Below are 56529 nucleotides of genomic sequence, written 5' to 3'. Positions count from 1 at the left end.
CAGTTAGATTGCAGAATCTGCGAGCTTGCAAACATAAGCAGGGCCAAGGTGGACGTAGTTTGGTTGGGGTAATTTTTTGACTATAACAATTTGAGAAATCATGAAAACTTTTTCCGCAAAATCCCATGAGGTAAAGCGTGAATGGTTCGTGATTGACGCTACGGACAAAGTCCTCGGTCGTGTCGCCAGTGAAGTGGCACACCGTCTACGCGGCAAGCACAAGCCTGAATTCACACCACACGTTGATACTGGCGACTTTATCGTCGTGATCAATTCATCTAAGCTGCGTGTCACTGGCACAAAAGGCTTGAACAAGATTTATTACCGTCACAGCGGATACCCAGGTGGTATTAGCTCGACTAACTTCGACAAGATGCAAGACCGTTTTCCAGGCCGCGCTTTGGAGAAGGCTGTGAAGGGTATGTTGCCAAAAGGCCCACTAGGCTATGCCATGATCAAGAAATTGAAAGTTTATGGCGATGCTAATCATCCGCACACGGCTCAACAGCCTAAAGCGTTAGAGATTTAAGGAAACCAAATGGCTATTAATTACGGAAATTGGAATTACGGTACCGGTCGCCGCAAGAGTTCTGTTGCGCGCGTTTTTATTAAATCTGGCAAAGGCGAAATTACTGTTAACGGTAAGCCTATCGATGCTTATTTTGCTCGTGAAACATCGCGCATGATCGCTCGTCAGCCTTTGGCTCTCACAGCCCACTTAACGACCTTTGATATCAAAGTAAACGTTTCTGGTGGCGGTGAAACTGGCCAAGCTGGTGCAGTTCGTCACGGTGTGACTCGTGCATTGATCGATTACGACAACGCTCTGAAACCAACTCTGTCTAAAGCAGGCTTGGTTACTCGCGATGCTCGTGAAGTTGAGCGTAAAAAAGTTGGTCTGCATGGCGCTCGTCGTCGTAAGCAGTTCAGCAAGCGCTAATTCTTTCAGTCGCTTCAGTTTTATCGAAAGGGTCGCGCAAGCGGCCCTTTTTGTTTCTACAATGAAGCAAATTGTAAGAATGTTGTATTACTCTGTAAAAATAGAGTGATTGGGAATACAGGATTTTGGAGAAAGACATGATTAAGGTTGGCATCGTTGGCGGCACAGGATATACCGGGGTTGAGCTACTGCGTTTATTGGCCCAGCATCCTGAAGTCAAAATAGTTGCTATTACATCTCGCACTGAGGCTGGTATGCCAGTAGCCGAAATGTTCCCATCTTTGCGTGGTCGTGTTGATCTGAAATTTACAACACCGGATGAAGCCAAATTAAACGAATGTGATGCAGTGTTCTTTGCAACCCCGCATGGTGTTGCAATGGCACAAGCAAAAGAATTACTTGCAAGCAATGTGAAGATTTTGGATCTTGCGGCGGACTTCCGTTTGAAAGATGTTAAAGAATTTGCCAAGTGGTATGGCATGGAGCATAACTGCCCAGGGATTTTAGCTGAAGCTGTTTATGGTTTGGCGGAGATAAACCGCGAGGCTATTAAAAAAGCACGTGTTGTCGGCTTAGCTGGTTGTTATCCAACTTCAGTGCAACTTGGGCTTGCACCATTACTCTCTCCAAAATCTACTGGCGGCAAGCAGTTGATTGATGGTAATCACATTATTTCTGACTCCAAGTCAGGAACATCTGGTGCTGGACGTAAAGCCGAGATTGGCACATTGCTATCTGAGGCAAGTGATAACTTTAAAGCCTATGGTGTTAAAGGCCATCGCCATCTTCCTGAAATCGTGCAAGGTTTGAAGGCGATTGCAGGTCACGATCAGATTGGTCTGACATTTGTGCCGCATCTCACCCCAATGGTAAGAGGCATACACTCGACTTTATATGTCCGCCTGACCGATGCCGGAATGGATGTTGATTACCAAAAGCTCTATGAGAACTTCTATCAGGGTGAGCCTTTTGTCGATGTAATGCCTGCTGGCAGTCATCCAGAGACGCGTTCAGTGCGGGGTAGTAATGGCATTCGGATTGCGATCCACCGGCCAGGAGGTGGGGACACTTTGGTCATTTTGGTAGTGGAAGACAATCTAGTGAAGGGTGCTTCAGGTCAGGGCGTACAGTGTATGAACCTCATGTTTGGCTTACCAGAAACTACTGGGCTTAACCAAATAGCCGTTTCTCCATAATCGGGTATCTGGGTGATCAGTAATGACCCTTCAGCAGACTAGGCATTTAAAGCCTAGAATAGAGTTATCGTCTTTTGAATTAGGAGTAAATCATGACCCAATTAGCTACGCAACCTGCACAAGATTTAGCCGAGCCACCAACCCCTTTGGTATTCACGGATAGCGCTGCTGCAAAAGTGGCTGATTTGATTGCTGAAGAAGGTAATCCAGAGTTGAAGTTACGTGTGTTCGTTCAAGGTGGTGGATGCTCAGGTTTTCAATACGGCTTCACATTTGATGATGCTGTGAATGAAGATGACACCCTTTTTGAAAAGAATGGCGTTACTTTGTTAGTCGATTCAATGAGCTTCCAATATTTAGTGGGTGCTGAGATTGATTACAAAGAGGACATCAACGGCTCACAATTTGTGATTAAAAATCCAAATGCAACAACCACTTGTGGTTGTGGCTCTTCTTTCTCCGCTTAAAATCTACTACGCTGGATAGCAAGCACCTAGAATTCTAGGGCCCTTCGCTCCTGTAACGGCTAGCAAATTTGCTGGCCGTTTTTCTTTATGAGCCCAGGCAAGCCAAGCAAAAGCGAGGCCTTCAACGAGTTGCGGATCGATACCAACAGAATCACTCGTTGTAATTTCTAAAGGCTCTGTAAAGAAATGCTGTGCCTTCACTTTGAGTAAATTCATCAAGGCTTGGTTTTTGGCGCCGCCTCCGCAGACAATCAGCTTCTGGGTTTGTGGGCCATGACGTACTAAGGCTTCTAGCGCTGAATGAGCGCTTAGGTGCAATAGGGTTGCTTGCACATCTTCAATGGAATGATTCACATCCCCTAGTTTTTCTTGCAACCAGTTAAGATGAAAATCATCTCTTCCCGTACTTTTTGGTGGAGCTTTTGCAAAGAAGGGATCTGACAACATTCTTGCCAGCAGCTCTGTATTCACTTTACCTTGTAATGCCCATTTACCATTCTCATCAAAAGCATTTCCTTGATGTTGATGTATCCAAGCATCCATCAACATATTTCCAGGGCCACAATCAAAACCAGTAATTTCACCGCCATTTGGAATAAGAGTGAGATTGGCGATGCCGCCAATATTTAAGACTGCGATGCTTTTTGTTGCAGAAAATTGTTGTGCATGAAAAGCTGGCACTAATGGGGCACCCTGACCCCCAGCAGCAAGATCGCGACTTCTAAAATCTGCAATGACATCAATACCGGTCTTTTCAGCTAAGAGAGCTGGATTGAGAGTTTGGTGTGTGTATGCTAAATCTCCAAGATGAGGCTGATGGCGAATAGTTTGCCCATGGGCGCCAATAGCAGTGATATCCGATGCCTGCAAATTCGCTTTGTTAAGTAATGTGACCACTGCCTCGGCATAGGCTAGGGCCAAGGCGTTACCAGCTCGCCTCTCCCTATCGAGCTCATTGGGGCCTGGAGTTTGCAGATCAAAAAGGGCTTTTCGAAGATCGGGGGCAAAGGGTGCGCTAAAAGCCTCTACTGCGCTCGTTTGACCATTGGGCCCAATTTTTGCTAGAACGGCATCAATCCCATCCAGGCTGGTGCCAGACATTAGGCCAATGTAATGAGAATCGGACTTGTTCATGGGGTTCTGGGTTTAGCTCTCAAGGATGCGACAATTATGCTTTAGCAATTTAAATACTAATTTAACTGAAACAGTTAATCGAATCAGCATGACGGCTAAACCTGAACAAAAATATCCTTTGACTCCCGAAGTCTTTGCTGCAGTCGAAGTCACTAAACGTGGCTGTGATGAGCTATTAGTTGAGGCTGACTGGGTACAAAAGCTGGCTCGTAGCCAGGCCACTAAGACCCCACTCAGAATCAAACTGGGTTTGGATCCAACTGCTCCTGATATTCATTTAGGTCATACGGTTGTTCTGAATAAATTACGTCAGTTGCAAGATTTAGGTCATACCGTGATTTTCTTGATCGGTGACTTCACCAGCATGATCGGCGATCCATCGGGCCGCAATACTACTCGTCCACCATTAACTGCAGAAGAGATTGCTGTTAATGCCGAGACTTATTATCGTCAAGCAAGCATGGTGCTCGATCCAGCTAAAACAGAAGTGCGCTACAACAGCGAATGGTGTGATCCTTTAGGCGCACGCGGCATGATTCAGTTGGCTGCGAAACATACCGTTGCTCGTATGTTAGAGCGCGATGACTTTACGAAACGCTATCGCAATGGTGTACCGATTTCTATTCATGAGTTCTTATATCCTTTGATGCAGGGCTATGACTCGGTTGCTCTGAAGAGTGATTTAGAGCTTGGTGGTACTGATCAAAAATTTAATCTCTTGGTTGGTCGTGAACTCCAGCGTGAATATGGCCAAGAGCCTCAATGTATTTTGACTATGCCGCTCTTGGTTGGTTTGGATGGCGTTGAGAAGATGAGTAAGTCCAAAGGGAATTACATCGGTATTAGTGAGCCCGCTGGAGAAATGTTTGGCAAGCTCTTAAGCATCTCAGATGATTTGATGTGGGATTACTTCACATTGCTGTCATTCCGCCCAATGTCAGAAATTGATTTGATGAAGCAAGAAGTTGCTGCTGTACGAAACCCAAAAGACTGCAAAGTATTGCTTGCGCAAGAAATCGTTGCGCGCTTTCATTCTCAGGCTGCGGCAGAAAAAGCCTTAGAAGACTTTAATCACCGTGCTAAAGGCGGCGTCCCTGATGACATCCCAGAAGTAAATCTCTCTGGAGCCCCCATGGGAATTGCCAGCCTCCTCAAGGCTGCCGGCTTAGCACCATCTACATCAGAAGCGATGCGTAATGTTGAGCAAAGTGGTGTAAAGATTGATGGCGCTACCGTAACAGATAAACAAGCCAAAATTGAGGCTGGAACCTATGTTGTGCAGGTTGGTAAGCGTAAGTTTGCTAAGGTAACGCTGAGTTAATGAGTTTAGAGGTCTAGGCTAGCACTGCCACTAGGTGGGGTTAAACCAAAGTGCTCATAAGCTTGCCGAGTTGCTACACGACCGCGAGACGTTCTCTGTAGATAACCTTGCTGAATGAGGTAAGGTTCTAAGACATCCTCTATCGTGTCACGTTCCTCGCCAATTGCTGCAGCTAGGTTATCAATCCCGACTGGACCACCATCAAACTTGCGCAAGATAGCTTCAAGCAATTTTCTATCCATCACATCAAAACCACTTGGATCAACATCCAACATCTTCAGTGCGGCATCAGCCATGGCTTTGGTAATCGTGCCAGTGCCTTTTACTTCTGCATAGTCACGTACACGACGCAGTAAGCGATTGGCAATACGCGGAGTGCCACGGGCACGTTTTGCAATCTCTATAGATCCCTCTGGATCAATACTTGCCTTAAGCAAACTTGCCGAGCGATTGATGATTTTGGTGAGCTCTTCAGTGGTGTAGAACTCGAGTCTTGCCACAATTCCAAAGCGATCACGCAATGGATTGGTAAGCATGCCTGCGCGAGTCGTTGCGCCAATTAATGTAAATGGTTTGAGGTCGATCTTGACGCTACGCGCTGCAGGCCCTTCACCGATCATGATATCAAGGCTATAGTCTTCAAGCGCTGGATACAGGATCTCCTCAACTACTGGAGAGAGACGATGAATTTCATCAATGAAGAGCACATCATTAGTTTCTAAATTCGTTAACAATGCAGCGAGGTCGCCAGGCCTATCTAGAACAGGACCGCTGGTTTGGCGCAAGTTGACGCCCAACTCTCGCGCAATAATGTGTGCAAGCGTAGTTTTACCAAGACCTGGAGGACCAAATAGCAAAACATGATCAAGGGCTTCTTGACGTGCTCTAGTGGCGCTAATAAAGATTTCTAATTGGGCACGCGCTTTTGTTTGACCAACATACTCGTCGAGTTGTTTTGGGCGTAAAGCTCTTTCAAAGACAGCTTCAGAATTACCTACCGCGCCACTAACAATGCGGTCATTATTCTCCGGTAAATCTTCAGGGATAGAGCTGAGGTCGTCTGTATGAATTGCCATACTGCCAGTTTAGTGGGGTTTAGCTAATCAGGTCTTAGATAAATACTTTAAACCCATCCGAATGCCATCGGAAACCGAAGTGTCTGGCGGGATTTGCTTGAGGGCTAAGAGCGCTTCTTTTTCTGAATAGCCTAAAGCAAGCAGTGCTTGTAGCACTTCACTATTGGCATCTAATGCTTGAGGTTTGCCGGTAGTAATTCCTAAGTCTGGGGCAAGCTTACCTTTCAGTTCTAAGCAAAGACGCTCAGCAGTCTTTTTACCAATACCAGGAACTTGGGTCAGACGTCCAGCTTCTTGAAGAGCGATTGCTTGAGCCAACTCGTTCACACTCATGCCAGAGAGAACTGCTAATGCAGTTCTAGAGCCAACACCGCTGATCTTAATGAGCTGTCGAAATGCTTCGCGCTCTGTCTCAGTAGCAAAACCAAAGAGTTGCTGCGCATCCTCACGCACTTGGAAGTGAGTGAGAAGGGTGATTTTTTGACCTGCTTGGGGTAATTGATACAAGGTACTCATGGGCACATCCACTTCATAACCAATGCCTTGGCAATCGACCAAGAGGCGAGGTGGATGAATTGAAACGAGGATTCCTTGAATACGACCAATCATGTAGAGATCTTAACCTGTGAAGTGTATTTTTACTTACTGCGTTTCTTGGAGGTTAATGCTGCAGTAATAGCTTTTGGTATTTGAGCGTGATGGGCCGCGCAGATGGCGACGCCTAATGCATCAGAAGCATCAGTCCCTGGTGCACGATTTAATCTGAGGAGACGTTTCACCATCTCTTGTACTTGAGGTTTGGCTGCGCGACCTGTTCCAACAATGGCTTGCTTAACGCGAAGGGCACTGTATTCGGCAACGGGGAGCTTTTCTGCAACGAGTGCGGCAATAACAGCGCCTCTCGCTTGACCCAACATCAAAGTTGAACGTGGATTAACGTTTAAAAAGACTTCTTCAATTGCAGCAGACTCTGGGTGATAGGTTTCTAGAACTTCTTTAAGGCCAGCATAGAGGGCGCCTAAGCGCTCAGGCAAGCCCTTGGCAGGATCACCACTTTCAATCGTTCCAGAGGCTATATAGGTCAGTTTTTGGCCGTCAACATCGATGACACCAAAGCCAGTAGTACGCAAACCCGGGTCGATTCCAATCCAACGCATGCGTATTTTTTCTTCCCTTACTTAATGACGGAAGTGACGAGTGCCAGTAAAGATCATGGCAATGCCATGTTCATTTGCTGCAGCAATGATTTCATCATCACGCATACTGCCTCCTGGTTGAATCGCACAGCTCGCGCCGCCATTAACAACCACATCCAGACCATCGCGAAATGGGAAGAAGGCATCACTGGCAACTGCTGAACCTTTTAGGCTTAAGCCTGCATTTTCAGCTTTAATGCTAGCCATACGTGCAGAGTCAACCCGGCTCATTTGGCCTGCGCCAATGCCGAGGGTCATGCCATTAGCGCAATACACAATGGCATTGGATTTGACGAACTTGGCTACTCGCCATGCAAACATCATGTCATTCATTTCGCTTGGAGTTGGCTGTCTTTGGCTAACAACGCGCATCTCACTTTGAAGAACATTCTTTGCATCTGGCGATTGAACTAGTAAACCACCGCCAACGCGCTTGAAATCAAAATGATTAAATGCAGTGCCGAGTGGAATTTCCAGAAGACGTACATTTTGCTTAACTGCAAAGATTGCTTTCGCTTCATCGCTAAAGCTTGGAGCAATTAATACTTCGACAAATTGCTTGGAAATAGCCTCAGCAGCAGCGCCGTCGCAGAGAACATTAAAGGCAATAATTCCACCAAAAGCTGAACTCGGATCTGTTTTAAAAGCTTTTTGATAGGCTTCTAGTGCTGTTGCGCCAACAGCTACGCCACAGGGATTGGCATGCTTGATGATGACACAGGCTGCTGCGCCGTCAGCATTGTCAGAAAAGCTTTTGACACATTCCCAAGCAGAGTCAGCATCAGCGATATTGTTGTAAGAAAGCTCTTTGCCTTGCAACTGCTGATAGCTTGCAAGAGCGCCAGTTACTGGGTAAATATCTTTGTAGAACGCAGCAGATTGATGTGGGTTTTCTCCATAACGCATCTCTTGTACTTTTTCAAAAGCCAGATGCAACGTTTTTGGATAAGCAGAGCGGGCTTTGTGATCTAGGTCATCGCCCAATGCGGACAGATAATTGGCAATGGCACCATCGTATTGAGCAGTATGTGCAAATACTTTTTTAGCCAATGCTAAGTTCGTCTTATATGAAACTGTATTGTTGTTGGCTTTCATTTCAGCCAATACTGGCGCGTAATCTTCTGGTGAAATTAAGACGGTGACATCTTGATGATTTTTTGCTGCTGCACGTAACATCGCAGGGCCACCGATGTCGATGTTCTCAACTGCATCCTCAAAGGAGCAGCTTTCTTTTGCCACTGTCTCATTGAAGGGGTAGAGATTGATTACGAGCATATCGATTGTGTCGATGCCATGCTTCTTCAGGGCCGCCATGTGCTCAGGAAAGTCTCTACGAGCCAATAAGCCACCATGTACCATTGGGTGAAGTGTTTTTACGCGGCCATCTAGCATTTCAGGAAATTGAGTTAAAGAAGATACTTCGACTACGGGCAGATTATTTTCGGCTAATAGCTTTGCCGTACCGCCGGTAGAAATGAGTTTGATTCCTTGCTCATGAAGAGCTTTAGCGAAAGGCACAATGCCCTTTTTATCGGATACGGAGAGAAGCGCTGTACGGATCATAAGTTTTGGAAGGTTTAATAAATAACTGTTTATTTAATGAGCTGATGTTCAACTAATTTCTTGTGCAGGGTATTGCGGTTGATACCAAGGTATTGAGCAGCTAAAGATTGATTTTGTTTGGCATGTTGCATAACGAGTTCAAGCATTGGTTTTTCTACCACGGCCAACACCATTTGATAGATGCCGTTTGGTGGCGTACCCTTGAGATCATTTAAGTAAACCTGTAATTGCGTTTCAATGCATTCGGTGATCGGGTGTTTATTGGTCATAAATATGAATTGATATATGAATTTGGTGCTTAAAGTCGAAAAATTAGGCTGCTTCTAAAAAGAGTAGGCGGTCAGAATGAGATTTCATTTCATCAAAATAATCATTGACCATTTGTAATTGGGTTTTGCAATCATCTGCAGTATTCATACGCTGACGAAAAGCATGTGAGTCTCGCAAACCTTTGCAATACCAGCCGATATGTTTGCGGGCTGTGCGAAGGCCAATGTATTCACCGTAGAACTCATAGTGATCTAAAAGATGGGCATTCATGATTTTCTGAATTTCTTTAATCTCTGGAGTGGGTAGCTTGCCACCAGTCTCTAAGTAATGATTGATTTCACGAAAGATCCAGGGGCGCCCTTGTGCGGCACGACCAATCATGATGGCATCGGCACCAGTGCTTTCTAAAACAAATACTGCTTTTTCTGGGCTATTGATATCGCCATTCGCAACCACAGGAATATCCACACTGTTTTTAACGGCGGTGATTGTTTCATATTCTGCTTCACCTAGATAAAGGTCGGCACGCGTACGGCCATGAACGGTAAGCATGGAGATGCCGCAATTTTCAGCAAGGCGTGCAATCTCGATTGCATTTTTATGCTCACGATCCCAGCCAGTCCGAATTTTTAAAGTCACCGGTACTGCATCTGGGCCAACGCCGACTGCATTAACAACCGCTTCTAATATTTGTTGTACAAGTGGTTCATCACGGAGTAATGCCGAGCCTGCAGCAACGTTACAAACTTTCTTTGCGGGGCAGCCCATATTGATGTCGATAATTTGCGCACCATGGTCTACATTCATTTTTGCTGCTGCAGCCATCATTGCGGGATCTGCACCAGCAATTTGGACTGCAATCGGTTTGAATTCGCCAATATGATTGGCACGACGTTGGGTTTTTTCGCTTTTCCACAAAAGAGCATTAGAAGCCACCATCTCTGAGACGGCGTACCCAGCACCTAATTGCTTACAAAGCTGCCTAAATGGACGATCTGTTACTCCTGCCATGGGTGCGACAAAGAGTCTATTTGCGAGGGTATGAGGGCCAATCTTCATCTATTGCGGGTTTGTGCTGGGGCGACTCGGTGGGTATTTTGCGAAAAGCATGACACTTTAGCACAGTCAGACCAAAATCTGCCTATTTTTTAGGCAGATTACTTGCTTCAGATGAACTACTGAATGTTTGGAGTTTGAAGGCTTTTGAAGCCCCTTAGCGCCTGCCAAACATCATCTGGCGAGCCAAGGCTGTTTTGACTGGTGGAAGCCACTGAAGGGCTGATAAGGCCAATCCTCGAGCGACAACTACGGGGGCGAGATTTGAGGTGAATACTCTTGCCATCAAGTCTGTCAAACCAATCGTTGTGGTTCTATCGGCTTTACGACTTTGTGCATAACTTTCCAAAGTATTTTGAATCTGCACTGCTGTTTGCTGATCAAGCGCGCTGGAAAATAGCCCCGCCAATTTTTCCGCTAATAAGTAAGCATCTCGTAAACCTAAGTTCAAGCCTTGACCTGCAACAGGATGCAAAGCTTGAGCTGCATTGCCAATCCATACTTCATGGTCTTTAGTAATTTGTTTGCGATAGTTCAGGCCAAGTTCAAATAAACGACGATCTTGAATTTTGAGAAAACGGCCAATGCGTGAGCCAAATTCATTTTGTAAGGATGTTAAAAATTCAGCATCACTCAATTGCAAGCGTTGATGTGAGGATTCTGGTGAGCCACACCAAACGAGATTAAGAATATTGGGTCCGTAGTGACTCGGTAATACTGCCAGCGGTCCTTCGGCAGTAAAGCGCTCCCAGGCTTGATAAGGTATGGCATTTTCTACTTCAACTAATCCTACTAAGGCTGATTGCCCATAGTCTCGACCAGATTCCACCCAATCTTGTTTTTTAAAGAGTCCGCCTTCGGCGTGGACTACGCACTGAGCATTGATATGGTCATGCTCAACATTGCTATCAATAGGTTGCCAAATAAAATTCGGGCTCTTTACCTGAATATTTCTTAAGGCTTGGCGAAGCGTAATGTGAATGTCACGATAACGAATAATGTGACCAAGTGCATCCTGACGAAGCTCTTCGCGTGTCATGAGTGCGCGACCAAAGCGACCCGCTTGCGAGACATGTACACGATGGATATCAGCGCAATCTGATGGCCATGCATGGATCGTATCTAGTAGGAGCTTGCTACCATGTGAAAGGGCAATACCTCTACTATCAGCAGCTACAAGCTCTGCGTCATCGGCAGGATTACGGTCTAGTAGCGTCAGTTTTGCTTCGGGAAACTTTTGCAAAATCCATGCAGCGCAGGCAAGCCCAACAGGCCCGCCCCCATGAATCAAGATGTCGCAGTCTTTGGGACTCATTCTTTAGTTATTTTTCATGAGCGCTTCGATTTCATCAGCTTTAACTGGTACGCCACGAGAAATCAATTCACAACCTGATTCAGTGATGACAGCATCATCTTCAATGCGGATGCCAATATTCCAAAACGCTTGATCGATATCGTCTGCAGGTCTGACATATAAGCCAGGTTCGATGGTGATGACCATACCACTTTTTAGAATGCGCCAAGGTTTTTCTTCTTGCGAGCTAGGCATTGACTCGCGATAAGAACCTACGTCATGAACATCCATGCCCAGCCAATGGGAAGTGCGATGCATATAGAAGCGGCGGTAGGCGGCAGTTTCAATGGCGTTTTCCAAAGAACCTAATTCTGTAAGTTTGAGAAGTTTTTCATCGAGTAAGCCTTGGGTAAGCACTTTGAGTGCTGCTTCATGGGGTTGCATGAAAGTATTTCCCGGTTTTGTTACTGCAATGGCTGCTTCTTGTGCCGCAAGGGTAATGTTATAGAGAGCACGTTGTGGGCCGGTAAATTTTCCATTGACTGGAAATGTGCGCGTGATATCCGATGCATAGCCATCTAACTCGCAACCAGCATCAATGAGACAAAGTTCACCGCTTAGTAATTCAGTAGAGCCTGCACGATAGTGAAGGATGCAAGCGTTGGCGCCACCAGCAACAATACTGTTGTAGGCAATACTTTGTGAGCCACTGTTGCGGAATTCATGAAGTAATTCAGCTTCGAGTTGATACTCCCGCATACCAGGTTTACAGGCTTGTATCGCACGGATATGTGCTCTTGCAGAGATCGCAGCAGCACGCCGCATGATCTCGATTTCATGAATATCTTTAAATAAGCGCATTTCATGAATCAGTACCTCAATATCATGAAATTCTGATGGTGGGTTGATGCCGCTGCGAGCTTGCCCTCTTAATTGTTTCATCCAGTCGCGTATACGTCGATCTAACTCCGCACTTTCGGCTAATCGCACATAAACAGCATCTTGATCTGCTAATAATTCACCAAGCTTTTGATCAAGCTCTTGGTTGCTATGCGCAAACTCGATGCCCAGTATTTCTGGTGCAGCTTCTGGTCCTAAACGAATGCCATCCCAAATTTCACGTTCGAGATCTTTGGGCCTACAAAATAAATGTGACTCGAGTCGATAACTTTTTCCACTTCTAGCAACTTTCATTACTAAGGTTGCGCCGGGCTCTTCAAATCCTGTGAGATAGTAAAAATCACTGTCATGACGATAGGGAAAGTCGCTATCGCGATTACGTGCGAGCTCTGGCGCAGTTGCAATAACAGCAATGCCACCGCCAGTTTTACTAAAAATGTGTTTTGCTAAAGCATTTCTGCGAAGCTGATAAATATCGGTTTTATTCATATGCTGCATTGAGCTCTTGTAAGCGTTGTGGCGTACCTACATCGTGCCACGGACCGACATATTTTTCACCAGACACTTGATTTTGCGCCATGGCAGCTTTGAGGAGGGGCGCCAGCTTAGCCTGGATACCCATTTCTAGATCTTTAAAGAGATCTTTGTGGTAAATGCCAATCCCTGAAAAGGTCAACTTTTCGGCTCCCCCAGGATCCTGAGGGTTTACCTGTGCCTCTTTAAGATAAAAGTCACCATCAGGATGGTGGCTAGGGTTTGGCACCATGAGGAGGTGAGCTAAGATTTTGTTGGAGTCATTTCTTAACTTAGAAGCTATCCCCAAAATTTTGCTCACTGGCAAGTTCGGACTAAATACATCCCCATTGATCACCAAAAAATAATCTTCAGCTTGCAGGATGGGTAGCGCCTTGAATATGCCGCCCGCGGTTTCTAAAGCAGTGCCTTCCGGTGAGTATTGGATATTGAGACCAAATTGACGTCCATCGCCTAAAGAGGCTTCAATCTTTTCACCCAACCATGCGTGATTGATCACCACCTTTTCAATCCCCGCATTTGCTAGTGTTTCTAGATGCCACGCAAGCAATGATTTATTTTGAATGGTGAGCAAAGGCTTGGGTAAATTATCTGTTAAAGGGCGCATACGCTCGCCTCTACCAGCGGCTAATAAAAAGCAAGGAAGAAGATTGACCTCAGTCATGATTTACTGATGATTCTTTGTGGGTGCGTGTAGATTCTAAAATCCGTGCCAATGGTTTTAGCTCAATATAACGATTTGCGGTGGCAATCGCATATTCCAATACCAAAGGAATATCTTTGAGATAGCCATCTTTGCCATCACGATGAAAGAGTCTTGCAAAGATTCCAAGAACTTTGAGATGACGTTGCAAACCCATCCATTCAAAGTCGCGATAGAACTGCCCGAAGTCATCCGGCATTGGTAGGCCACCTTTACGACCCTCTTCCCAAAATTTAATCACCCAATCGATGACTCGTTCTTCTGGCCAAGCAATGTAGGCATCGCGCCATAAAGAAGCGGCATCATAAGTAATGGGTCCATACACCGCATCTTGAAAATCTAACACTCCAGGATTATTTTCTTCGGTCACCATAAGGTTGCGAGAATGATAATCGCGATGCACATAGACCTTTACTTGCGCTAAATTATTCTCAAGGATGAGCTCGAATATTTTCTCGAGTTGTCCTTGTTGTGGCCCTGTTAATTTAATGCCAAGATATTTATTCAAATACCACTCTGGAAATAAATCTAATTCACGTTGCAAGAGTGCTTGGTCATAGTTTGGTAGAACGTCTGGCTTACTTGCTAACTGCATTTTCACTAATGCTTCTGTTGCATCCTGATAAAGGTGGTTTGCTGTTTTATCGCTTAGTTCGCTCAGGTATGTTTTATTACCAAGATCGCCTAGGAGAAGAAAGCCTTCAGCAGTGTTTTGTTCCAAAATTTTAGGCACATTTAGACCCGCCTCGGAGAGCAAAAAATCAACCTTGATAAAGGCATCTAAGGGTTCGTGCTGGGGAGGGGCATCCATAATGATTAGGCTGGCAAAGTCTGAGTTTTTCGACTTAACCCGGAAATAGCGCCGAAAGCTGGCATCCGCCGAGGCCGGTGCTAAGGTATCAAGATCTAATTGCCAGCTAGGCTGGAGGGCTTTTAGCCAGTTGCGAAGGGTATTTAAGCGAACGTCAGTCATGGTCGATTCGTATAATAAGGCGGGTCTGGATCCATGAGTCATTATCGCCGTCGCGCCGGCCTTTGCGCCCCTCTTTTTTTAGCCATCACCCTGCGCGTAATGTTGGGGGCGATATTGCTTCAAGTTGCGCTTCTGACAAGAGCACAAGCTCCTGCTGCACTGCCCCCAGTTTCACAAGCGCCACAAAATTTCACGCTCTTACCAGATCGTGGAAATGTGACTGTTCTCAAGCTCGATGATCAATTGCGGTTAGGTAAGCCAATTGCCGATGGGCAAGCACTTACCTTTACCTCTAGTGATGTTATTGACGGAATAGTTGAGCGCGACATGCATCTGAAGGGACGCGCGCAAATGCGTCGTAATGGCGCCGTTTTAAAAGCTGATGAAATCACCTATAACCCAGATACTGATATTGCAGACTTGCTTGGTAATGCAGAGCTGTCTAAAGGCAATACTATCTTTAAGGGCCCTAAAGGGCAATTTAAAGTGGATGCTCGCGAGGGCTTCATGGAGTCCCCTGTGTATGAGCTTAGAGATACTCGCGGAAACGGTATTGCAAAAAAATTAACAATTGAAAATGCAGACATTTTTGTTTTTGATAAAGCTACTTACTCTACGTGTACTCCAGAAAATATGGATTGGTATTTCACGGCAAGTAGCTTGGAAATTGATAACGAACAAAAAGAAATGATTGGAACGAATGGGGTAATGCATTTCTTTGATGTGCCAATTGCATATGTACCATATTTCACTACGCCAATTGGTAACCAACGTCGATCTGGCTTGCTGCCGCCTGTTGCTGGATATAACTCTAATAACGGACTAGATATTACTCAGCCTTACTATGTCAATATTGCGCCAAATCGTGACCTGCTTTTATTACCTCGAGAGATGAATCATCGAGGTTTAATGTTGGGTGCAAACTATAGGTTTTTAGAGAAAGAGTATTCTGGTATTGCATACGGCGAGTATTTGCCTTATGACAAGCAAACAGGCACTAGCAGATGGAAATATGATTGGCAGCAAAGACAGTTATTTGGGGGCGGTGCTGGACCGGGAGGCATCCCAATGCCTGGTTCTTGGAGTGGTTATGTCAATATGGCACGAGTCTCTGACAGCTTATATCCAACAGACTTTTCACAAAGCATTGCCGGTCAAGTCACCAGTCAGCTTCGTCAAGAGGTGGGGACTAATAAACAATTAACTGGTGCATTTAGTAATTGGACTATTGGTGCTAAAGCTGCTAGTTTTCAAACCCTACAACCAGATCCCTATAATTTAGTACAGGCGCCATATAATGTTTTACCCAATATTACTGCTGCATACAACAGCCAATTGAGTCCTGTAGCCTTGGATTCAACAGGCAAGTATTTGTCTTTGCCCTCTGGGCCTAAGACAACCTTCTCTTCAGACTACACCCGCTTTGCTTATGCTTTGGGTAGTAACTTTAATGCGCCACCTCCAGGTGCTTATACCCAAGCGGACCGAACGGTAGTAAAGGGTGGATTGGCTCTCCCGCAGATAACTCCTGGTTATTACATTACACCCACCGTAAGTTTTCAGTCAAACGCTTATAACGCTACTCCTTATGCACTGGGAAGTGTTCCTGGTGCCAAGGGTTTTACGATTCCAACTTTTAGCTTGGATTCTGGTTTGGCGCTTGAGAGGGAGGCTTCTGAGTTAAAAAGCTTCTTTGGGCGTGATATGTTGCTAACAATGGAGCCAAGAGTATTTTATGCTTTCACTCCATATCAAAGTCAGGCCAATACACCGGTATTCGATACGGCTGATGCCGGTTTTGGCGTTTCGCAAATTTTTACAGCCAATACTTTTATTGGTAATGACCGTGTTGCAGATTACAACGCTGCAACATTAGGTTTAACTAGTCGAATGATTGAAGCTAATACGGGCGCTGAGCGTGCTAATGTTACGCTGGCACAAAAGCAGCAGTTCACAGGGCAAAAAGTTGGCTTGAATGGCAACATTGCTAATCCAACCACTTATTCTGATACTCTGGGTTCAGCTTCGGTGCGTCTGCTTGGTAACTTTAGTGCAGATATGTTTGGTCAGTACAACACACAATTAAATCGTTTTGTACAAACGACCTTAGGTGCAAGTTGGCGACCAACCCTCGGTAGAAGTTTGAACTTTGGATACCGCAATGTTTGGTCGCCCCCAGTCCAGCCATCTGCACAAAATGGACAGACAACCTTCATCCCAGCCGCCACTACAACTGATCAATATAACTTCTCCGGTCAATGGCCAATCACACGAGAAGTTTCTGTCTTAGGGCGCTGGGGCTATGATGCGTTGACCATTAAAACATTAAATACCTTGGTCGGCGTGGAATGGACGAGAGATTGCTGGACTTTCCGTGGCGCCTATTCACAGGCTGTGAATACCTCTCTCATTACTACCACCCAAATCCTCTTTCAGATCGAATTTAGGGGCTTTGCTAGCGCCGGAAGCAATCCAGTTGATATTATGAAGTTAAATGTTCCTGGATACATGCCAACTTCAAAGCCAATCCCACCATCCATATATGAGAATTATCAATGATGCTTTGCAGAATTAGGTTGAAACCTTTTATTTACCCGGTGATTTTTTTTGGGATATCTCTTATTGGAGGGATTGCTAGTGCTCAAGACGCATCAAAAGCAAATATATTGGCGGATAGCAAAATCCGAAATATTGATGGCGTAGCTGCCGTCGTCAATACTGGTTATGTCACTCGCAAAGAAATTGATGATCGAATTACGGCCCTTAAAAAGCAGGGCGCCAAGTTGCCTGATGATGGATCAATACGTAAAATTATTCTTGAGCGTCTCATTATTGAAAAAATTCAGCTGCAAAATGCCGAGCAAGAGGGTGTCGTTGTCACTAACAAAGAGCTCGATAAAATTGTTGGTGATATTGCTGCAAAAAGTAAACTTAGTTATGCAGAATTTAAAGAGAAAGTAGTCGCATCCGGTACCTCGTTTGAGAAATATAAACAGATGTTACGTGATGATGTTGTCGTTAGCCGATATCGTGAACGTGAAGTAGAGGGGAAGATTAAAATCTCGGATGCTGAAATTGATAACTTTATTGGCGAGAGAACCCGTGCTGTTGGTGGTGGAGTCTCCCGCTCAGGCCCTGCTGCTAAGGGCGAGCCAGAAGAGATTGATGTGGCACAGATTTTTATTCCAGTTGATGCTTCAGCGGGCATAGGCGCTCAGGCTGAGGCAAAAAAGAAGGCTGAGCAGTTATTGCGCGATGCCAAAGGAGATATAGATTTTTTGCAATTAGGCGCCTTGGCGGCCAAAGACAATCCTAAAATTAAGTTTCAGGATTTAGGTTACCGAACTCCCGATAGATTGCCTCAACTATTTTATGAGGCGATTCGAAATACTGGTGGCGGCCAAGTCGCCAATGCAGTGGTTAAAAGCCCTGCGGGATACCATGTGCTTAAAGTATTGGATCGTCGGGCTGCAGTCGTCAGCGTAAATCCGCAGCAGCAAGCAGCCCCTCAGGAGGCCTCAATTAGCTTGCCGCAAAATATTCCTATTACACAAACACTGTCGCGACATATCTTATTGCGCAATCGCGCTGGTTTATCTGATCAAGATGCAGAGCGACGTCTTGCTGGATATCGTGATCAAGTGCGCGCAAAGACTGCAGATTTTAGTGAGTTGGCAAAAAAGTTTTCAGAGGATGGTTCTGCCTCAAATGGTGGAGATCTAGGTTGGATGGGGCCGGGAGATTTGGTTCCGGAGTTTGAGCAAGCGATGAATCGTTTGCAAATTGGTGAAGTGAGTAACCCAGTAAAGACTGAGTTTGGTTGGCATTTAATTCAAGTCATCGAGCGACGTGAAGCCCAGCTGACTGTTGAAAAGCAACGTCAATTTGCCCGTGCTGCGATTCGGGAGAGAAAATTTGAGCAAGCCTATCAGGATTGGTTGCGCGAATTAAGAGATACAGCAACTGTAAAAATCTTGAATGCAGATGATGCTGCAAGTAGCGACCCACGTTAATTTAGCTATCACTACCGGCGAGCCAGCTGGTATTGGACCCGAGATTTCGGTAGCGGCTGCGCAGCAGTTTTTGACTGAACAGCCGAGTGCAGTGATTACCTTATTGGGTGATATTGGCTTGCTAAAGTTAGCCTCTCAAGGCCCCATTGATTTATCTGGGCGTTTAAAAATTCAGAGTATTCCTCTTTCAGAGCCAGTTGTTCAGGGTGTCGTAAATCCACAGAATACTCAATACGTGATCAATACTTTGAATGAGGCTATTGATGGATGCTTAAGTGGGCGTTTCGATGCCATGGTTACTGCACCCATTCAAAAGAGTGTGATTAATTTGGCAGGCACGCCATTTACAGGCCATACCGAATATTTAGCAGAGCGGTGTAAGGCGCAGCATGTGGTGATGATGCTTTGTGCCACTCTTCCTAAGAGCTTCTTCAATTTGAAGGAGCCTAGAGACTTGCGAGTGGCGCTTGCTACCATCCACCTACCATTACAAAAGGTTTCTGCCGCATTAACCCAAGAGCTCGTGCTTGAAACAATCCAGATAGTGCAGCATGATTTACGTACAAAGTTTGGTATTTCGAGTCCGGTAATACGTGTTGCAGGATTGAACCCACATGCTGGTGAGTCAGGTTATTTGGGTCGCGAGGAAATCGACGTCATCGGCCCTGCAATTGAGACTGCTAAAAGGCTTGGTATCGATGTTTCTGGCCCTTATCCGGGCGACACCATGTTTGATCCGACATCTTTAGAAAGTGTTGATGCCTTTATTGCGATGTACCACGATCAAGGTTTGGCGCCATTTAAATTCGTTACCTTTGGTAGTGGCGTCAATGTCACATTAGGCCTACCAATCATTCGCACTTCAGTGGATCATGGCACGGCTTTAGATATTGCTGGCAAAGGTATTGCAGATCCTGGATCTATGTTGGAGGCCTTGCGATTAGCCTACCAATTGGCCCTCAATCAAAAAGAAAAAAGTTGATTCATGCATCGTGCACGTAAACGATTTGGTCAGAATTTCTTACAAGATCAAGGTATTATTTATTCTATAGTAGCTTTAATTCATCCCAGCCCAGATATGCATGTGATTGAGATTGGGCCCGGCCTAGGCGCTTTAACTAGACCTTTACTGAGTAATCTTGATCAACTGGATTTATTAGAGATTGATCGAGACTTAGTAGCTTATTGGAATCAAGAAAATCTCAAGGGTTTGAGGGTCATTGAGGGTGATGCCCTCAAGTTTAATTTTATTGAATGGTCTCAGGATCATTCTGGAAAAAAGGGCCTATGCAAGGTAGTCGGTAATTTGCCCTATAACATTTCTTCACCACTACTTTTTCATTTGGTGTCAGCGGCAGCGCATATCGACGAGCAGGTTTTTATGCTGCAAGCAGAAGTCGTCGAGAGAATGGTTGCTCATGCCGGTAGTTCTGACTTTAGTAGGCTTTCTGTGATGCTGCAGGCTCGCTACCACATGGAATTAGTATTAGAAGTCCCGCCCGAGGCATTTGATCCAGCACCTAAAGTCAATTCTGCTGTGGTGCGGATGATTCCTAGAAAAGATTTCAGCTTGACTCTGTCTCAATGGAATGCACTAGAGCAAGTAGTGGCTGCAGCTTTTGCGCAGAGGAGAAAAATGTTGCGCACGAATTTGCATGCTTTTGCTGATCGCTTGAAATTAAGTGAGGGAGAGCTCAAAGCTAGGGCTCAAGATATTTCAGTTAATCGCTATATAGAGTGGGCTAAGCTCTTAGCCGCTTAAATGAAGTTGGTACAAGTGGATCATTTATAAGCGCTCGGATCAATGACGCGCATTTCAGTTTCAATCCAACCTTCAACTTCTTGTTGTAACTGCTCCCCAGACTTGCTTTCGGAAGTAATTGCCGGACCAATTGAAAAAATCACAGTACCGGGTTTTTTTAGAAAGCTATTCTTGGGCCAGCAGCTACAGGCATTGTGAGCAATAGGAATAACCAATGCTCCAGTTGCGCTAGCTAGCCGAGCCCCACCTTTGCGATAGGGCTTGGTTGAGCCTCTTGGCGTTCGAGTGCCCTCTGGAAATAGCATGATCCATTTACCTTCGCTAAGGCGTTTACGTCCTTGGCTTGCGACAGATAGAGCCGCCGTTTGTTTATTAGCACGATTGATATGAATCATCTTGAGTAAAGCTAAGGCCCAGCCAAAAAATGGGATCCAAAGCAATTCTCGCTTGAATACAAAGCAAAGCTGTTTGGGAAGCAAGGCAATATAAGCAATAGTCTCGTAAGCAGATTGGTGCTTGCTAAGGATCACTACTGGCTGATCTAGCACTGCATGCATATGTTCCATGCCGCGAATTTCATAATGAATATCACAGAGATGCCAAAGCAACCAAATCACAACCTTGTTCCAAAGTCCAATAAAGCGATAGCGATTTTCAGGACTCAAGAAAGGAAATGCCAACATGCAAAGCACTGACCAAATTGGGGTGAAGATCAGTAAAAACAGGGCAAATAGGGTTGAGCGAACAAAGACCATGAATATCCTAGACTTGGTTTTCTAGAAGTGTAGTTGCAAAAGCCATCAAATCAGTATGAATTTGAGTGCCTTCAGGCAAGCCACCAGTTGCAAGCGTCTTTTGCCCCTTGCCTGTAAGGACTAAATGGGGTGATGCACCCAATGCAATTCCTGCCTGAAGATCTCGCAAGGAATCGCCCACAATAGGAACGCCCAATAAAGGTTGATTGCTACTCGCTCTTTTATACCGCAGGGCAATCTCTTTCATAAGGCCAGGCGCTGGCTTGCGGCAATCGCATCCATGGGCATCGGTGTGTGGGCAAAAGAAAATGCTGTCGATGCTTCCGCCCAAAGGTTGCAGCAGTTTTTCCATTTTGCTATGCATCGCATGCAAATCGGTAATCGCAAAATAACCTCTTGCTAATCCAGATTGGTTGGTCGCAACTGCAATTTGATAGCCTGCTTGATTGAGTAGGGCAATAGCCTCGAGGCTGCCGGGAAGTGGTACCCACTCATTTACAGATTTAACGTAATCGTCACGATCTTCATTAATCACACCGTCGCGATCAAGAATAATGAGTTTCGAAGAGCTAGTGCTCATGCTAGTTTGCCGAGATCGGCAACGAGATTCATTTTCTGGTGAAGTTGTTGCAGGAGCGCTAAGCGGTTATCGCGCAGCTCGGGATTTGGATCCATCACCATCACATCCGCAAAGAACTGATCAATCGGCTCACTTAAAGCAACAAGTGTTTTTAAGAGTTCTACAAATTGGCGCTTTTCATAGGCCGCATTCAGGGCTGGTGTTATGGCCCCTAATGCTTGATGCAGAGTAATCTCAGCTGGAATTTGCAAGAGCTTATTTGAGCAGTTTGCAGGAATATCTGTGGTGGTTTTTTTGAGAATATTGCTGATGCGTTTATTGGCAGCCGCTAATTGCGCCGCCTGCGGTAGAGCATTAAATTCACGAAGTGCACTTAAGCGCTCAATCAGATCATTAATCTGAGCTGGTGATTGACTTAGAACAGCATCAATTTCTGCGCTAGTAAATGGTTTCCCAGCAACTGATTGGTCGCGCAAGTATGCGCGTAAGCGATCGATGATGAATTCATAAATATCAGCTGCATTAGCTTTTTCTTGTACATCTTTCTGAGAAAATTGTGAGCGTGCGAGCTCAATCACATCCAGCAGGCTTAAGGCAAGGTTCTTCTCTAGGAGTAAGCGGCAAATACCTAGTGCATGACGACGCAATGCATATGGGTCTTTATCACCAGTGGGCGCTAAACCTACACCCCAAATACCAATTAAGGTTTCTAATTTATCCGCAATCGCAAGAATCGTGCCAGTCTGTGTCAGGGGAAGTGCATCGCCTGCAAAGCGTGGCATATAGTGCTCACTACAAGCAGCTGCCACCTCTGTATTTTCGCCGTCATGCGTTGCATAGTAACGACCCATGATGCCTTGGAGTTCCGGGAACTCACCAACCATATCGGTGAGTAAGTCTGTCTTAGCGATTTCAGCTGCACGACTTGCTAGCTTCTCATCAGCGCTTATTTTTTTGGCGATACCAGTAGCAATACCTTGAACGCGCTTAGTGCGATCGAGTTGATTGCCTAACTGATTGTGATAAACCACCTTGCCTAAATCAGCAACCCGAGAAGCTAATGAGCGTTTTTGATCTTGCTGGAAGAAAAAGCGTGCATCAGAAAGGCGAGGACGAACAACGCGTTCATTACCAGAGATGATAGCCTCTGGTGTACTCGTTTCAATGTTGGAGACAATCAAAAAGCGATTGCGCAATTTACCTTGCTTATCTGTCAGGGCAAAGTATTTTTGATTGGTCTGCATGGTGAGGATCAAGCATTCCTGAGGAACCTCTAAAAACTCTTGGTCAAATCGGCATTCATAAATGGCTGGCCATTCAACGAGGGCGGTGACTTCATCTAGCAGACTATCAGGCATTAAGACTAGATCTTCACCAGCAGCTTTTAAAAGAGCAGCTTCAATTTGGCTGCGACGTTTATTAAAGCTTGGGATAACCTTAGCTTTACTCTCAAGATCTTTTTCATATTGATCTGCAGCACTAATACTGAGAGTGCCAGGCGCTAGGAAGCGGTGACCCTCGGTTTGATTGTTAGCCTCAATACCTAGACCATGTATTTTGAGAACAGTGTTGCCATGCAAGGCAATCATGCTATGGGCCGGGCGAGCAAATTGAACATCTGCTAATTCGCCATTTTTTTGTTGCACTTGATAGTGCATCATTTTGGCAATCGGTAATTTACTGAGTGTTTGTTCAAGCGCAGTTTGTGCCGTTTTTTCAAGTGCTGCACCCTTGGCTATCACGTTAAGGTAAAGAGCCTCATTCTTACCTTCACCTGATTTTTCTAAAGTGGCTAGATCAATATCTGTATATCCAAGTGCCGCTAATTTTTTAAGTAGCGGAGGGGTTGCTTTACCCTCAGGGTCATAAGCAATGCTGGTGGGAAGCAGCTTCTCTCTTATTGGATAGTCTTCTGCCTGAGTAAGCACATGGCTAATCTGAACTGCTAAACGACGCGGAGTAGCAAAGCTTGTAACAGCGGAGTCGTCCGTTGTTAGATTGGCGGATTTTAGGTGAGCAAAAATACCGTCACTGAAAGCCTCACCCAAACGACGTAAGGATTTTGGTGGCAATTCTTCTGTAAAGACTTCAATCAATAAGTTAGCCGATTGAGAGTTTGAATGTGAGGTGCTCATACTTTAGACTGGTGTTGACACATAGGAAAGCCAAGTTTTTCTCGGGATTCAAAATAGGCTTGCGCAACTGCGCGGGATAGATTTCGAATGCGACCGATATAGGCAGCACGTTCCGTAACAGAGATGGCACCTCTTGCATCCAAGAGGTTGAAGGTATGCGCTGCTTTCAGCACCATCTCATAGGCAGGTAATGCTAAGGGTACTTCCATCAAGCGTTTTGCTTCACTTTCATAATTACTGAAGTTTGCAAACAGGAGATCGGTATTGGAGTGTTCAAAGTTGTAGCAAGACTGCTCCACTTCATTCTGGTGATAAACATCGCCATAAGAGATGCCGTCAGCCCATACAAGGTCATACACGTTTGAGCAATTTTGAATGTACATTGCCAGGCGCTCGATACCATAAGTGATTTCGCCTAAGACGGGCTTGCAATCTAAGCCGCCTACTTGCTGAAAATAGGTGAATTGCGTTACTTCCATGCCATTGAGCCAAACTTCCCAGCCCAAACCCCACGCACCTAGCGTTGGGTTTTCCCAATCATCTTCTACAAAGCGAATGTCATTTTCTTTCAGATCAAGACCAAGGGCAGATAGGGATCCCAAGTAGAGCTCAAGAATATTTTCTGGGGCTGGCTTAAGAACAACTTGATATTGATAGTAGTGTTGCAAGCGATTTGGGTTATCGCCATAACGACCATCTTTAGGTCTGCGCGATGGCTGAACATAGGCAGCTTTCCAGGGTTCTGGACCAATGGCTCTGAGGAAAGTAGCGGTATGGGATGTGCCTGCACCCACCTCAAGATCAATGGGTTGTAATAGGGCACAACCTTGTTGGTCCCAATAATCTTGAAGTTTGAGAATGATTTGCTGAAAAGTAAGCATGTTTAACCTGGCTAAGCCATTGATTTTACATGGCTAGGGCGCCGCAGAGTTAAAAAAGACTAAAAACGTCTATGGCGAATAAAGGCCCAGATCAAGAGGAGGCACGAAATGCTCAAAATTGGGAAATTTCCCCAAACGACAAAAGGTGTTTTTCCAGCATAGGCTTGAACTTGGGTGCTTAAGCTTGCTTGGGTAAATTCTGGGAGTGATTGCAGTAATTTGCCATCAGGACCTAAGACGGAGCTGATGCCGGTGTTTGTCGCTCGTAGAGCAGGCAGCCCCGTTTCGAGAGAGCGTAATTGCGATAGTCTTAATTGTTGGGCAGGTGCTTGAGATTTGCCAAACCATGCAAGGTTGGTTAAGTTGATTAAGAGATTTGTGGGCTCAGAATTATTGCGGATACGACTTGCAAGCTCGCCACCAAAGACATCTTCGTAGCAAATTGTGATTGCGGCATGCAGTGCAGCTTGGTCTTTGCGAGCAATAGTAAAATGAGCTTGATCATTTCCACCTCTGGCGAAATCACTTAAGGGAACACTAAAGGCATTTACAAACCAGCGAAAGCCAGGGGGAATGAATTCCCCAAAGGGGACTAGATGATCTTTGTCATAGCGATAAGGTTTTGATTCTGGTGAAAGACCTAAAGCACGATTCGAATATTCTCTACCATCATTGGGTATTGGATTTCTTCCAATCACTCCAAAAAGTAAATTACTACCCGTTTGATTAGAAAAGTTCTGTAAGTTTTCAATGAGATGGGCTGGCAGATTATTTTCTGGCCACGGAAATGCAGTCTCAGGAGCAACAATCAGTTGCGCGCGTGATTGGTATATAGAGTTTTCATAAAACTGAATCTGCTTTAGCACGCCCTCTGGTCGAAAAATCAAACTTTGCGCAAAGTTTCCTTGTATCAACTGAACCGTAATGGGTTCGCCAGTCGGCTGTGTAAAACTCCATAGATTAGACAGGCTGGTGATCAAAGTAAGTAAAGCTATTGATACTGTGCTCATGAAAAAAGCTTTGTTGAGTCGTAGTAATTGCCAGGAGGTATATACAGTTAAAAAAGTACATCCCAGCCCGCCTAAATAAGGCGCAATCGAAGCAAATGGTCCATTGACTTGACTCTCAGCTAGCCCCATCCAAGGAAAGCCAGTAAATATTTCACCGCGCAGATACTCGCTGATCACCCAGCTCGATGCTAAGAAAAATCCCAGCACACTGGAGTCTTTGAAAATACGAATCGATAGGCTGGCAGTAGAAAAATAGAGGGCTACATAGGCCGCAAGCAAAAACACAGCCATACAAGAAAGCAGCGAGTTCATGCCACCGACATCATGCAGGCTAATATAAAGCCACCACAAACCCACTACGAAGTAGCCGAGACCAAAAGCAAGGCCATGCACAAAAAATTTCTTCAGCGATTCAGATTCTTGCACTCTTAATTGCCACCAAATCACGCTGAGGAGGGGGATTTGAATCCAGCCGCCATAGCGTAGTTCTGCAGATCCAGCAAGTAATCCGCCCAATACGAACAGTATCAGCAGTGCCACTGCATGCTTGCGCTTAGAAGATTGCTGATCAACCAAGCCAGTCCTTAGTCTGCTTTTTTAGCTTTTTGTCGCGCTAGCAGGATATGAATTTGCCGTGGATCCGCGCGCTGAACTTCGAATTCAATGTCATTCATCTCAATCAGTTCGCCTATCTTGGGAACGCGCCCTAAGTGCTGAATCACCAGGCCTGCAACAGTTTCGATATCTTCTTCAGCAAAGTGCGTGCCAAGGGCTTCATTCAGTTGCTCAAGTTCGGTAATACCTTTAACGCGAATATCGCCATTATCTAAGGAGATAATATTGTCGGCCTCTTCGTCGATATCGTGCTCATCTTCAATATCACCAACAATTTGCTCTAGTACATCTTCGATCGTGATGATGCCTGCAATCCCGCTGTATTCATCTACTACAACAGCTAAGTGATTTCGATTATCTTTGAAGTCGCGCAATAGAACACTCAAACGCTTAGATTCGGGAATAAATACTGCGGGGCGCAACCAATCACGCACCTGAAAATCTTTTTCAGTGGAATGACGTAATAAATCTTTGGCTAACAAGATACCAATGACATTGTCACGGGATCCTTCAAAAACAGGAAAACGAGAGTGAGCTGCTTCAATTGCGATCCTTACAATTTCAGGTAAGGGTTGACTGATATCGATCCAGTCGATTTGGGCGCGCGGGACCAAGATATCTCGTGCACACAATTGACCCACCTGAAATACACCCTCAATCATGGAGAGGGCATCGGCATCAATTAAGCCTTCGGTTTGTGCTTCGCGCAGCGTTTCAATGAGTTCTTGACGGCGTTCGCTGGGGCTAGTTGGCTGAGGGGATAAAAAATCAGCTAGGCGATCTAATAGGGATTTGGGGTCGGGCATATTGCAAGAATAGCTTAGAAAGATGTCGGAGTAAAAATTAGGTCGCTAAATAAGGGTTCGGAAACCCCAACTTTTTAAGAAGGCTGATTTCGATAGCCTCCATCTTTTTAGCGTCCTTTTCAGCCTCATGATTGAATCCCTGAGCATGAAGGCAGCCATGAACTACTAAATGCGCTAAGTGTGCTTTCATTGTTTTTTCTTGTGCTTTGGCCTCTTTTTGGATTACTGGCAGGCAAAAAATAATATCCGCTGCAACACTATTTTTAGAGCGCTCGTAGGGAAAAGTCAGCACATTGGTTGCATAATTTTTTTGACGATATGCAGTATTCAGTTTTTTACCTTCCGCAGCATTCACAAACCGTAGTGTTAGTAGTCCCACGCTATTCGTGGTGACCTTGACCCATTTTTTAATGAGTGTAGATGATGCTACTTTCACCAAGGTAGATTCAATTGCTGGGCTTGCATACTGAATCTCTATATCGAGCTTGGAAGTTTTTAATTTGGTATTAGTTTGCATGAGCTTCTACCAGTTCACCTCTTAAGGTGTAGTTGAGGACTTCAGTAATTTGAATATCCACCATTTGACCAATCAAAGACTCTATCTCTTGCTTGGGGGCGGTAAAGTGAATTACCCGATTATTTTCTGCGCGGCCTTGCAAATTGACCCCGTCCTTCGCCAATCCTTCGATTAATACTTTTTCAGTATTGCCCAACATTTTTTGACTAATCTGATGAGCTTGGCCTTCGATCACAGCAAGCAGTGTTTGTAAACGTTTGAGCTTGACCTCATAAGGAGTGTCATCAGTTAAGTTCGCTGCTGGGGTGCCAGGCCTTGGGCTAAAGATGAAGCAAAAGCTGTTATCAAATTCGAGTTCTCGAACCATCTTTAAAAGCTTCTCAAAGTCTGCATCCGTTTCCCCTGGAAAGCCCACGATGAAATCGCTAGATAAAGTGAGGTCAGGGCGAACAGCACGCATTTTTCGAATAATGCTTTTGTATTCCAAGGCTGTATAGCCGCGCTTCATTGCGGATAAGATCGTGTCTGAAGCATGTTGCACTGGTAGGTGTAAGTGGCTTACGAGCTTTGGCACCTTGGCGTAAACATCAATCAAGCGCTGTGTAAATTCTTTTGGGTGGCTGGTAGTAAAGCGAATACGTTCAACTCTAGGAATCTCTGCAATGTATTCAACTAAAAGGGCAAAGTCAGCAATCTCTTCTGTGTGACCCATTCTGCCAAGATAAGCATTGACGTTTTGGCCAAGCAAGACAATCTCTTTAACGCCCTTGCTCGCAAGTCCAGCGACTTCGGCAAGTACATCATCGAATGGTCTAGAAACTTCTTCTCCACGGGTATAGGGAACGACACAATAGCTGCAATACTTTGAGCAGCCTTCCATAATAGAGACGTAGGCAGAGCCCCGAGTCTGACGCGAGGCAGGGAGATGATCAAACTTTTCTATCTCTGGAAAAGAAATATCCACCTGAGAAATACCAGTTTTGCGACGTTGCGCAATCAGGTCAGTTAATCGATGTAAAGTTTGCGGACCAAATACCACATCAACATAGGGTGCGCGACTCACAATTTGTTGACCTTCTTGGCTAGCTACGCAACCGCCAACTCCGATGAGTAATTCAGGTTTTGTTTTTTTAAGCTCACGTAATCGACCGAGATCAGAAAAGACTTTGTCTTCCGCTTTTTCTCGAATCGAACAAGTATTTAAGAGTACGACATCTGCATCTTCAGGAGAGTCTGTTATGACCATGCCTTCATCAGCATGCAGGAGGTCGGCCATCTTGCCCGAGTCGTACTCGTTCATTTGACAGCCAAAGGTTTTGATATAGAGCTTTTTCATATGCCGTTCTCAGGTTTATAGCTGGGGGCGAAGCTCAGATTTTACTGTGGAAGTGCTTTGCTTTACCTATAAGAGGCGAAATGCTGCAATAGCGACTAATGTGGGTGGTAACGCAGCAAGCAGTAAATAAAGTGCTGAAACGGCGCCCCCCGGAAAGTAACTGCGCAATATCGCAATACCCGCTGGATTTGGGGCATTGGCAATGACTGTGAGACCGCCGCCAGCAACTGCGCCCCCTACTAAGGCTAATTTGAATTCGAGTGAGGTGCCCGTCACTAGTGAACCTAAGTAAGTTAATGCCGCGTTATCGGTAATCGCAGTTAAGGCTAGGCTTCCATAAAAAACTGCTGTAGGGCTCATCATTTCCAGAATGGGTTGCAACCACCATCCTTGAAGAGCGCCTAAGACAACCAATCCCGCCAAGAAAAATCCAACTAGGAGTGCTTCTTTGATAATGAGCGGGCTTTGATATTTTGGATAGGCTGTAGTGAAGCCAATAAAAAATAATAAGAGCCACATAAAAATAATAGGATCGTGTGCAAATACCACTATGCCTAGTAAAAAGATTAGGTGCATCGTAATGACGATAACTGGAATCTTGATAGGTTTATGAGACTCGTTTGGTTCAATTAGTTGCTTCTGAAATAAGAGCGTTGCACCAAGAGCGTTGATAAAAATCGCAACACAAGATTCAAAACCGAAATGAGTGAACATGAATGCCGAACTCCAACCCCAGGTTGAGGCAACCATGAGTACTGGCGACGCAGCAAAGTTAGTCAGTGTTCCACCAATCGAAATATTCACAAACAGTACCCCTAGGGTCCCAAACAGCAAGGCCTTCGAGCACTGGTGGCGGTATACCAAATCGCGCAGCAAAAAAGCTGCCAAGGTCATCGCTGCCGGCTCAGTAATGAGAGAGCCCAAGAGCGGCGTGATCCCTAGAGTCAGAAAATAAAGGGTTGGAGCGCTACGAGTGCGTAGTAAGACTTGCATACCTTTGGCAATGGTATGCAAGAGTTGTGTCGAAAAATGCAAAATGGGTTTACTGCCAGCCACAATCATGATGGCAAAGACAAACAACGGCTCTGTAAAGTTACGTTGATCTAAATAGGTTTTTGCAGCGCCTAAATGATCGATAAAAGAGATGTAGATAATGAGAACGGCAGCCCAAAAGCCGAAGACAATTTCTACCTCGCCGAGGAGATGCCAAAGACCAGCATGTTTCGGGATGGTTTTAGCGAGAGATTCAAAATAACTAGTACAAAAGGTGTGCAAGACTGCGATTGCAAAAATAATACTTGCACCAAGTTCTGTGAGAGTAAAGTTCATAGGAGAATGTTAGCAGGTGACCAAGCAATACAAAACATTGGCACTTTAGGAGATTTTGGTGAAATTAAAGATTGGATATCAGGCTCTGATTAATGGCGCTATGGCGCAAATTGAAACAGTTCCTTTGGATCAGGCGCAAGAATTATTGTCGGATTCCGATACGGTATTTGTGGATATTCGTGATGTAAGAGAGCTCGAGCGAGAGGGCATGATTCCCAATGCTTTGCATGCTCCGCGGGGGATGTTGGAATTTTGGGTTGACCCCGATAGCCCTTATTACAAGCCTATTTTTGGCGAAGGCAAACGACTAGTTTTATATTGTGCTTCAGCCTGGCGCTCAGCCTTGGCGACCGAGACTTTGCAAAAAATGGGCGTACCCAATGTGTGCCATCTGGAGGGCGGATTTAGTTCTTGGAAGAAGGCTGGATTACCTACTGTCGAGAAGATCAGCAAACCCCATGCAAGTTAAATCATTTTTTAAAAAATCAATATTCAGTTAATCAATTTGGAGAGATGATGAGAAAAGTAGTATCCCAGTTTGGCGATGGCCCGTTGCAACAAAAATTGACTACCGGCGACTTGCATTTTTTATCTGATGCTTACGTGACTCATGGCGGCAATGAAACTGGCCCTACCCCCCATGAGTATTTAGGTGCCGCTTTGGCCGCCTGCACGAGTATGACACTCAAAATGTATTCAACGCGAAAGTCGATGAATTTAGAGAATGCGATTGTGACAGTCGATATTGAGCGAGTAGATGATGTTGAAATATTGATTCGCGACATCCAGTTGCAAGGCAATCTGAGCGCAGAAGAAAAAGAACGATTAATAGAGATTGCTAATAAATGCCCAATTCATAAGGCCTTGGCTGGCGATGTCCAAATAAAAACCCAGCTGGTAAATTAATACAAGCTGGGCAGTGTGTGCCTTGAAGTTGCTAAGGCGATAGCTAGATAACTAATTTAGTTAGGCGCATTAGCCGGCTTATTATTTTTACCAGCATTGTATCCAGAGTTATATTCAGATGCTTGTTCTTTCTTATAAGCGTCATAAACATAACCAGATGCAGCGCCAACAGCTGCACCACCAACTGCACCCCAGATCGGGTTGCCGTGGAAAATAGCGGTGCCAACTGCACCAGCAGCTGCACCAATACTTGCGCCGGATAGGGTGCGTTGTTCAGTGTTGCTCATATTTGAGCAACCGGCAATTGCGAGAGTTGCTACAGTAATCGCGATAATTTTTTTCATATCAACAGATCCTTTAAATTAATTTTTAATTGAAGAGTGCTCGGATTATTTTTTAGCGCATGGAAAGCGTGCGGCCAAAAAGCCCAAAAACACGCCTGCTGCTGGTTTATCAGCAGTTTGTTGATGCTCTTGTCCAAATTTGACGAAATCAGCGATCACTTCATCGCGCGATGGGGCAGGTTGCTTCAGGCAAATAAAAGGTTGTGCCCGTTGTGGATGACGTGTAGCCAGGTAAGTGTCATAAATTGCGGTGGAGTAGCCAATACAGAAGCTTCGGGATTCTGGGCTAGCAGGTAATTTGCAAACGTTTATAAGTTCTTGGGTACTCAGTAACTTTACGTTGGTGTTTGATTGAGCTTGTACTAGGCCAGAAAATGCCGCAAAAGCAGCTAAAAAAACGAGGACTTTCTTCATGGGTTCTCCCTTGGGTGTATGTAAAACCATCATAAACCATAAATATACCTAATTTATGCACTAAATAAGTGCAATCTGCACCTATTTAGATTTTTTTATTCCCCATAATGATGCAAAAAATAGAAGGGGAAAATCACATGGAAATTTTGAAATCAGGTACTGATGCTTTGTTTATTTTGCTCGGCGCGATCATGGTTCTTGCCATGCACGCTGGCTTTGCCTTCTTAGAACTCGGAACGGTTCGTAAGAAGAATCAAGTGAACGCTTTAGTAAAAATTTTGGTCGACTTTGCTGTTTCGACCATCGCTTACTTTTTTATTGGCTACAGCATTGCCTACGGTGTGAGCTTTTTCTCAGGCGCTGAATTGCTAGCTGAGAAAAATGGTTACGAGTTGGTAAAGTTTTTCTTCTTATTAACTTTTGCTGCTGCAATTCCAGCAATTATTTCAGGCGGTATTGCTGAGCGCGCTAAATTTAATCCACAGCTAATCGCAACATTTATATTGGTGGGTTTTGTGTATCCCTTCTTTGAGGGCATTGCTTGGAATCAGCACTACGGTATTCAGGCTTGGATCAAAGGCTTGACCGGTGAGGAGTTCCACGATTTTGCTGGTTCTGTAGTAGTCCACGCAGTTGGTGGTTGGATCGCTTTGCCAGCAGTGATTCTCTTGGGTGCGCGCCGTGGTCGCTATACCAAAGAGGGCCAAATCTCCGCGCATCCACCATCTAGTATTCCTTTCTTGGCATTGGGTGCTTGGATTTTGGCGGTAGGTTGGTTTGGTTTTAATGTGATGAGTGCGCAAACAATCGACAAAATCAGTGGTTTAGTTGCTATGAACTCTTTGATGGCAATGGTCGGCGGCACCCTTGCTGCATGGGTAGTTGGACGCAACGATCCTGGCTTTACCTATAACGGACCTCTTGCAGGTTTGGTAGCAGTATGTGCCGGATCCGACTTAATGCATCCGGTTGGTGCTTTAGTGGTTGGCCTAGTAGCAGGCGCCTTGTTTGTCTATATGTTTACCTTGGTACAAAACCGCTGGAAGATTGATGATGTACTCGGCGTCTGGCCTTTGCATGGATTATGTGGCTTGTGGGGTGGTCTGGCTGCTGGCATCTTTGGTGCCAAGGCATTGGGTGGAATTGGCGGAGTAACTTTTACGGGTCAGCTGATTGGCAGTGCCTTAGGGGTTGGTATTGCTGTGATCGGTGGCATCTTAGTCTATGGAACCTTGAAAGCTGTCCTTGGAATTCGGATGTCACAGGAAGAAGAATTTGAGGGGGCTGACTTAAGTGTGCATCGTATTTCCTCTACTCCAGATCGTGAGCCGAACTGGTAATTCTTTTGCAGTAAGTGATAGCTTTAGTCTTTCATATATGGCCTGATTCATACCTATAATGAGTCATGGCTATATATGAACTAGACGGAAATGCCCCTCAATTAGCGGAAGGTGCTTGGGTTGCTGAGAGCGCAGAAGTGATTGGTAGGGTTGAGCTTCATCAAAGCGCTAATATTTGGCCCAAAGTTGTGATCCGCGGCGATAACGATCTGGTTCAAGTTGGTGAAGGCAGTAATGTGCAAGATGCATCAGTACTTCATACAGATCCTGGCTATCCTCTCTTGATTGGCAAGAATGTGACTGTGGGTCACCAAGTGATGCTCCATGGCTGCAGTATTGGTGATGGCAGCCTAATTGGAATTGGCGCAGTAATTTTGAATGGCGCCAAGATTGGTAAGCATTGTTTGGTTGGTGCTGGTGCCTTAGTTACTGAAGGTAAAGAATTTCCAGATGGCTCGATGATTATTGGCTCTCCTGCTAAAGCAGTGAAAGTCCTCACGCCAGAGCAAATTACAAGTATCGGCGAAATCGCTGGACGCTATGTAAAAAATGCACAGCGTTATATTAAGACGCTCAAAAAAATTGATTAAGTTTTGAACTATTCAACGCTGAGCTTTAGTTCTTTAGCCAAATTACTGTAGTCAACAATTTCTTTGCTGATGCGTACCTTCAGTTCGGCTGGGGTGCTTGGCATTGGTTCAATGCCAAGTGCTTGCAATTGTTTGCGCATCTCTGGGTCACTTAGCACCGTCACAATTGCTCGATTGAGTTATCGATGATTGCTTGATCGGTGCCTGCGGGCGCCATTAATCCATTCCAAGTGCCCACGTCGATTGCTATTCCAGACTCAATTAAGGTGGGCACATTTGGTAGGGTGCTAGAACGTTTTGCAGTTGTCACGGCCAATGCTTTTGTTTTTCCATCCTTGATATGAGGCAGGGCGGATGGAATCGTATCAAACATGACCGATATTTGACCGCCAAGCAAATCAACTACAGCAGGAGCACTACCGCGATACGGTATATGAGTTAAGCTGGCGCCCGTTTTAATTTTGAACATCTCTCCAATAAGGTGATGTGCAGACCCCGGTCCAACTGAAGCGTAATCATATTTATCGGAATTTACTTTGCTTAGGGCAACTAATTCTTTGATGTTATTTGCTGGAATGGATGCATTTACCACTACAACATTGGGAATCATTCCTACCGTTCCAATCGGAATCAAATCCTTATCAATACGGTAATTGAGTTTTGGGAAAACGGATTGAGCAATCGTGAGATGTAAGGTTCCCATCAGTAGCGTGTATCCATCAGGTGCAGCTTTTGCAACAAAATCTGCGCCAACTGTACCGGAGGCGCCAGATTTATTCTCGATCACAATCGATTGCCCGAGTACTTTTCCGAGGGCTGGGCCGAGATTACGCGCCATTGCATCAGTGCTACCTCCCGCAGGGAAGGGGATAACCAGTTTTATCGAGCGATTTGGATAATCATTATCTGGGGCAGAGATGGCATGAAAACTGGGTAAGAGTGTGGCAGCAATTACCAGGGAAAGTACCTTACGACGATGCGAATTTTTCATGACTTATCCCTGCTAATGATCATTTGAGCCACGGTAATTTAATTAACCTCTGCCAACAAAAGGCATGTTGGTAGCCATGATTGTCATTGAGAGAATATTGCTCTCTAGTGGAAGTTGGGCCATGTGTAGAACAGCTTCTCCAACATGGTCAACATCCATCCGCGGCTCAACTTTAATTGATTGATCGGCCTGCATGATTCCGGCAGCCATACGCTCAGTCATTTCGGTTGCTGCATTACCAATATCAATTTGACCGCAAGCAATATTAAATGGGCGGCCATCAAGCGAAATTGTTTTTGTTAAGCCGCTAATCGCATGTTTAGTGGCTGTATAGGGCGCTGACATTGGTCTTGGTGCATGTGCGGAGATTGAGCCATTATTAATAATTCTGCCACCTTGAGGCGATTGCGCTTTCATCATCCGAATTGCTTCTTGAGAACACAAGAATGCGCCGCAGAGATTTGAATTCACCACATTCATCCACTGCTCATATGTCAAGTCTTCCATCGGAATTGCTGGGGCGCCAATACCTGCATTATTAAAAAGCACGTCAATGCGTCCAAAGCGTTCTTTTAGAGCGGCGAATAATTTCTTGACTTGGTCAGGCTGTCCAACATCGCAAGTGATCGCAAGACAGTTTTCGTTTGTTCCGCCAATATCGATAATTGCCTTTTCTAGTTTCTCTAGATTGCGCCCAGTGAGAACGACCTGATAGCCTCCTTTAAGAAGCGCTTTAGCTGCTGCCCTTCCAATGCCTACTCCTGCTCCAGTGACGAGTGCTACTTTATTTTTTTGTGGCATTACTTTCTTTCTTAATAGTGTCTCAGATAAATTCTATATTGCCCTGCTTTTACTTTGGTAATGGTAAGGCAGTTTTATAGCGTACTTGTTTTAAGGCAAAGCTAGAGCGGATTTTTTCAATCCCAGGGATAGGCGTTAATTGCTCCAGGATAAATTTTTCCAATGCACCCATATCAGCTACTGCCACCCGGATAAGATAGTCACTATCACCAGTCATCAGATAGCACTCCATAACCTCATCGTGTTCAGAAATGCGTTGTTCAAATGCAGCCAACGCTTCTTTAGACTGCTCTTTCAGGCTAATAGAAATAAAGACATTTAAGCCAAGCCCTAAAACCTTGGGGTCTGCCAGAGCAACATAGTTTCTGATGACACCTTTATCTTTCAATGCTTTGACGCGCATGAGGCACGGTGACGGGGATAGGTGAACCCGCTTAGATAGCTCCACATTGCTATGGGAGCTATCATTCTGGAGTTCGTTCAAAATTCTGATATCTATGGGGTCTAGCTTCATAAAATTCCTCAAAAATTACTGATATCAGCATATTATGCTGAAAATTAGAATTTATAGCTCATTATTAGCATCCTATTTTGCCTGTAATCCAACACAATAAAGTCATTGAAACACCCGTGAATGGTTGGAGGGGTTGTGGGTATTGAGATTGGGTTTCCTGGGGTTGAGAATTTGCTACAAATTGAAAGGGATCAAGCCGCTGCTGGGCCCGAGTTTTGGGCTGGCCCATCCACCAGAAAATTTGCACGTGAATTTGGTGTCGATATTGGGCAAGTTCACGGTAGTGGCCAAAGAGGTCGAGTTACCAAAGAAGATGTTCAGCAATTTATCAAGCACTCCATGTTGGCAAGAGAGCGTGTTCCTTCTCAAGTGAGTCATGGCATTGCAGGTTTTAATCTTCTGCCTTGGCCTAAAGTGGACTTTACAAAGTTTGGAGAAATAGAACGCCAAGCTCGCAGTCGCATTCAGAAAGTTTCAGCTGCCAATCTAGCGCGTAATTGGGTCATGATTCCGGCAGTAACCTATCACGATGATGCTGACATTACTGATTTGGAAGAATTTCGTGCCGTATTAAATAAAGAGAATCAAAAAGATGAAGTAAAAATTACTTTGTTGGCATTCTTAATCAAAGCCGTAGTTGCTGCTCTCAAGCAGTACCCCACATTGAATTCTTCGCTCGATGGCGAAGATCTTATTTTGAAAAAGTATTTCCATGTCGGCTTTGCAGTAGATACTGCAGGCGGTCTCGTTGTACCCGTGATACGTAATGCTGATCAGAAAGGTATTCGCGAGATCGCCAAAGAGACTGCTGGGTTAGCCCTGCTGGCTCGAGAGGGAAAGCTGAAGCCGGATCAGATGCAGGGCGCCTCTTTTACGATCTCTTCATTGGGCGGTATTGGTGGTACCTACTGCGCTCCCATTGTGAATGCACCCGAAGTAGCTATTTTAGCGGTGAATAAGTCCGCCATAAAGCCTGTGTGGGATGGTTCGCAATTTGTTCCACGTTTGATCTGCCCGCTGTCCATGACCGCTGATCATCGCGTCATTGACGGCGCCTTAGCTACGCACTTCACTACCCATCTCACCCAATTATTGGGTGATTTTCGTAAGGTGATGTTATGAATTTAGAGCATAAAAAGTTACAGAGGAATTTTTCATGAACGCTCCCGACATCAAAAAATATTTAAATCTAGAGCACATCGACACTGATCCTGCAGAAACCGCGGAGTGGAATGAGGCCTTTATGGATTTGCTCGCTTCAGGCGATAGTGCGCGGGCTAAATTCATTCTGGATAATTTAGTAAAGCTGGCTAACAAAAATCAAATTAATTGGGTGCCTGATTTAGTCACACCTTATATCAACTCTATCCCTGTGGATCAGCAGCCTCCTTTTCCAGGAGATCTTGCGATTGAAGAAAAACTGGCTTCACTCATGCGGTGGAATGCGCTGGCAATGGTCGCGAAAGCAAATGAAGCCTATGGTGAATTGGGTGGTCACATTGCAAGCTATGCTAGTGCAGCAGATTTGTTTGAGGTTGGGTTTAATCATTTTTTCCGCGCAAGGACTGAGGGCGGTGATGCTACTGAGCGTGGAGACTTGGTTTTCTTTCAGCCACATAGTGCTCCAGGAGTGTATGCCCGCGCCTATTTAGAGGGACGACTGACTGAAAATGATCTTGCCCATTACAGACGCGAGATTACTGCGCCTGAATCAGGGGCAAGAGGTTTATCAAGCTATCCACATCCTTGGTTAATGCCAGATTTTTGGCAGTTTCCAACAGGCTCAATGGGGATTGGTCCGATTAGCTCGATTTATCATGCGCGTTTTATGCGCTACCTCAGTGATCGTAAATTACTAGATTGCTCAACTAGAAAAGTCTGGGGTGTATTTGGTGATGGCGAGATGGATGAGCCAGAAAGTATGAGTGCTCTGACATTAGCCTCTAGAGAAAAGCTGGATAACTTGGTTTGGGTGGTCAATTGCAATCTACAACGTTTGGATGGTCCAGTACGTGGCAACGGCAGAATTATTGATGAGCTCGAAAAACTGTTTAGAGGTTCTGGTTGGAACGTTATCAAATTAGTTTGGGGTAGTGATTGGGATGGGCTTTTTGCAAGAGATACTACCGGAGCGCTAGTCAAGGCTTTTGCACAAACTGTCGATGGACAAATGCAAACATTTGCAGCAAAGGATGGCAGCTTTAATCGCAAAAATTTCTTTGGACAAAATGAAGAATTAGCACGCCTTGCTCAAGGAATGACGGATGAGCAAATCGATCGACTGAAAAGAGGCGGTCATGATTTAGTCAAAATCTATGCAGCCTATCAAGCCGCTGCCAACCATGTAGGTCAACCTACCGTGATCTTGGCCCATACCAAGAAGGGCTACGGCATGGGCAATGCTGGCCAAGGAAAAATGACCACCCATAGCCAGAAAAAGTTAGATGATGAGGCTTTGATCGAATATCGTAATCGCTTTAACTTACCATTGACCGATGAACAGGCTACTAGTCTCACTTTCTTTAGGCCTGATGAGAATAGCGAGGAGCTCAAATATCTAAAAGATCAGCGCAATCAGCTTGGCGGACATCTACCTAAGCGCTATTCAGAATGCGACAAGCTCAATGTGCCTGATATCGCTTCATATGCAGCTTTTGCCATCAAGGCTGAAGATAAAGAGATGTCCACAACGATGGCTTTTGTGCGCATGCTTGGAAATTTGCTGAAAGATAAACAGTTGGGACCTAGAGTGGTGCCCATTGTTGCAGATGAAGCACGCACATTTGGTATGGCCAATCTCTTTAAGCAGGTTGGTATTTACTCTAGTGTTGGCCAACGCTATGAACCAGAAGATATTGGTTCCGTGCTTAGCTATCGTGAGGCATTGGATGGACAAATTTTGGAAGAGGGCATTAGTGAGGCGGGCGCCATTGCTAGCTGGACTGCTGCAGCAACTAGCTATAGCGTCCACGGAATTGCGATGTTGCCTTTTTATATTTATTACTCGATGTTTGGCTTTCAGAGAATTGGCGACGCCATTTGGGCAGCAGCAGATCAACGTGCTAGGGGATTTTTATTGGGCGCGACCTCTGGTAGAACAACATTAGGTGGCGAAGGCCTGCAGCACCAAGATGGTAGTAGCCAACTCGTTGCCGCAACCATTCCGAATTGCAAGGCATATGATCCTGCCTTTGCTGGCGAGTTGGCGGTGATTGTGGATCAAGGTATGCGGGACATGCTAGTTGATCAAAAAGATTTGTTTTATTACATCACCCTTATGAATGAGAACTACGCCCAACCTGATTTGCCTGAGAACGTAACTGAGGGCGTTATTCGTGGGTGCTATAAGTTCAAGACAATGAAGGCCGCCAAGGGTGATGGTAATTCTTATGTGAGTTTGCTAGGTTCCGGTGCCATCATGACCGAGGTATTAAAAGCGGCAGAGATGCTTGTTCATTCTGGAATCCATGTTGATGTATTTAGCGTGACTAGTTGGAGTGAGTTAGCAAGGGATGGTAAGGCAAAAGAGCAAGCAAGACTTTCAGGTGAGGCTGATGTTGAGCAGGCATTTATTAGCCAGGTTCTAACGCAAGGTTATGGCCCGATTATTGCGGCAACTGACTATGTCCATGCTTTACCAGAAAGCATACGTGCCTATATTCCAGAAGGTAGAAGTTACATCACGCTCGGTACGGATGGTTTCGGTAGAAGTGATACAAGAGCTGCCTTACGTGAGTATTTCGGCGTCAATGCAAATAGCATTTATAAGGTAGCGCAAGCATCATTGAAAAAATAATATTTACTCTTGATGCCTTATGATGACTTCACTATTTTTGATTACTGAATTTACTGGAGATTTTTAGATGTCCCTGATTCAAAAGCTCAAAGCACGCGCTGCTAACAATAACCCCGTGCGTGTAGGCATCATTGGCGCTGGTAAATTTGGCTCCATGTATCTCTCGCAAGTACCGCGTACTCCAGGCATTCATTTGGTTGCGGTGGCTGACCTTTCTCCTGCGCGCGCCAAAGAATCGCTGGCTAGGGTAGGCTGGGATGCACCTCGCTATAGCGCTACATCATTGCAAGATGCTGCTAAGTCGGGCGCCACTTTTGTGACTGATGATGCAGAAAAAATGATCGCTAGTGAGCACATTGATATTGTGATCGACTCTACAGGCAGCCCTGCTGCTGGTATTCGACATGCCCTACTTTGTTTTGATCATTGTAAGCACATCATTATGGTCAATGTAGAAGCAGATGTTTTAGCGGGACCATTACTGGCACGCAAAGCAGCAGAGGCGGGCGTGATTTACTCGATGGCTTCTGGAGATCAGCCTGCTCTTATTGCGGAGCTGGTGGATTGGGCAAGAACGATTGGCTTAGAAGTGGTGTGTGCAGGTAAAGGCACTAAATATTTACCTGTCTATCATCAGTCCACACCAGATACCGTTTGGGGTCACTATGGATTTTCTGAGGAGCAAGTTGCCGGCGGTGACTTCAATGCGCAAATGTTCAATTCTTTTTTGGATGGCACAAAATCTGCGCTGGAAATGGCTGCAGTATCAAACGCTTGCGACTTAAATCCGCCAAGCAATGGATTAGAGTTTCCACCTTGCGGAGTAGACGACTTGCCACATATTTTCCGACCGATTTCCGAAGGTGGGATCCTGACTCAAAAAGGAACTGTTGAGGTGGTATCTTCAGTTGAGAGAGATGGGCGTCCGGTATTTAGGGATTTACGTTGGGGTGTTTTTGCAGTGTTTGAAGCGCCCAGTCAATATGTGATTGATTGCTTCTCACAATACGGCCTAAAAACAGATAATACCGGTAAATATGCAGCGATGTATAAGCCTTATCACTTGATCGGTCTGGAGTTGGGTATTTCAGTAGCCAGTATTGCGTTACGTGGAGAGGCTACTGGAGCGACTGGCGATTGGAAGGGTGATGTAGTGGCTACCGCTAAGCGTACGCTCAAAGCGGGCGAGAAGTTGGATGGAGAGGGTGGCTTCACTGTCTACGGAAAACTGATGACTGCCTCAGATTCATTAAAGCTCGGAGCTCTACCTATTGGTTTGGCTCACAACATGGTATTGAATAAGGATATTCCAGCAGGAAAGCCAGTATGCTGGAGTGATGTAGATTACGATGCCACTAAGCAAGCCATTCAATTTCGTCGTGAAATGGAAAAAGTGTTTAGCTAATAAATGAGCCATTACTTTAGCTTGTAGCAACACCAGCCTTAATGCATATCCAGTCTTTGAAGACTTTAATTTTTTGACTGTTTTTAGTATTTGACCGATAGGATAAAAAATGGGTTCTATCGGTAGTCGGTAAAAAGATACCTTTGCCCAGTTCCACAAGCTCTCCACGCGAGAGTTCTCTTTCGGCAAAGCGTACGCTCTCAAGCACGGCACCGATGCCATCTACTGCAGCCGATACAGAAAGGGCTGCACGATCAAATGACATCTTCCGTGTCGATGGGTTTTTGAGATGATTAATCTCAAACCATTGCTCCCAGGTATGGTGATTGAGTGAAGACTCAATCAAGGTTAATTTACTCATTAATTCTTCTACTGGAATTCTTGGGTCAATTAATTCAGGAGAGCATAGTGGCGCAATGTTTTCTTCGCCTAAAGATAAGGAAGTAATTCCTGGGCCTTCATGAGTCGATTGATAAGAGATGGCAATATCAATTTCTTGATTGCGCAAAAGATCAGTGGGCTCAGCTCCGGAAGTGAGTCGAATAGTGATATCAGGATTATCTTTAATGAATTCTGGCAGTCTTGGACTGAGCCATTTGGCTGCAAAACTGGGTGAGCAGTGCAAGGCAAGAACTTGTGAGTTTGGAGCAAGGGTTACTTCATTGCATGCTGCTTCAATGACATCAAATACTCTGGAGAGTGAATCTAATAAACGCCGCCCTTCGGCTGTCGGCTCAACTTTGCGGTTCTTTCGCAAAAATAGCGGCTTACCAAAATAGTCTTCAAGCCCTTTAATTTGATGGCTAATGGCTGACTGAGTGAGATGTAGCTCATGAGCAGCCAAGGTAAAGCTTTCGAGGCGTGCAGCCGCTTCAAAAGCTCGCAAAAGTACATAATTTGGCATTTTTCTCATGTAAATAGAATATACATGATTTTTATTCATCTATTCATGAATGGTTATCGTTTGTCAAAACCCTCGGGAAAGCCGATGATTACGGCTTGGTTATAGTTTGAGTGTTCTCAAAAAACCAAATTCGCTTCAATTACAGAAAAAGGAATTCACATGGCTGAGGTAATGGAGAAAGAACGTAAATTGGACTTGGGCGACAGAGAGTCTATTTATCAACCTGAAGACAAATCCCAGATTTTTCCCTACCAAGCAAAATTCAATAGTTTTGCTGAGGAACGTCAGCATCTCAAGGAGCGATTGGTTGCTGCTTGCCGAGCATTCGCCTTAGAAAAGTTTGATTATGGATTTGCAGGACATTTAACTGTGCGTGATCCGGAACATCCAAATCTGTACTGGACGAATCCCATGGCAGTGCATTTTGATCAAGTGAAAGTGTCCAACTTAATCTTGGCAGACCATGAAGGCAATATTTTGGAGGGTAAACATGCATTGAATCGCGCTGGATTTGTATTGCACGCAGCAGTTCATGAAAAACATCCCGATATCGTGGCTATGTGTCATGCACATACAGTCTATGGAACAGCCTTTGCGGCACTAGGTAAACCATTGGATCCAATCTCTCAAGATGCCGCAGCATTCTTTGAAGACCATATGGTTTTAGCGGAACAGGCTGGTCAAGTAGCAGTTGAGGATAATTCTGGCTACAACGTAGCAGGTTCTTTGAAAAAAGTGAAAGCGATTATTCACCGTAATCATGGCTTGTTAACAGTAAGTCGTCATAGTATTGAAGCTGCAGCGTTCTGGTTTATCGCTTTAGAGCGTTGTTGTAAGCAGCAGATGATGGTTGAGGCTACAGGTGTTAAGCCTGTGTTGCTATCGCCAGAAACTGCACGCTACAGCCGTGAACACGTGGGCAGCGAATATATTGGTTGGTTACATTTCCAGCCAATCTGGGGTTATCTAAAAGAAAACCAGCCAGATATGTTTGATTAATTGAACAGTTTTAGATATAGCTAGTTACAACAGGAGTCTCAGTAATGACAAGTAAACAGGAGCAAGCGGAGAAAAAGGTCGGTGCATCCGCAGGATCTGCAACGCCTAAGAAATTAGTTCCTTATGGTGGCTACTACACCAATAAAGTTCCAGGGCATGATCCCGAGCTTACAGAAGTTGGTCCCGGCACACCCATGGGTGAGTATATGCGTGGTTTTTGGCATCCGGTATGCATGTCAATTGAATTGACTGACACTCCAAAATTTTTAACCATCTTAGGTGAAGAGTTAGTGGCGTTTCGTGATGGTAGCGGAAGCGTGGGTGTATTGCATGCTCATTGCGTGCATCGTGGCGCTTCACTTGAATATGGGCAAATTCAAGAGCACGGTATTAAGTGCTGCTATCACGGTATGGTGTTTGATGTGGACGGCACTTGTTTGAATGCACCCTTCCCTAAGGGCGAGGAAGCTGAAGCAGAAAAATATGCCTGCTCGATTCAGCAAGGTGCTTACAAAGCATTTGAAAGAAATGGTTTGGTATTTGCTTATATGGGACCTCCCGATAAAGAGCCACCATTTCCAGAGTGGGAGTCTGATTTTACGGTAGCCCCCGGCGATGAACTGGTGCCCTATAGCAACTTCCAGCACTGTAATTGGTTACAAGTGCAAGACAATGCTGCCGATAATTTCCATACAGCAGAATTGCATGCTGCTAAGAATGTAGTTGGTGGCCATTTTCAAGGTACAACATTTGACGAAGTGGGCTCCCCAACGATGGAAGTGCACCCTGATATGCAGTTTGTGCCCATTCATGGTGGCAGAGGCTTAGCTTGTTCAGGTGCGCGTCGTGTTAATAACGACAAATTATTTATTCGCGTTCAGCACCAGGTATTGCCAAATCTGAGCTTGCATGCCTATACCTCTGAAGATGGCTCCAATAAAAAATTATTTAGTCGTTTCCATATCATCCGTTGGACAGTTCCAGTCGACGACTTTAATAGCAAGATGATTGGCTGGCGCGTGATGGGCCCTGGTATTGATACTCGCGGTATCGGACAAAAAGAGCTGGTCGGATATGAATCAATCGACTTTTTGGATGGCCAAGTTGCCTTGAGAAGGGCTGAGCGTTTTGGCAATCACACGATTAACGATATTGTAGATATTCCAGCAGACCATAGGGCGCGATCTAATTACAAGATGGCTCAATATGCGCCTGGTGATTACGAGGCCATCATTAGTCAGAGACCAATCGCTATTCATGCGCTTGAGAATCCAACAAAGTTTGATGCAGGCCCTTATTTATTTAGGAAGATGTTGCGTGATGCCGTTCGTGGCTCTAATCCAGCGGCAAGCGCAGAAGCCTTTGCTGAGTGGTTAAAGGAATTGAATGGCGCACCCAATAGCTATTGTTCAGGTAATGTATTTGAGTTGCCAATTGGCGCCACGACTGAAGAAGAAGTAGCGCAAAGACGCTTTGTTGCAAAGAGCGTGATTGCCATTCTCACCGAAAGCGAGCAGTACAAGGGTAAAGAGCGCTCTGACTTTGTGAAGCAAAAAATGGAAGAGCTTGAGCAAACTGCCAAAGCACAGTTTAAGCATTAATCTATAGATCAGAAGAGATGGGCTGCAATCGTAGCCCATTCTTGATGTGGAGTGAGACAAAAAAGTGAATAAAATTTCCAGCGCGGACTCTGAAGGGCTAGTGATTGAGGTTCAGAGTACTGGCCAAAAAATAAATGTTACGCGAGACGAGTCCATTATCGATGCTTTGGCAAGATCAGGCATTGAGATACCGACTTCTTGCCAATCAGGTTTATGTGGTACGTGTAAGACAAGATATATCAGTGGTGACGTAGAGCACGGAGATTGTATTTTGAGTGATGCCGAGCATCAGGAGTACTTAACTCCCTGTATCTCTCATATCAAAATCGGAACACTGGTCCTTGATTTATAAAGCACAAAGTAATCAAAAAATATACGTCTTAGGTGCGGGTGCAGTAGGATGTTACTTTGGTGGCATGTTAGCCCGTGCACATCATGATGTTACTTTTATAGCCAGGCCTGAGCGTGCCACGGCCCTCAATGAATCTGGCTTGCAGATGGATTGCAAAGCATTTCATGAAACGATTGTGGTCAAAGCAAGCTCTGATCTTGCTATTCTGAGTGATGCTGATTTAGTTTTACTCAGTGTGAAGTCGCTCGATACAGAACGCACGCTTGCAGAAATTAAATCTATTTTGCCAAGTAAGGCAGTAATCCTCAGTTTGCAAAATGGGGTAGCCAATATTGATATTGCTACCAAAATCATTGTGAATACGGTTTATGCGGCGGTGGTCTATGTTGCTGCAGGGATGATTGATCAAAGAACTATGAAACATCATGGTAGAGGTGAGTTGCTGATTGGTGATCCATCAAACACCGTTCCTCAAGACGATCAAGGGCTTCTAGAGATTTGTAAGTTATTTGAAGGGGCAAAGGTTCCGTGTTCGATTGCGCCGCAGATTAAAAGAGATATGTGGCTCAAGTTTTTGGTGAACTGTTCTTTCAATGCGATTTCTGGGATTGGTCAGATTGCTTATGGGGAGATGGTGAAGTCTCCTGGCATTGTGAAACTGATTGAAGAAATTACCAAAGAGTTTCTTGCGATTGCTGAGCTTGAAGATGTCAATATCACGATGTCAGAGGCACTTGCGGCAAATGCTTCTATTGCTAGCACTATGGCTACTCAGGTTTCCTCAACCGCCCAGGATCTGGCTAGAGGAAAAATGACAGAGATTGATTTCTTAAATGGCTATATTGTCGAGCTAGGCAAGCGGCATGGAATTACGACGCCGTATAACGAATCTGTTCATGCCTTAGTCAAGATGATGGAATCACCAATCAAATAGAGGGGTTTGGCCCTTCTGCATCAATTTGTTTCTCCCATGAAGCATCTATAAACGCAGGTAAATTCATGCACTCATGGAAGATTTTCATGAGAGTAGGGTATGGGCTCATATTCATCTTGGTGCTTAAGGCATTAAATATTTGCGGCACTAAACAAATATCAATTAGGCCAGGTTGATCACCAAAAGCAAAACGCCCAAAGCGTGGATCGTTACATAATTGTTTTTCAACGCTGGCAAGCCCTAGCTTGATCCAATGTTGATACCAGGCATCCTTTACTTCATTACTGGCGCCAACTTGTTTAATTAAGTAGCGTAGTACTCGTAAATTACTAATGGGGTGAATATCAATAGCGATATCCATAGCCAAGGAACGTACCCAAGCGCGATCGATCGGTGAGCTTGGTAGCAAAGCCGGTTGAGGCGCAATCTCATCAAGGTACTCAATGATGGCAAGTGATTGATGGATGCTATTTTTTCCATCGTCAAATAAGGGTACAAGGTGATTGGGATTTTTGTTGGCATACGCCTCAGATAGTTGCTCGCCACCATTTTTATTTAGGTGCACTGGCAGCACTTCATAGTCCACACCTTTGATATTCAATGCGATACGAACACGGAAGGCAGCAGAGCTACGCCAATAGCTATAGAGCTGGGGTTTCATGGAGATGCTTTCGTTGTATTCATGGCTAACAGTATATTCATGAAGCAAATTGGCGAGAAGTGTCTTTCAATTGCTTTAGACTATTTCTTATGTACGAAATTCATTTTTGGATTGGCATCATTGCAACCATGGCCTTTGCGGTCACTGGCGTATTGGCTATAGCCGATCGTGGAGTCGATCTTTTTGGTGTTTTAGTACTTGGTTTGATCACTGCAATAGGCGGGGGGACTATTCGAGACATTATCTTGGAAGCCCCTATTTTTTGGTCTGAAGGACAGATTTATGTTTGGCTTGCATTGGGTGCGAGCGTATTGACATTTTTTGCTGAGTCTTTTTTTACCCAACCACAGATATATCGCTGGATGTTGTATATCGATGGTTTTGGTGCTGCCCTATTTGCGATTCAGGGGGCAGACAAGGCCTGGGGTATGGATTTTGGCTTGCCTGTTGCGCCTGTCATCTTGGGGGTGATTACGGCAATTGGCGGTGGCTTAATACGCGACGTATTGGCCGGTAGAAAAACACTGATCATGTCTCATGAGCTCTATGCGATTCCGGTAACACTGGGTTGTTGTGCCTATGTGCTGGTATTGAACTTCATACCTCAGTATGCGATTGAGGGTTCCGTACTTTGTATGTTGGGAATCTTTGGTTTACGCGCAGCCGCTATTTATTGGGATCTGCGCGTACCCAAAATATGGATTACTAAAACGCGCTAACGGCACCGTCGCTGCGAGGATCCCAGCCCCCGCGGAGAGTGCCAGATGGTTCGCGAATGATGCAACCTGCGTGACCTACGGTTTCATCAAAAGCATCGAGCATCTCAATTTCATGACCCATCGCATGTAATTCTTTTGCAACCCATGGGCTAAAGCGAGATTCTAATTTCAGGCTGTCGCTAGTTTGGCCCCAAGTTCTCCCTAGTAGCCAGCGTGGACGACTAATCGCATCTTGTGGATCCAGTCCATGCGTTGCTGTGCGAGTAAATACGGCACATTGAGTTTGCGGTTGACCATCTCCACCCATCGTTCCATAGACCATCGAGCGGCCATCTTTAAATAGAGCCATCGCAGGATTGAGTGTGTGAAAAGGTTTGCGATAGGGTTCGAGATGATTGAGTGTCTTGGGATCTAAAGAGAAACTGCAACCTCGGTTTTGCCAATTCACACCTGACTGAGGCAACACAATACCAGCGCCAAACTCGTGATAAATACTTTGAATGAAAGAGACGCAGTTACCGTCACCATCAATCACGCCCATCCAGATTGTGTCGGCTGGTCCCTTGCCTTGACCCCAGGGTAAAGCTTTGTTTGGATCTATATTTTTAGCTAACTTTTTCAGAAATGCTGGCGATAAAAAAGACTGCGCATTTTTTGTCATGTAAGCGGGGTCGGTGACAAACTGATCTCGAATCTTAAACGCTTGCTTAGTCGCTTCAACGCAATGATGAACATATTCACTGCTATCGACCTTGAAGCGCTTGAGATTGAGTTGATCCAAGATGCCGATGATCATGAGTGACACAACGCCTTGGGTAGGCGGTACCATATTGTAGACATTACCCAGGCTGTGTTTAAGTTCCAGCGGATCAATGAGTTTGGCGCGATGACGATGTAGATCGCTTAAACGTAGGGGGCTACCAATATCAGTGAGTTCTTTGCCTAACAAATCTGCAAGATCGCCACGGTAAAAATCATCTGTTCCTTTGGTGGCAATTTGCCGTAAGGTTTTAGCTAGGCGCGCTTGTTTAAAGATACTGCCCACAGCTGGCGCTTTGCCATTCACTAAAAATGTTTTAGCAAATCCTGGAATGGGATTGAGCTCTTCACGCTTTTTAGCAGTTAGGTTTGATTGGCTATAAGTTACTGGTACGCCTGCTTCAGCGTAATGAATCGCATCCGCTAGCAGACGCGATAAAGGGATCTTTCCGCCAAGACCTTGTTTTGAGAGTTTGTGCGCAGCACCCCAACCAGAGATAGTGCCGGCAACGGTGTTTGCTGCTACTGGTCCACGAAAAGGAATCGCTTTGGTAATGCCACGCTCGGCATACCACTGCTTGCTTGCTAAGCCAGCTGCCGCACCGCAGGCATCAATACCGCCCATGGCTTTGCCTGGTGAATGGATCACCCAAAAAGAGTCGCCACCAATGGAATTCATATGTGGGTAGACAACAGCAATGGTTGCCGCTGCAGCTACCATTGCCTCTAATGCATTGCCACCTTCACGAAGAACTGCTAAAGCTGATTCAGAAGCGAGGGAGTGCGGCGCTACCGCCATCCCCTGAATGCCCCACTTTGCTTGCATTGCAAAACCCCTCTATTTTTTCTAATGCTTTTATATTATTTATTTTCTCGCAATTGTCGCTCGATCTCTGAACTAGAGTCTACTGTGATCTCATTTTGTTCAACTCCAGCCAATGGATCAACGGAGGGACCATTGGCATCAAAGACAGCAGCTGGCTTATCAACAAAGTAGGTCACTGTTTCTGGGATGAAGATGATGATGGCCACCAGAATCAGTTGCAAACCAACCCAGGGCAGGGCCCCATAGTAAATATCAGAGCTCTTGAGTGATTTTGGTGCTACCCCTCGCAGGTAGAACAGCGCGAAGCCAAATGGAGGATGCATGAATGAGGTCTGCATATTGGCGCCGAGAAGAACACCGAACCAGATCAGGTCGATGCCGAGCTTGTCCGCAACGGGAGCCAATAATGGAATGATGATGAAGGCGATCTCAAAATAGTCTAGGAAGAAGGCTAAGAAGAAGACAAACAAGTTCACCACAATCAAGAAGCCTACTTGACCGCCTGGTAGACCTGATAAGAGATTCTCAATCCAGAGGTCCCCATCAACACCGCGAAATGCTAAGCCAAATACCGTAGAGCCAATCAGAATGAAGATCACCATGGCATTGATGCGCATCGTGGAAGTCATTGCCTCCCAGACTAGCGGTTTCTCAAGGCGCTTATTCATGGCAGCGAGAACTAAAGCTCCTACAGACCCCATGGCTCCACCTTCTGTAGGCGTAGCCAGACCCATCAAGATGGTTCCCAATACTAAGAAGATGAGTGCGATTGAGGGAACAATGCCCCATAAGATTCGCTTGAATAGTTTCCAGTCAATTTTTGGACGCGCTTCAGGTGGAAGTGCTGGCACATCTTGTGGTCTAAAAATGGACAAAAAGAAAATAAACAAACAGAACAGCACTACTTGAATGATGGAAGGTCCAATGGCGCCAGCATACATATCACCAACCGACTTACCTAACTGGTCAGCCAACACAATTAATACGAGTGATGGTGGGATGAGTTGAGTAATGGTTCCAGAGGCAGCAATCACACCCGTTGCGACACGTGGGTTATAACCGTAGCGCAGCATGATTGGCAGAGAGATTAAGCCCATCGCAATTACTGATGCAGCAACAGTCCCAGTAATCGCACCCAGAATCGCACCAACAATGATGACGGCATACGCTAGACCACCACGGATTGGGCCAAACAATTGACCCAAACCTTCGAGCATGTCTTCTGCTAACCCGCACTTCTCCAGAATTGCACCCATGAAGGTGAAGAAGGGAATGGAGAGTAATAAGTCATTCGAGAGAATGCCAAAGACTCGGTCTGGTAGCGCTTGCAAGAAAGTGGGCTGAAACATGCCCATTTCGATGCCGATAAAAGAAAAGAATAAGCCAACAGCGCCAAGAGAGAAAGCGGCTGGATATCCAAGCAACAAAAATACAATCAAGCCCCCAAACATGATGGGGGCCATCAATTCATGGCTAATCATTGGAGCGGTCTTTCGTACTTAGGATCGATTTGAATCATGCCAATAATGGCAGCATAGCGTTTGATAATTTCTGAGATACCTTGGAGTGTTAATAAGAAAAAGCCCAAAGTAATCACGCCACGCACTGGCCAACGAATCAGACCACCAGGATTGCTCGAGGTTTCATTTTGAATTACCGAGGTAATAAAAAATTCCCAAGAGTAGTAACCAATGATGATTGTTACCGGTAAGAAGAAAACAATGCCACCCCAAAAGTCTAACCAGAGTCGAAATTTGTTAGGGTACATTGCATAGAGTACGTCTACTCGCACGTGTTCATTGAGACGAAAAGTTGTTGCAGCACCAAACATCACCATACCGGCGAATAAATACCATTGCGCTTCAAGCCAGCCATTGGAGCTGACATTGAAGCCATACCGAATCAGCGCATTTCCTGTGCTGACCAGTACGGCTATCAATACCATCCAACTCGCTAATACACCAAAACGGTCATTTAAACGATCAACGAAACTTGCAAAAACTAAAAATTGTTTTGGCATATCAGATTCTCAATAAGTCCTTATTTGACTGGATTAGTCAACATGAAGCTCATGAGTGTTTGCTCAGCAACTTTGTTCCACAGCATTTGATCGTTGCGGAATTTTTTCCAAGGTTCGTAAATCTTCTTGAATGATGGATTCTTGGCTGCTTCTTCTTCATACATTTCGAATGCCGCATTGGATGCCGCTTTCATAATGTCTGTTGAATAAGATTGCAGCTTCACACCATTCTTAATTAAGCTTTGCAAAGCGATTGGGTTTTTGTAGTCGTATTCAGCCATCATGTCAATGTTGCACTCCGCACATGCTGAAGCCAAAGCTTCTTGATATTGCTTAGGTAACTTTTCCCATTCTTTGATGTTGACGTACATGGAGTACATAGAACATGCTTCCCACCATCCTGGGTAGTAGTAGTAAGGAGCAATTTTGTAAAAGCCTAGTTTTTCATCGTCGTAAGGACCAACCCACTCAGCCGCATCAATCACACCCTTTTCAAGAGCAGGATAAATATCGCCACCGGCAATCTGTTGTGGAATTGCGCCTAAGCGGGACATCACTTCGCCACCAAGACCGGCAATACGCATCTTCAGACCTTTTAGGTCAGCAACAGTTTTCACTGGTTTTTTAAACCAGCCACCCATTTGAGTGCCGGTGTTACCTGCTGGGAAAGAAATAATGTTGTAGTCACGCAAGAACTCGCGTTGGAGTTTCAAGCCACCGCCCCAATACATCCAAGCATTTTGCTGGCGCTGATTCATACCAAACGGAACGGTCGTATCAAAAGCGAACGTTTTATTTTTGCCTACAAAGTAGTAGCCGGCAGTATGAGTACATTCCACAGTACCCTGTTGTACGGCATCAACCGTACCGAAGGCTGGGACGATTTCACCTGCACCAAAAATACGAATTTGGAACTTGCCATCGGTCAGTGCGGCTACTCGCTTGGAGATAAATTCACCACCACCGTAAATGGTGTCTAGGCTTTTAGGAAAGCTAGAGGCGCAGCGCCACTTCACTTCTGGCATAGATTGTGCAATGGCGGGTGCAGCCAGTACTCCAGCAGCAGCGCCGATTGCTGTTTTACCTAGAAAGTCACGTCTTTTCATTTGAAATGCTCCTTATGTAATATTTTTGGCGGCATATTGAGCTATGCCTTTTTAATAACTTCAGAGACTATTAAATCGAAGTGCAAATAGACAAATTCTGGGTGTTGCACTTGGTTTTTCGAATATGCACCTTGATTGGGCAACTTGCTATGAAATAGTGCAAATCCATGATGTCATCATGGATTAAGTGTATTGCATTAAATATGCAGTTTTCGGGAATACCCCGACTGAATTTCATGAGTAATTACCCTAAGTGTTGGATTTCTTTGAATTTTTTTAAGGATAATCGACGAGTTGTTTTTTTATTTCTATAAATAGTTAGGAGCTACTGATGTCAACATCAACTAAAGCAGCCCCAATGACCGCTGCAGAGCGCAAAGTTATTTTTGCTTCCTCTTTAGGTACGGTTTTTGAGTGGTATGACTTTTACCTTTACGGTTCTTTGGCTGCCGTTATTGCCAAGCAGTTCTTCTCAGGATTAGATGCTGGCTCTGCCTTCATTTTTGCCTTGTTAGCTTTTGCCGCTGGTTTCATAGTGCGTCCATTTGGCGCATTGGTGTTTGGCCGCTTAGGCGATTTGATTGGCCGTAAGTACACCTTCTTGGTCACTATTATGCTTATGGGTGGCGCAACCTTCATCGTGGGTATTCTGCCTAACTATGCATCTATCGGTGTTGCTGCCCCAGTCATCTTGATTGCATTGCGTATGCTGCAAGGTTTGGCCTTAGGTGGTGAGTACGGTGGTGCTGCTACTTATGTTGCAGAGCATGCCCCTCATGGTAAGCGCGGTGCATATACAGCTTGGATTCAGACAACCGCTACTCTGGGCTTGTTCCTCTCCTTGCTTGTGATTTTGTTTACACGTGAATTCACTGGTCCAGACTTTGAGGTTTGGGGCTGGCGCGTTCCTTTTATTGCTTCTATCGCTTTGTTGGCAATTTCTGTATGGATTCGTTTGTCCATGAATGAATCACCAGCTTTCAAGAAGATGAAAGATGAAGGTAAGTTATCTAAAGCACCTTTGACAGAATCATTTGGTCAATGGAAGAACTTGAAGATTGTGATCTTGGCATTGTTTGGTCTAGTTGCCGGTCAAGCAGTGGTTTGGTACACGGGCCAGTTCTATGCTTTGTTCTACCTCACCCAAGTGATGAAGGTAGATGCTAAAACTGCGAACTTGTTGATTGCTGCTTCGTTGGTTATCGGCACACCATTCTTCGTAGTATTTGGCGCCTTGTCTGACAAGATTGGCCGTAAAGTGATCATCATGGGCGGCTTGTTATTGGCGATCATTACTTACATTCCAAATACGCCAGTTTCAGTATTTAATGCCTTGACTCACTTCTCCAACCCACAGTTAGAGAAGGCAATGGCAACTGCACCAGCTTCTATTACGGTTGATCCAACTGAATGCACCTTCCAGTTCAACCCAACCGGCACTGCGAAGTTCACAAGCTCTTGCGATATCGCAAAACAAGTGATGGCTTCAAACTCTGCTAGCTATACTACCGTTGCCGGTGCTGCTGGTAGTACAGCGATTGTGAAGATTGGCGATACTGAAATCACTGGCTACTCCTCCAAGGGTATGGCTCCAGCAGATGCAAAAGCCAAAGATGCAGAGTTCAAGAAAGAAATTCGTGATGCATTGAATGCTGCCGGCTACCCTGCTAAAGCTAACCCAGCTGAGGTTAACCATGTTGCGGTATTGGCTTTGTTAGTATTTTTGGTGATTTTGGTGACCATGGTTTATGGCCCTATCGCAGCGATGCTCGTTGAGATGTTCCCAACTCGTATTCGCTACACCTCGATGTCCTTGCCATACCACATTGGTAACGGTTGGTTCGGTGGCTTGTTGCCAACGATCTCCTTCGCCCTGGTTGCGCAGAACGGTAATATTTACTACGGTCTCTGGTATCCAATCATCATCGCTACGATGACATTGGTAATCGGTGTACTGTTTGTTAAAGAAACCAAAGATGTAGATATCTATGCACGTGACTAATTAGATGTAAAGCATCTTTAGTTTGTAGTATCTAAAAGCCCGATCACAAAATGATCGGGCTTTTTTATTCCCACAAATCTTTTTGATTGCGATTGTTTAGTAACTTTTGATTTTGCTGAGCAATTGAAATATCTCTTGCTCCAGGAACAAGAGTAATCTGTGCTCCGGCAGCCAAGATGCCAGTCTTGATGACTCTGAGATACCAGCCACTAAAGCCCGACTGGAGCATCGCTTTACTAGCACCTTTATAGCCCACTGCTGCATTGAACTTAAAGCAGGGTTCACGCAGTTTGACTACAGAAAATTCTAGATCGCCAATCAGTAATGTATCGCCAACGTAGACCTCACTCTCAAGCAATCCTTCGATGGTGAAGTTTTCTCCTATGGCCCCATGCTGAAGAGCAACTTCTTTTTTAGTTTCTCGGCTGAGTAGTTCGTTCCAAAAAGCATAATGCTCTACAGGATAAACATAGATGGCTTTTTCAATGCCACCATGCACATTCAAGTCAGCCTGCTCATCACTCTGCACTCCAAGAGTATTAATTTCAACTGAAATGGGATTTTGTAAATTACTAATACTCTTCTTATGAATTGCCGAAGCGACTGATTTGTAATCGGGGTGGTGGTTGCCAAACAAAGGCAAAACTTTTCCTGCTGAAATTGAAATGAGTTTCAAGCTTTAAGTTTCTTTGTTAGTAACGGCAGCGTGCATCACTTTTGTATTTTGTGAAATACACAATAAGGTCGGCATCGGATTTGTATTGGGTGTAGTAGATAGTGGCTCGCGCATCACTTTTATATTTTGTATAAAACCATACCCCTGGTTCCTTGTCGCTGGAGTATTGGGTTTCGTAGACAATGCAGTTCGCTTCAGACGGGTACTTTGTAACAAAGACCTTAGCATTGGCTTCTGATGGATAGTTAGTAATGAAGATTTGGGCTGCAGAAGCGCCAAGAGGCATCAAAACACTCAAGAACACTAAGACAAGCCGTTTTTGGAAATCTCTTTTCATGCATCTATATTACGATTTCTTAGAAGGGTAGCTGCAGATTAGAGTAACTGAGCTATTTCTTAGAAAAAGGGTGCCAAGATCGATTCTTTAGAGCAAACTCATTGCACTTTAAGCCTCATAATGCACTCTTATTTTTGAGGATCGAATATGGCAGCTATTGACTAGATTCATAAACTTGTCATATGAACAGCGGAGCATCTAGGCACCCTTAATATCTAAGTCAAGAGAGAACATGTCAGGTCAAAATCCTGCCTTTACAATTTGGCATGACAATCAAATGATGAAATGGATTGTTTGCCTATTCTTATTTATCAGCGCACTGCATAGTCATGCACAAGAAAATGCGAATCCATATGATGTGCAAGTAAGTGTCATTTCAGAAGATGGGTACTTCAAAATTCAAGCTAGTTATGCAGTGCCAATCGATATCTGCGCTGCCTATGCTTTTATTACTGGCTATGAGGGGGCCAAGAGTATTCCTGGGATTGTTGAATCGAAAGTGATATCGCGGACTCGTAATAAGGTACGTGTTCAAAGGTTAATTAGAGAGCAGATACTCTTTTTTCCGGTTGAAATGAAATCACTCATGGAATACACAGAGACCCCAAATAAACTGATTACTTTTGAGCAGCTAAGCGGTGATAACAAACAATATCGAGGGTCTTGGAGGCTTAGCGAGGGAAGGGATAAGACGCTTTTTAGGTATGAAGCGATTGTGGAGCCGCACTCCATCATTCCATCCCTGGTGATTGAGTATTTCGTGAGAAATAGTATTCGTAGCCGATTCGAATTGATGGCACAAAGAGCAGCGCAAGCGAAGTTTACTGAATACTTTGCTTGTAACTAAGCTACGTCATTCTTTTAATTCAGGATCGGCTTTTCGCATCTACCAATAAATTCTGCTCGAGCAATAGTGCGTTCGTTAGGGTTTATCTTTTCACCAATAGACCAAGTGGCATCAATTTCGGCAAATGAGAGCGTACTTGTATTGTAAATAATACGTTTACGCTGCCTTACCCCGTTGGACTCTTTGATCAAATTGCAGCTAATGATGTTGGATTGCTGGGTACACTCATAATCATCGATTTTGTAATCTTTAATCTTGTAGGTTCGCGTCACCTGAGGTGTAACAATTTCTTTTTTTGCTTCCGTCTTAATAACGGCGCCGTA

General features: G+C 44.9%; 57 protein-coding genes and 1 pseudogene. 23 read left to right on the top strand and 35 right to left on the bottom strand.

Annotated elements, in window-relative coordinates; translation table 11 throughout:
* Nucleotides 1-100: 100 nt before the first annotated feature.
* The 4 genes from rplM to erpA all read left to right on the top strand — a co-directional run bounded on the left by rplM (nucleotide 101) and on the right by erpA (nucleotide 2603).
* Nucleotides 101-529, top strand: a complete 429-nt coding sequence (gene rplM, locus ICN35_RS09145) for a 50S ribosomal protein L13 (RefSeq protein ID WP_068949468.1) — start codon at nucleotides 101-103, stop codon at nucleotides 527-529.
* A 9-nt stretch (nucleotides 530-538) separates the two neighbouring features.
* Complete coding sequence (gene rpsI, locus ICN35_RS09140; protein WP_015422033.1) at nucleotides 539-940, top strand: 30S ribosomal protein S9; 402 nt, start codon at nucleotides 539-541, stop codon at nucleotides 938-940.
* 137 nt (nucleotides 941-1077) lie between these two features.
* On the top strand, nucleotides 1078-2136 hold the full coding sequence (gene argC / locus ICN35_RS09135) for an N-acetyl-gamma-glutamyl-phosphate reductase (protein ID WP_216126924.1): 1059 nt from the start codon (nucleotides 1078-1080) through the stop codon (nucleotides 2134-2136).
* A 92-nt stretch (nucleotides 2137-2228) separates the two neighbouring features.
* A complete protein-coding gene (gene erpA / locus ICN35_RS09130; protein WP_215295874.1) occupies nucleotides 2229-2603 on the top strand; it encodes an iron-sulfur cluster insertion protein ErpA in 375 nt (124 codons plus the stop codon).
* Between the two features lie 6 nt (nucleotides 2604-2609).
* Here erpA and ICN35_RS09125 read toward each other — a convergent pair whose 3' ends face one another.
* The gene (locus ICN35_RS09125) at nucleotides 2610-3737 is read right to left on the bottom strand and encodes an anhydro-N-acetylmuramic acid kinase (RefSeq protein ID WP_216126921.1); all 1128 of its coding nucleotides are present in this window, start codon (nucleotides 3735-3737) and stop codon (nucleotides 2610-2612) included.
* Between the two features lie 88 nt (nucleotides 3738-3825).
* Between ICN35_RS09125 and tyrS the strand changes: the two genes are divergently transcribed.
* Nucleotides 3826-5058, top strand: coding sequence for a tyrosine--tRNA ligase (gene tyrS, locus ICN35_RS09120; RefSeq protein ID WP_216126919.1), 1233 nt, complete (start codon nucleotides 3826-3828; stop codon nucleotides 5056-5058).
* Nucleotides 5059-5063: 5 nt separating this feature from the next.
* On the opposite strand, the gene ruvB is transcribed toward tyrS, so the two are convergent.
* From ruvB to ICN35_RS09070, 10 genes are all read right to left on the bottom strand, one after another.
* Nucleotides 5064-6134: a Holliday junction branch migration DNA helicase RuvB gene (ruvB, locus tag ICN35_RS09115; RefSeq protein WP_216126917.1), complete on the bottom strand. Its 1071-nt coding sequence runs from the start codon at nucleotides 6132-6134 to the stop codon at nucleotides 5064-5066.
* Between the two features lie 27 nt (nucleotides 6135-6161).
* Nucleotides 6162-6743, bottom strand: coding sequence for a Holliday junction branch migration protein RuvA (ruvA, locus tag ICN35_RS09110; protein WP_216126914.1), 582 nt, complete (start codon nucleotides 6741-6743; stop codon nucleotides 6162-6164).
* A gap of 29 nt (nucleotides 6744-6772) precedes the next feature.
* Complete coding sequence (gene ruvC / locus ICN35_RS09105; protein WP_216126912.1) at nucleotides 6773-7291, bottom strand: crossover junction endodeoxyribonuclease RuvC; 519 nt, start codon at nucleotides 7289-7291, stop codon at nucleotides 6773-6775.
* A 21-nt stretch (nucleotides 7292-7312) separates the two neighbouring features.
* Entirely contained in the window at nucleotides 7313-8893 is a 1581-nt protein-coding gene (gene purH / locus ICN35_RS09100) for a bifunctional phosphoribosylaminoimidazolecarboxamide formyltransferase/IMP cyclohydrolase (protein ID WP_216126910.1), read from the bottom strand.
* Nucleotides 8894-8922: 29 nt separating this feature from the next.
* Entirely contained in the window at nucleotides 8923-9162 is a 240-nt protein-coding gene (locus tag ICN35_RS09095; protein WP_215295867.1) for a helix-turn-helix domain-containing protein, read from the bottom strand.
* Between the two features lie 43 nt (nucleotides 9163-9205).
* The gene (gene dusB, locus ICN35_RS09090; protein WP_216126908.1) at nucleotides 9206-10222 is read right to left on the bottom strand and encodes a tRNA dihydrouridine synthase DusB; all 1017 of its coding nucleotides are present in this window, start codon (nucleotides 10220-10222) and stop codon (nucleotides 9206-9208) included.
* Nucleotides 10223-10376: 154 nt separating this feature from the next.
* Nucleotides 10377-11534 carry an FAD-dependent monooxygenase gene (locus ICN35_RS09085; RefSeq protein ID WP_216126906.1) on the bottom strand — a complete coding sequence of 386 codons (1158 nt, stop codon included), beginning with the start codon at nucleotides 11532-11534 and terminating at the stop codon, nucleotides 10377-10379.
* 3 nt (nucleotides 11535-11537) lie between these two features.
* Nucleotides 11538-12902: an aminopeptidase P N-terminal domain-containing protein gene (locus ICN35_RS09080; protein ID WP_216126904.1), complete on the bottom strand. Its 1365-nt coding sequence runs from the start codon at nucleotides 12900-12902 to the stop codon at nucleotides 11538-11540.
* The gene (gene murU / locus ICN35_RS09075; protein WP_216126901.1) at nucleotides 12895-13611 is read right to left on the bottom strand and encodes an N-acetylmuramate alpha-1-phosphate uridylyltransferase MurU; all 717 of its coding nucleotides are present in this window, start codon (nucleotides 13609-13611) and stop codon (nucleotides 12895-12897) included. Before murU ends, ICN35_RS09080 begins: the two co-directional genes overlap by 8 nt.
* On the bottom strand, nucleotides 13604-14623 hold the full coding sequence (locus tag ICN35_RS09070) for an aminoglycoside phosphotransferase family protein (RefSeq protein WP_216126898.1): 1020 nt from the start codon (nucleotides 14621-14623) through the stop codon (nucleotides 13604-13606). The genes murU and ICN35_RS09070 overlap by 8 nt, the downstream gene beginning before the upstream one ends.
* A 33-nt stretch (nucleotides 14624-14656) precedes the next feature.
* Between ICN35_RS09070 and ICN35_RS09065 the strand changes: the two genes are divergently transcribed.
* From ICN35_RS09065 to rsmA, 4 genes are all read left to right on the top strand, one after another.
* Complete coding sequence (locus ICN35_RS09065; protein ID WP_216126897.1) at nucleotides 14657-17182, top strand: LPS-assembly protein LptD; 2526 nt, start codon at nucleotides 14657-14659, stop codon at nucleotides 17180-17182.
* A 107-nt stretch (nucleotides 17183-17289) separates the two neighbouring features.
* Nucleotides 17290-18636 (top strand): peptidylprolyl isomerase, encoded by a 1347-nt coding sequence (locus ICN35_RS09060; RefSeq protein ID WP_255535784.1) that lies wholly within the window; start codon nucleotides 17290-17292, stop codon nucleotides 18634-18636.
* A complete protein-coding gene (gene pdxA, locus ICN35_RS09055; RefSeq protein ID WP_370625681.1) occupies nucleotides 18602-19618 on the top strand; it encodes a 4-hydroxythreonine-4-phosphate dehydrogenase PdxA in 1017 nt (338 codons plus the stop codon). The genes ICN35_RS09060 and pdxA overlap by 35 nt, the downstream gene beginning before the upstream one ends.
* A gap of 3 nt (nucleotides 19619-19621) precedes the next feature.
* Complete coding sequence (rsmA, locus tag ICN35_RS09050; RefSeq protein ID WP_216126895.1) at nucleotides 19622-20398, top strand: 16S rRNA (adenine(1518)-N(6)/adenine(1519)-N(6))-dimethyltransferase RsmA; 777 nt, start codon at nucleotides 19622-19624, stop codon at nucleotides 20396-20398.
* 20 nt (nucleotides 20399-20418) lie between these two features.
* On the opposite strand, the gene ICN35_RS09045 is transcribed toward rsmA, so the two are convergent.
* The 9 genes from ICN35_RS09045 to ICN35_RS09005 form a co-directional block, all read right to left on the bottom strand.
* Nucleotides 20419-21153: a 1-acyl-sn-glycerol-3-phosphate acyltransferase gene (locus ICN35_RS09045; protein WP_216126892.1), complete on the bottom strand. Its 735-nt coding sequence runs from the start codon at nucleotides 21151-21153 to the stop codon at nucleotides 20419-20421.
* Between the two features lie 7 nt (nucleotides 21154-21160).
* On the bottom strand, nucleotides 21161-21733 hold the full coding sequence (gmhB, locus tag ICN35_RS09040) for a D-glycero-beta-D-manno-heptose 1,7-bisphosphate 7-phosphatase (protein ID WP_216126890.1): 573 nt from the start codon (nucleotides 21731-21733) through the stop codon (nucleotides 21161-21163).
* Nucleotides 21730-23868 carry a glycine--tRNA ligase subunit beta gene (gene glyS, locus ICN35_RS09035; RefSeq protein ID WP_216126887.1) on the bottom strand — a complete coding sequence of 713 codons (2139 nt, stop codon included), beginning with the start codon at nucleotides 23866-23868 and terminating at the stop codon, nucleotides 21730-21732. The genes gmhB and glyS overlap by 4 nt, the downstream gene beginning before the upstream one ends.
* Complete coding sequence (gene glyQ, locus ICN35_RS09030) at nucleotides 23865-24749, bottom strand: glycine--tRNA ligase subunit alpha (RefSeq protein ID WP_216126884.1); 885 nt, start codon at nucleotides 24747-24749, stop codon at nucleotides 23865-23867. The genes glyS and glyQ overlap by 4 nt, the downstream gene beginning before the upstream one ends.
* Nucleotides 24750-24808: 59 nt before the next feature.
* A complete protein-coding gene (gene lnt / locus ICN35_RS09025) occupies nucleotides 24809-26335 on the bottom strand; it encodes an apolipoprotein N-acyltransferase (RefSeq protein WP_216126881.1) in 1527 nt (508 codons plus the stop codon).
* A gap of 8 nt (nucleotides 26336-26343) precedes the next feature.
* The gene (locus ICN35_RS09020) at nucleotides 26344-27180 is read right to left on the bottom strand and encodes an HlyC/CorC family transporter (RefSeq protein ID WP_215319010.1); all 837 of its coding nucleotides are present in this window, start codon (nucleotides 27178-27180) and stop codon (nucleotides 26344-26346) included.
* Nucleotides 27181-27217: 37 nt separating this feature from the next.
* Nucleotides 27218-27697 (bottom strand): rRNA maturation RNase YbeY, encoded by a 480-nt coding sequence (gene ybeY, locus ICN35_RS09015; protein ID WP_216126878.1) that lies wholly within the window; start codon nucleotides 27695-27697, stop codon nucleotides 27218-27220.
* The gene (gene miaB / locus ICN35_RS09010) at nucleotides 27687-29033 is read right to left on the bottom strand and encodes a tRNA (N6-isopentenyl adenosine(37)-C2)-methylthiotransferase MiaB (RefSeq protein ID WP_216126872.1); all 1347 of its coding nucleotides are present in this window, start codon (nucleotides 29031-29033) and stop codon (nucleotides 27687-27689) included. Before miaB ends, ybeY begins: the two co-directional genes overlap by 11 nt.
* Before the next feature lie 66 nt (nucleotides 29034-29099).
* Complete coding sequence (locus tag ICN35_RS09005; RefSeq protein WP_216126867.1) at nucleotides 29100-30362, bottom strand: putative Na+/H+ antiporter; 1263 nt, start codon at nucleotides 30360-30362, stop codon at nucleotides 29100-29102.
* 58 nt (nucleotides 30363-30420) lie between these two features.
* Here ICN35_RS09005 and ICN35_RS09000 point away from each other — a divergent pair, with 58 nt between their 5' ends.
* Together ICN35_RS09000 and ICN35_RS08995 are read left to right on the top strand one after the other, a co-directional pair.
* Nucleotides 30421-30831: a rhodanese-like domain-containing protein gene (locus ICN35_RS09000; protein WP_216126865.1), complete on the top strand. Its 411-nt coding sequence runs from the start codon at nucleotides 30421-30423 to the stop codon at nucleotides 30829-30831.
* A gap of 47 nt (nucleotides 30832-30878) precedes the next feature.
* Nucleotides 30879-31268 (top strand): OsmC family protein, encoded by a 390-nt coding sequence (locus ICN35_RS08995; RefSeq protein WP_216126862.1) that lies wholly within the window; start codon nucleotides 30879-30881, stop codon nucleotides 31266-31268.
* Between the two features lie 56 nt (nucleotides 31269-31324).
* Here ICN35_RS08995 and ICN35_RS08990 read toward each other — a convergent pair whose 3' ends face one another.
* The gene (locus tag ICN35_RS08990; protein WP_216126861.1) at nucleotides 31325-31612 is read right to left on the bottom strand and encodes a membrane lipoprotein lipid attachment site-containing protein; all 288 of its coding nucleotides are present in this window, start codon (nucleotides 31610-31612) and stop codon (nucleotides 31325-31327) included.
* Between the two features lie 45 nt (nucleotides 31613-31657).
* Nucleotides 31658-32026 (bottom strand): Rap1a/Tai family immunity protein, encoded by a 369-nt coding sequence (locus ICN35_RS08985; RefSeq protein ID WP_216126857.1) that lies wholly within the window; start codon nucleotides 32024-32026, stop codon nucleotides 31658-31660.
* A gap of 137 nt (nucleotides 32027-32163) precedes the next feature.
* Here ICN35_RS08985 and ICN35_RS08980 point away from each other — a divergent pair, with 137 nt between their 5' ends.
* Nucleotides 32164-33366 carry an ammonium transporter gene (locus tag ICN35_RS08980; RefSeq protein WP_216126852.1) on the top strand — a complete coding sequence of 401 codons (1203 nt, stop codon included), beginning with the start codon at nucleotides 32164-32166 and terminating at the stop codon, nucleotides 33364-33366.
* A gap of 65 nt (nucleotides 33367-33431) precedes the next feature.
* The gene (locus tag ICN35_RS08975; protein WP_216126850.1) at nucleotides 33432-33956 is read left to right on the top strand and encodes a gamma carbonic anhydrase family protein; all 525 of its coding nucleotides are present in this window, start codon (nucleotides 33432-33434) and stop codon (nucleotides 33954-33956) included.
* Nucleotides 33957-33964: 8 nt separating this feature from the next.
* On the opposite strand, the gene ICN35_RS11420 is transcribed toward ICN35_RS08975, so the two are convergent.
* Genes ICN35_RS11420 through ICN35_RS08960 form a run of 4 tightly spaced genes read right to left on the bottom strand, consistent with a single transcriptional unit; the run spans nucleotide 33965 to nucleotide 36262 of the window.
* Nucleotides 33965-34120: a hypothetical protein gene (locus ICN35_RS11420; protein ID WP_255535783.1), complete on the bottom strand. Its 156-nt coding sequence runs from the start codon at nucleotides 34118-34120 to the stop codon at nucleotides 33965-33967.
* Nucleotides 34117-34947 carry a tripartite tricarboxylate transporter substrate binding protein gene (locus ICN35_RS08970; RefSeq protein ID WP_255535782.1) on the bottom strand — a complete coding sequence of 277 codons (831 nt, stop codon included), beginning with the start codon at nucleotides 34945-34947 and terminating at the stop codon, nucleotides 34117-34119. The genes ICN35_RS11420 and ICN35_RS08970 overlap by 4 nt, the downstream gene beginning before the upstream one ends.
* A 42-nt stretch (nucleotides 34948-34989) precedes the next feature.
* Complete coding sequence (locus tag ICN35_RS08965; protein WP_216126848.1) at nucleotides 34990-35748, bottom strand: SDR family oxidoreductase; 759 nt, start codon at nucleotides 35746-35748, stop codon at nucleotides 34990-34992.
* 49 nt (nucleotides 35749-35797) lie between these two features.
* Nucleotides 35798-36262, bottom strand: coding sequence for an Lrp/AsnC family transcriptional regulator (locus tag ICN35_RS08960; RefSeq protein ID WP_215318974.1), 465 nt, complete (start codon nucleotides 36260-36262; stop codon nucleotides 35798-35800).
* Between the two features lie 219 nt (nucleotides 36263-36481).
* Between ICN35_RS08960 and ICN35_RS08955 the strand changes: the two are divergent.
* The 3 genes and pseudogenes from ICN35_RS08955 to ICN35_RS08945 form a co-directional block, all read left to right on the top strand.
* A pseudogene (locus ICN35_RS08955) lies at nucleotides 36482-37384 on the top strand (2-oxo acid dehydrogenase subunit E2); the annotation flags it as partial.
* A 34-nt stretch (nucleotides 37385-37418) separates the two neighbouring features.
* Nucleotides 37419-40058: an alpha-ketoglutarate dehydrogenase gene (gene mdeB, locus ICN35_RS08950; RefSeq protein ID WP_216126844.1), complete on the top strand. Its 2640-nt coding sequence runs from the start codon at nucleotides 37419-37421 to the stop codon at nucleotides 40056-40058.
* Between the two features lie 67 nt (nucleotides 40059-40125).
* Nucleotides 40126-41463 carry an NAD(P)H-dependent oxidoreductase gene (locus ICN35_RS08945; RefSeq protein WP_216126841.1) on the top strand — a complete coding sequence of 446 codons (1338 nt, stop codon included), beginning with the start codon at nucleotides 40126-40128 and terminating at the stop codon, nucleotides 41461-41463.
* Between the two features lie 16 nt (nucleotides 41464-41479).
* Here ICN35_RS08945 and ICN35_RS08940 read toward each other — a convergent pair whose 3' ends face one another.
* Complete coding sequence (locus ICN35_RS08940) at nucleotides 41480-42376, bottom strand: LysR substrate-binding domain-containing protein (protein ID WP_255535781.1); 897 nt, start codon at nucleotides 42374-42376, stop codon at nucleotides 41480-41482.
* A 150-nt stretch (nucleotides 42377-42526) separates the two neighbouring features.
* Here ICN35_RS08940 and ICN35_RS08935 point away from each other — a divergent pair, with 150 nt between their 5' ends.
* The 4 genes from ICN35_RS08935 to ICN35_RS08920 all read left to right on the top strand — a co-directional run bounded on the left by ICN35_RS08935 (nucleotide 42527) and on the right by ICN35_RS08920 (nucleotide 46253).
* The gene (locus ICN35_RS08935; protein ID WP_215295838.1) at nucleotides 42527-43366 is read left to right on the top strand and encodes a class II aldolase/adducin family protein; all 840 of its coding nucleotides are present in this window, start codon (nucleotides 42527-42529) and stop codon (nucleotides 43364-43366) included.
* 44 nt (nucleotides 43367-43410) lie between these two features.
* Nucleotides 43411-44967 carry a Rieske 2Fe-2S domain-containing protein gene (locus ICN35_RS08930; RefSeq protein WP_215295837.1) on the top strand — a complete coding sequence of 519 codons (1557 nt, stop codon included), beginning with the start codon at nucleotides 43411-43413 and terminating at the stop codon, nucleotides 44965-44967.
* Between the two features lie 64 nt (nucleotides 44968-45031).
* The gene (locus ICN35_RS08925) at nucleotides 45032-45319 is read left to right on the top strand and encodes a 2Fe-2S iron-sulfur cluster-binding protein (RefSeq protein ID WP_216126835.1); all 288 of its coding nucleotides are present in this window, start codon (nucleotides 45032-45034) and stop codon (nucleotides 45317-45319) included.
* Entirely contained in the window at nucleotides 45309-46253 is a 945-nt protein-coding gene (locus ICN35_RS08920) for a ketopantoate reductase family protein (protein WP_216126821.1), read from the top strand. Before ICN35_RS08925 ends, ICN35_RS08920 begins: the two co-directional genes overlap by 11 nt.
* On the opposite strand, the gene maiA is transcribed toward ICN35_RS08920, so the two are convergent.
* Nucleotides 46246-46914, bottom strand: a complete 669-nt coding sequence (maiA, locus tag ICN35_RS08915; RefSeq protein ID WP_216126820.1) for a maleylacetoacetate isomerase — start codon at nucleotides 46912-46914, stop codon at nucleotides 46246-46248. The two genes, ICN35_RS08920 and maiA, sit on opposite strands and share 8 nt — an antisense overlap.
* A gap of 89 nt (nucleotides 46915-47003) precedes the next feature.
* Here maiA and ICN35_RS08910 point away from each other — a divergent pair, with 89 nt between their 5' ends.
* Nucleotides 47004-47633 (top strand): trimeric intracellular cation channel family protein, encoded by a 630-nt coding sequence (locus tag ICN35_RS08910; protein WP_215295833.1) that lies wholly within the window; start codon nucleotides 47004-47006, stop codon nucleotides 47631-47633.
* Here ICN35_RS08910 and ICN35_RS08905 read toward each other — a convergent pair.
* From ICN35_RS08905 to ICN35_RS08890, 4 genes are read right to left on the bottom strand one after another with little or no spacing between them, the layout of a single operon-like run.
* Complete coding sequence (locus tag ICN35_RS08905) at nucleotides 47620-49218, bottom strand: gamma-glutamyltransferase family protein (protein WP_216126819.1); 1599 nt, start codon at nucleotides 49216-49218, stop codon at nucleotides 47620-47622. The two genes, ICN35_RS08910 and ICN35_RS08905, sit on opposite strands and share 14 nt — an antisense overlap.
* A 35-nt stretch (nucleotides 49219-49253) precedes the next feature.
* Nucleotides 49254-50699, bottom strand: a complete 1446-nt coding sequence (locus ICN35_RS08900; protein WP_216126818.1) for a TRAP transporter large permease subunit — start codon at nucleotides 50697-50699, stop codon at nucleotides 49254-49256.
* Complete coding sequence (locus ICN35_RS08895) at nucleotides 50696-51238, bottom strand: TRAP transporter small permease subunit (RefSeq protein ID WP_215295830.1); 543 nt, start codon at nucleotides 51236-51238, stop codon at nucleotides 50696-50698. The genes ICN35_RS08900 and ICN35_RS08895 overlap by 4 nt, the downstream gene beginning before the upstream one ends.
* 20 nt (nucleotides 51239-51258) lie before the next feature.
* Nucleotides 51259-52344: a TRAP transporter substrate-binding protein gene (locus ICN35_RS08890; RefSeq protein WP_215295829.1), complete on the bottom strand. Its 1086-nt coding sequence runs from the start codon at nucleotides 52342-52344 to the stop codon at nucleotides 51259-51261.
* A 331-nt stretch (nucleotides 52345-52675) separates the two neighbouring features.
* Here ICN35_RS08890 and ICN35_RS08885 point away from each other — a divergent pair, with 331 nt between their 5' ends.
* Nucleotides 52676-54346 carry an MFS transporter gene (locus ICN35_RS08885; RefSeq protein ID WP_216126817.1) on the top strand — a complete coding sequence of 557 codons (1671 nt, stop codon included), beginning with the start codon at nucleotides 52676-52678 and terminating at the stop codon, nucleotides 54344-54346.
* A 64-nt stretch (nucleotides 54347-54410) separates the two neighbouring features.
* Here ICN35_RS08885 and ICN35_RS08880 read toward each other — a convergent pair whose 3' ends face one another.
* Both ICN35_RS08880 and ICN35_RS08875 read right to left on the bottom strand, forming a co-directional pair.
* Nucleotides 54411-55022, bottom strand: a complete 612-nt coding sequence (locus tag ICN35_RS08880) for an MOSC domain-containing protein (RefSeq protein ID WP_216126815.1) — start codon at nucleotides 55020-55022, stop codon at nucleotides 54411-54413.
* Nucleotides 55023-55038: 16 nt separating this feature from the next.
* Nucleotides 55039-55359, bottom strand: coding sequence for a DUF6150 family protein (locus tag ICN35_RS08875; protein ID WP_215318946.1), 321 nt, complete (start codon nucleotides 55357-55359; stop codon nucleotides 55039-55041).
* A 232-nt stretch (nucleotides 55360-55591) separates the two neighbouring features.
* Here ICN35_RS08875 and ICN35_RS08870 point away from each other — a divergent pair, with 232 nt between their 5' ends.
* Nucleotides 55592-56206: an SRPBCC family protein gene (locus tag ICN35_RS08870; RefSeq protein WP_255535780.1), complete on the top strand. Its 615-nt coding sequence runs from the start codon at nucleotides 55592-55594 to the stop codon at nucleotides 56204-56206.
* 14 nt (nucleotides 56207-56220) lie between these two features.
* On the opposite strand, the gene ICN35_RS08865 is transcribed toward ICN35_RS08870, so the two are convergent.
* Nucleotides 56221-56529 (bottom strand): hypothetical protein (locus tag ICN35_RS08865; protein ID WP_216126810.1); only part of this gene is annotated, 309 nt, incomplete at its 5' end.

The sequence above is a fragment of the Polynucleobacter sp. es-GGE-1 genome (assembly GCF_018882005.1).
GTDB lineage: Bacteria > Pseudomonadota > Gammaproteobacteria > Burkholderiales > Burkholderiaceae > Polynucleobacter.
This window is presented reverse-complemented; position numbering and strand designations above follow the sequence as displayed.

Excerpts from the sequence above, each read along its gene's own strand:
- rplM (WP_068949468.1), top strand. The coding sequence starts at position 101 with ATGAAAACTTTTTCCGCAAAATCCCATGAGGTAAAGCGTGAATGGTTC.
- rpsI (WP_015422033.1), top strand. The coding sequence starts at position 539 with ATGGCTATTAATTACGGAAATTGGAATTACGGTACCGGTCGCCGCAAG.
- argC (WP_216126924.1), top strand. The coding sequence starts at position 1,078 with ATGATTAAGGTTGGCATCGTTGGCGGCACAGGATATACCGGGGTTGAG.
- erpA (WP_215295874.1), top strand. The coding sequence starts at position 2,229 with ATGACCCAATTAGCTACGCAACCTGCACAAGATTTAGCCGAGCCACCA.
- ICN35_RS09125 (WP_216126921.1), bottom strand. The coding sequence starts at position 3,737 with ATGAACAAGTCCGATTCTCATTACATTGGCCTAATGTCTGGCACCAGC.
- tyrS (WP_216126919.1), top strand. The coding sequence starts at position 3,826 with ATGACGGCTAAACCTGAACAAAAATATCCTTTGACTCCCGAAGTCTTT.
- ruvB (WP_216126917.1), bottom strand. The coding sequence starts at position 6,134 with ATGGCAATTCATACAGACGACCTCAGCTCTATCCCTGAAGATTTACCG.
- ruvA (WP_216126914.1), bottom strand. The coding sequence starts at position 6,743 with ATGATTGGTCGTATTCAAGGAATCCTCGTTTCAATTCATCCACCTCGC.
- ruvC (WP_216126912.1), bottom strand. The coding sequence starts at position 7,291 with ATGCGTTGGATTGGAATCGACCCGGGTTTGCGTACTACTGGCTTTGGT.
- purH (WP_216126910.1), bottom strand. The coding sequence starts at position 8,893 with ATGATCCGTACAGCGCTTCTCTCCGTATCCGATAAAAAGGGCATTGTG.
- ICN35_RS09095 (WP_215295867.1), bottom strand. The coding sequence starts at position 9,162 with ATGACCAATAAACACCCGATCACCGAATGCATTGAAACGCAATTACAG.
- dusB (WP_216126908.1), bottom strand. The coding sequence starts at position 10,222 with ATGAAGATTGGCCCTCATACCCTCGCAAATAGACTCTTTGTCGCACCC.
- ICN35_RS09085 (WP_216126906.1), bottom strand. The coding sequence starts at position 11,534 with ATGAGTCCCAAAGACTGCGACATCTTGATTCATGGGGGCGGGCCTGTT.
- ICN35_RS09080 (WP_216126904.1), bottom strand. The coding sequence starts at position 12,902 with ATGAATAAAACCGATATTTATCAGCTTCGCAGAAATGCTTTAGCAAAA.
- murU (WP_216126901.1), bottom strand. The coding sequence starts at position 13,611 with ATGACTGAGGTCAATCTTCTTCCTTGCTTTTTATTAGCCGCTGGTAGA.
- ICN35_RS09070 (WP_216126898.1), bottom strand. The coding sequence starts at position 14,623 with ATGACTGACGTTCGCTTAAATACCCTTCGCAACTGGCTAAAAGCCCTC.
- ICN35_RS09065 (WP_216126897.1), top strand. The coding sequence starts at position 14,657 with ATGAGTCATTATCGCCGTCGCGCCGGCCTTTGCGCCCCTCTTTTTTTA.
- pdxA (WP_370625681.1), top strand. The coding sequence starts at position 18,602 with ATGCAGATGATGCTGCAAGTAGCGACCCACGTTAATTTAGCTATCACT.
- rsmA (WP_216126895.1), top strand. The coding sequence starts at position 19,622 with ATGCATCGTGCACGTAAACGATTTGGTCAGAATTTCTTACAAGATCAA.
- ICN35_RS09045 (WP_216126892.1), bottom strand. The coding sequence starts at position 21,153 with ATGGTCTTTGTTCGCTCAACCCTATTTGCCCTGTTTTTACTGATCTTC.
- gmhB (WP_216126890.1), bottom strand. The coding sequence starts at position 21,733 with ATGAGCACTAGCTCTTCGAAACTCATTATTCTTGATCGCGACGGTGTG.
- glyS (WP_216126887.1), bottom strand. The coding sequence starts at position 23,868 with ATGAGCACCTCACATTCAAACTCTCAATCGGCTAACTTATTGATTGAA.
- glyQ (WP_216126884.1), bottom strand. The coding sequence starts at position 24,749 with ATGCTTACTTTTCAGCAAATCATTCTCAAACTTCAAGATTATTGGGAC.
- ICN35_RS09020 (WP_215319010.1), bottom strand. The coding sequence starts at position 27,180 with ATGCCCGACCCCAAATCCCTATTAGATCGCCTAGCTGATTTTTTATCC.
- ybeY (WP_216126878.1), bottom strand. The coding sequence starts at position 27,697 with ATGCAAACTAATACCAAATTAAAAACTTCCAAGCTCGATATAGAGATT.
- miaB (WP_216126872.1), bottom strand. The coding sequence starts at position 29,033 with ATGAAAAAGCTCTATATCAAAACCTTTGGCTGTCAAATGAACGAGTAC.
- ICN35_RS09005 (WP_216126867.1), bottom strand. The coding sequence starts at position 30,362 with ATGAACTTTACTCTCACAGAACTTGGTGCAAGTATTATTTTTGCAATC.
- ICN35_RS08995 (WP_216126862.1), top strand. The coding sequence starts at position 30,879 with ATGAGAAAAGTAGTATCCCAGTTTGGCGATGGCCCGTTGCAACAAAAA.
- ICN35_RS08990 (WP_216126861.1), bottom strand. The coding sequence starts at position 31,612 with ATGAAAAAAATTATCGCGATTACTGTAGCAACTCTCGCAATTGCCGGT.
- ICN35_RS08985 (WP_216126857.1), bottom strand. The coding sequence starts at position 32,026 with ATGAAGAAAGTCCTCGTTTTTTTAGCTGCTTTTGCGGCATTTTCTGGC.
- ICN35_RS08980 (WP_216126852.1), top strand. The coding sequence starts at position 32,164 with ATGGAAATTTTGAAATCAGGTACTGATGCTTTGTTTATTTTGCTCGGC.
- ICN35_RS08975 (WP_216126850.1), top strand. The coding sequence starts at position 33,432 with ATGGCTATATATGAACTAGACGGAAATGCCCCTCAATTAGCGGAAGGT.
- ICN35_RS08970 (WP_255535782.1), bottom strand. The coding sequence starts at position 34,947 with ATGAAAAATTCGCATCGTCGTAAGGTACTTTCCCTGGTAATTGCTGCC.
- ICN35_RS08965 (WP_216126848.1), bottom strand. The coding sequence starts at position 35,748 with ATGCCACAAAAAAATAAAGTAGCACTCGTCACTGGAGCAGGAGTAGGC.
- ICN35_RS08960 (WP_215318974.1), bottom strand. The coding sequence starts at position 36,262 with ATGAAGCTAGACCCCATAGATATCAGAATTTTGAACGAACTCCAGAAT.
- mdeB (WP_216126844.1), top strand. The coding sequence starts at position 37,419 with ATGAACGCTCCCGACATCAAAAAATATTTAAATCTAGAGCACATCGAC.
- ICN35_RS08945 (WP_216126841.1), top strand. The coding sequence starts at position 40,126 with ATGTCCCTGATTCAAAAGCTCAAAGCACGCGCTGCTAACAATAACCCC.
- ICN35_RS08940 (WP_255535781.1), bottom strand. The coding sequence starts at position 42,376 with ATGAGAAAAATGCCAAATTATGTACTTTTGCGAGCTTTTGAAGCGGCT.
- ICN35_RS08935 (WP_215295838.1), top strand. The coding sequence starts at position 42,527 with ATGGCTGAGGTAATGGAGAAAGAACGTAAATTGGACTTGGGCGACAGA.
- ICN35_RS08930 (WP_215295837.1), top strand. The coding sequence starts at position 43,411 with ATGACAAGTAAACAGGAGCAAGCGGAGAAAAAGGTCGGTGCATCCGCA.
- maiA (WP_216126820.1), bottom strand. The coding sequence starts at position 46,914 with ATGAAACCCCAGCTCTATAGCTATTGGCGTAGCTCTGCTGCCTTCCGT.
- ICN35_RS08910 (WP_215295833.1), top strand. The coding sequence starts at position 47,004 with ATGTACGAAATTCATTTTTGGATTGGCATCATTGCAACCATGGCCTTT.
- ICN35_RS08905 (WP_216126819.1), bottom strand. The coding sequence starts at position 49,218 with ATGCAAGCAAAGTGGGGCATTCAGGGGATGGCGGTAGCGCCGCACTCC.
- ICN35_RS08900 (WP_216126818.1), bottom strand. The coding sequence starts at position 50,699 with ATGATTAGCCATGAATTGATGGCCCCCATCATGTTTGGGGGCTTGATT.
- ICN35_RS08895 (WP_215295830.1), bottom strand. The coding sequence starts at position 51,238 with ATGCCAAAACAATTTTTAGTTTTTGCAAGTTTCGTTGATCGTTTAAAT.
- ICN35_RS08890 (WP_215295829.1), bottom strand. The coding sequence starts at position 52,344 with ATGAAAAGACGTGACTTTCTAGGTAAAACAGCAATCGGCGCTGCTGCT.
- ICN35_RS08885 (WP_216126817.1), top strand. The coding sequence starts at position 52,676 with ATGTCAACATCAACTAAAGCAGCCCCAATGACCGCTGCAGAGCGCAAA.
- ICN35_RS08875 (WP_215318946.1), bottom strand. The coding sequence starts at position 55,359 with ATGAAAAGAGATTTCCAAAAACGGCTTGTCTTAGTGTTCTTGAGTGTT.
- ICN35_RS08870 (WP_255535780.1), top strand. The coding sequence starts at position 55,592 with ATGTCAGGTCAAAATCCTGCCTTTACAATTTGGCATGACAATCAAATG.